General features: G+C 35.2%; 62 protein-coding genes (1 of these 62 running past the window's edge). 42 read left to right on the plus strand and 20 right to left on the minus strand.

Annotation, left to right across the window (positions count from 1 at the left end):
- On the minus strand, positions 1-147 hold a 147-nt coding region (locus tag WAX74_RS21010; RefSeq protein ID WP_413788965.1), incomplete at its 3' end, for a transposase.
- Between the two features lie 331 nt (positions 148-478).
- Between WAX74_RS21010 and WAX74_RS11925 the strand changes: the two genes are divergently transcribed.
- From WAX74_RS11925 to WAX74_RS11940, 4 genes are all read left to right on the plus strand, one after another.
- Positions 479-961 carry a DUF2975 domain-containing protein gene (locus WAX74_RS11925; RefSeq protein WP_336497894.1) on the plus strand — a complete coding sequence of 161 codons (483 nt, stop codon included), beginning with the start codon at positions 479-481 and terminating at the stop codon, positions 959-961.
- Positions 962-972: 11 nt separating this feature from the next.
- A complete protein-coding gene (locus WAX74_RS11930) occupies positions 973-1,188 on the plus strand; it encodes a helix-turn-helix domain-containing protein (RefSeq protein WP_017153334.1) in 216 nt (71 codons plus the stop codon).
- 45 nt (positions 1,189-1,233) lie between these two features.
- On the plus strand, positions 1,234-2,481 hold the full coding sequence (locus tag WAX74_RS11935; RefSeq protein ID WP_336497895.1) for a DUF4153 domain-containing protein: 1,248 nt from the start codon (positions 1,234-1,236) through the stop codon (positions 2,479-2,481).
- Positions 2,482-3,067: 586 nt separating this feature from the next.
- Positions 3,068-3,409, plus strand: coding sequence for a n-acetylglutamate synthase (locus tag WAX74_RS11940; protein ID WP_336497896.1), 342 nt, complete (start codon positions 3,068-3,070; stop codon positions 3,407-3,409).
- 422 nt (positions 3,410-3,831) lie between these two features.
- Here the strand turns inward: WAX74_RS11940 and WAX74_RS11945 are convergent, their stop codons facing one another.
- From WAX74_RS11945 to WAX74_RS11960, 4 genes are all read right to left on the minus strand, one after another.
- Positions 3,832-4,359, minus strand: coding sequence for a hypothetical protein (locus tag WAX74_RS11945; protein WP_336497897.1), 528 nt, complete (start codon positions 4,357-4,359; stop codon positions 3,832-3,834).
- Positions 4,360-4,704: 345 nt separating this feature from the next.
- Positions 4,705-5,553, minus strand: coding sequence for an RluA family pseudouridine synthase (locus tag WAX74_RS11950; RefSeq protein WP_336497898.1), 849 nt, complete (start codon positions 5,551-5,553; stop codon positions 4,705-4,707).
- A gap of 54 nt (positions 5,554-5,607) precedes the next feature.
- The gene (locus tag WAX74_RS11955) at positions 5,608-6,078 is read right to left on the minus strand and encodes a thioredoxin family protein (protein ID WP_336497899.1); all 471 of its coding nucleotides are present in this window, start codon (positions 6,076-6,078) and stop codon (positions 5,608-5,610) included.
- Positions 6,079-6,080: 2 nt separating this feature from the next.
- On the minus strand, positions 6,081-6,506 hold the full coding sequence (locus WAX74_RS11960) for a disulfide oxidoreductase (RefSeq protein ID WP_336497900.1): 426 nt from the start codon (positions 6,504-6,506) through the stop codon (positions 6,081-6,083).
- Between the two features lie 130 nt (positions 6,507-6,636).
- On the opposite strand from WAX74_RS11960, the gene WAX74_RS11965 reads away from it, so the two are divergent.
- The 4 genes from WAX74_RS11965 to WAX74_RS11980 all read left to right on the plus strand — a co-directional run bounded on the left by WAX74_RS11965 (position 6,637) and on the right by WAX74_RS11980 (position 12,475).
- Positions 6,637-8,178, plus strand: a complete 1,542-nt coding sequence (locus WAX74_RS11965) for a GNAT family N-acetyltransferase (protein ID WP_336497901.1) — start codon at positions 6,637-6,639, stop codon at positions 8,176-8,178.
- 19 nt (positions 8,179-8,197) lie between these two features.
- The gene (locus WAX74_RS11970) at positions 8,198-9,916 is read left to right on the plus strand and encodes a phospho-sugar mutase (protein ID WP_336497902.1); all 1,719 of its coding nucleotides are present in this window, start codon (positions 8,198-8,200) and stop codon (positions 9,914-9,916) included.
- A gap of 783 nt (positions 9,917-10,699) precedes the next feature.
- Positions 10,700-11,815 carry a GAF domain-containing sensor histidine kinase gene (locus tag WAX74_RS11975; RefSeq protein ID WP_336497903.1) on the plus strand — a complete coding sequence of 372 codons (1,116 nt, stop codon included), beginning with the start codon at positions 10,700-10,702 and terminating at the stop codon, positions 11,813-11,815.
- Between the two features lie 12 nt (positions 11,816-11,827).
- Complete coding sequence (locus WAX74_RS11980) at positions 11,828-12,475, plus strand: response regulator transcription factor (RefSeq protein WP_336497904.1); 648 nt, start codon at positions 11,828-11,830, stop codon at positions 12,473-12,475.
- A 68-nt stretch (positions 12,476-12,543) separates the two neighbouring features.
- On the opposite strand, the gene WAX74_RS11985 is transcribed toward WAX74_RS11980, so the two are convergent.
- Positions 12,544-13,416, minus strand: a complete 873-nt coding sequence (locus WAX74_RS11985; RefSeq protein ID WP_336497905.1) for a cation diffusion facilitator family transporter — start codon at positions 13,414-13,416, stop codon at positions 12,544-12,546.
- A 96-nt stretch (positions 13,417-13,512) separates the two neighbouring features.
- Positions 13,513-14,835, minus strand: a complete 1,323-nt coding sequence (locus tag WAX74_RS11990) for a hemolysin family protein (protein ID WP_336497906.1) — start codon at positions 14,833-14,835, stop codon at positions 13,513-13,515.
- A 231-nt stretch (positions 14,836-15,066) separates the two neighbouring features.
- Between WAX74_RS11990 and chrA the strand changes: the two genes are divergently transcribed.
- The 4 genes from chrA (at position 15,067) to WAX74_RS12010 (ending at position 21,439) form a co-directional block, all read left to right on the plus strand.
- Positions 15,067-16,224: a chromate efflux transporter gene (gene chrA / locus WAX74_RS11995; protein WP_336497907.1), complete on the plus strand. Its 1,158-nt coding sequence runs from the start codon at positions 15,067-15,069 to the stop codon at positions 16,222-16,224.
- A 392-nt stretch (positions 16,225-16,616) separates the two neighbouring features.
- Positions 16,617-18,359, plus strand: a complete 1,743-nt coding sequence (locus WAX74_RS12000) for an ABC transporter ATP-binding protein (protein WP_336497908.1) — start codon at positions 16,617-16,619, stop codon at positions 18,357-18,359.
- Positions 18,356-20,095, plus strand: coding sequence for an ABC transporter ATP-binding protein (locus WAX74_RS12005; protein ID WP_336497909.1), 1,740 nt, complete (start codon positions 18,356-18,358; stop codon positions 20,093-20,095). The genes WAX74_RS12000 and WAX74_RS12005 overlap by 4 nt, the downstream gene beginning before the upstream one ends.
- A gap of 93 nt (positions 20,096-20,188) precedes the next feature.
- Positions 20,189-21,439 carry an MFS transporter gene (locus WAX74_RS12010; protein ID WP_336497910.1) on the plus strand — a complete coding sequence of 417 codons (1,251 nt, stop codon included), beginning with the start codon at positions 20,189-20,191 and terminating at the stop codon, positions 21,437-21,439.
- 529 nt (positions 21,440-21,968) lie between these two features.
- Here WAX74_RS12010 and WAX74_RS12015 read toward each other — a convergent pair.
- A complete protein-coding gene (locus WAX74_RS12015; RefSeq protein WP_336497911.1) occupies positions 21,969-22,172 on the minus strand; it encodes a YheE family protein in 204 nt (67 codons plus the stop codon).
- 72 nt (positions 22,173-22,244) lie between these two features.
- Here WAX74_RS12015 and WAX74_RS12020 point away from each other — a divergent pair, with 72 nt between their 5' ends.
- From WAX74_RS12020 to WAX74_RS12050, 7 genes are all read left to right on the plus strand, one after another.
- Positions 22,245-22,634, plus strand: a complete 390-nt coding sequence (locus WAX74_RS12020; RefSeq protein ID WP_336497912.1) for a ferritin-like domain-containing protein — start codon at positions 22,245-22,247, stop codon at positions 22,632-22,634.
- A gap of 65 nt (positions 22,635-22,699) precedes the next feature.
- The gene (locus WAX74_RS12025; protein ID WP_336497913.1) at positions 22,700-23,842 is read left to right on the plus strand and encodes a DUF445 domain-containing protein; all 1,143 of its coding nucleotides are present in this window, start codon (positions 22,700-22,702) and stop codon (positions 23,840-23,842) included.
- A 20-nt stretch (positions 23,843-23,862) separates the two neighbouring features.
- Positions 23,863-24,207, plus strand: coding sequence for a YlbF/YmcA family competence regulator (locus tag WAX74_RS12030; protein WP_336497914.1), 345 nt, complete (start codon positions 23,863-23,865; stop codon positions 24,205-24,207).
- 287 nt (positions 24,208-24,494) lie between these two features.
- Positions 24,495-24,629 (plus strand): hypothetical protein, encoded by a 135-nt coding sequence (locus WAX74_RS12035; RefSeq protein WP_336497915.1) that lies wholly within the window; start codon positions 24,495-24,497, stop codon positions 24,627-24,629.
- Positions 24,629-24,895: a hypothetical protein gene (locus WAX74_RS12040; RefSeq protein WP_336497916.1), complete on the plus strand. Its 267-nt coding sequence runs from the start codon at positions 24,629-24,631 to the stop codon at positions 24,893-24,895. Before WAX74_RS12035 ends, WAX74_RS12040 begins: the two co-directional genes overlap by 1 nt.
- Positions 24,895-25,107 carry a hypothetical protein gene (locus WAX74_RS12045; protein ID WP_336497917.1) on the plus strand — a complete coding sequence of 71 codons (213 nt, stop codon included), beginning with the start codon at positions 24,895-24,897 and terminating at the stop codon, positions 25,105-25,107. Before WAX74_RS12040 ends, WAX74_RS12045 begins: the two co-directional genes overlap by 1 nt.
- Positions 25,108-25,226: 119 nt before the next feature.
- Entirely contained in the window at positions 25,227-26,006 is a 780-nt protein-coding gene (locus WAX74_RS12050; RefSeq protein WP_336497918.1) for an enoyl-CoA hydratase, read from the plus strand.
- A 57-nt stretch (positions 26,007-26,063) separates the two neighbouring features.
- Here the strand turns inward: WAX74_RS12050 and WAX74_RS12055 are convergent, their stop codons facing one another.
- The gene (locus tag WAX74_RS12055; RefSeq protein WP_336497919.1) at positions 26,064-26,249 is read right to left on the minus strand and encodes a YhzD family protein; all 186 of its coding nucleotides are present in this window, start codon (positions 26,247-26,249) and stop codon (positions 26,064-26,066) included.
- 144 nt (positions 26,250-26,393) lie between these two features.
- Between WAX74_RS12055 and WAX74_RS12060 the strand changes: the two genes are divergently transcribed.
- The 6 genes from WAX74_RS12060 (at position 26,394) to yhaM (ending at position 32,055) form a co-directional block, all read left to right on the plus strand.
- Positions 26,394-26,594, plus strand: coding sequence for a helix-turn-helix transcriptional regulator (locus WAX74_RS12060; protein WP_336498025.1), 201 nt, complete (start codon positions 26,394-26,396; stop codon positions 26,592-26,594).
- A 1-nt stretch (position 26,595) separates the two neighbouring features.
- Positions 26,596-26,907, plus strand: coding sequence for a hypothetical protein (locus WAX74_RS12065; protein ID WP_336497920.1), 312 nt, complete (start codon positions 26,596-26,598; stop codon positions 26,905-26,907).
- 17 nt (positions 26,908-26,924) lie between these two features.
- The gene (locus WAX74_RS12070; protein ID WP_336497921.1) at positions 26,925-27,104 is read left to right on the plus strand and encodes a hypothetical protein; all 180 of its coding nucleotides are present in this window, start codon (positions 26,925-26,927) and stop codon (positions 27,102-27,104) included.
- 96 nt (positions 27,105-27,200) lie between these two features.
- A complete protein-coding gene (locus WAX74_RS12075) occupies positions 27,201-28,409 on the plus strand; it encodes a metallophosphoesterase family protein (RefSeq protein ID WP_336497922.1) in 1,209 nt (402 codons plus the stop codon).
- 2 nt (positions 28,410-28,411) lie between these two features.
- Positions 28,412-31,120 (plus strand): ATP-binding protein, encoded by a 2,709-nt coding sequence (locus WAX74_RS12080; RefSeq protein ID WP_336497923.1) that lies wholly within the window; start codon positions 28,412-28,414, stop codon positions 31,118-31,120.
- Positions 31,117-32,055, plus strand: coding sequence for a 3'-5' exoribonuclease YhaM (gene yhaM, locus WAX74_RS12085; RefSeq protein ID WP_336497924.1), 939 nt, complete (start codon positions 31,117-31,119; stop codon positions 32,053-32,055). Before WAX74_RS12080 ends, yhaM begins: the two co-directional genes overlap by 4 nt.
- A 293-nt stretch (positions 32,056-32,348) precedes the next feature.
- Here the strand turns inward: yhaM and WAX74_RS12090 are convergent, their stop codons facing one another.
- Complete coding sequence (locus WAX74_RS12090) at positions 32,349-33,278, minus strand: peptidylprolyl isomerase (RefSeq protein WP_336497925.1); 930 nt, start codon at positions 33,276-33,278, stop codon at positions 32,349-32,351.
- Positions 33,279-33,414: 136 nt separating this feature from the next.
- Here WAX74_RS12090 and WAX74_RS12095 point away from each other — a divergent pair, with 136 nt between their 5' ends.
- Complete coding sequence (locus WAX74_RS12095) at positions 33,415-33,525, plus strand: YjcZ family sporulation protein (RefSeq protein WP_336497926.1); 111 nt, start codon at positions 33,415-33,417, stop codon at positions 33,523-33,525.
- A gap of 113 nt (positions 33,526-33,638) precedes the next feature.
- On the opposite strand, the gene WAX74_RS12100 is transcribed toward WAX74_RS12095, so the two are convergent.
- From WAX74_RS12100 to WAX74_RS12125, 6 genes are all read right to left on the minus strand, one after another.
- Positions 33,639-33,824: a hypothetical protein gene (locus tag WAX74_RS12100; protein ID WP_053588336.1), complete on the minus strand. Its 186-nt coding sequence runs from the start codon at positions 33,822-33,824 to the stop codon at positions 33,639-33,641.
- 69 nt (positions 33,825-33,893) lie between these two features.
- Complete coding sequence (locus WAX74_RS12105; protein WP_336497927.1) at positions 33,894-34,439, minus strand: DUF3267 domain-containing protein; 546 nt, start codon at positions 34,437-34,439, stop codon at positions 33,894-33,896.
- Between the two features lie 91 nt (positions 34,440-34,530).
- Positions 34,531-35,091, minus strand: coding sequence for an HTH-type transcriptional regulator Hpr (locus tag WAX74_RS12110; RefSeq protein WP_413788963.1), 561 nt, complete (start codon positions 35,089-35,091; stop codon positions 34,531-34,533).
- Positions 35,092-35,505: 414 nt separating this feature from the next.
- Positions 35,506-35,880 carry a YtxH domain-containing protein gene (locus WAX74_RS12115; protein ID WP_336497929.1) on the minus strand — a complete coding sequence of 125 codons (375 nt, stop codon included), beginning with the start codon at positions 35,878-35,880 and terminating at the stop codon, positions 35,506-35,508.
- 99 nt (positions 35,881-35,979) lie between these two features.
- Positions 35,980-36,504, minus strand: coding sequence for a tryptophan transporter (locus WAX74_RS12120; protein WP_336497930.1), 525 nt, complete (start codon positions 36,502-36,504; stop codon positions 35,980-35,982).
- A 115-nt stretch (positions 36,505-36,619) separates the two neighbouring features.
- Positions 36,620-37,045 carry an HIT family protein gene (locus WAX74_RS12125; protein WP_336497931.1) on the minus strand — a complete coding sequence of 142 codons (426 nt, stop codon included), beginning with the start codon at positions 37,043-37,045 and terminating at the stop codon, positions 36,620-36,622.
- A 120-nt stretch (positions 37,046-37,165) separates the two neighbouring features.
- On the opposite strand from WAX74_RS12125, the gene WAX74_RS12130 reads away from it, so the two are divergent.
- Both WAX74_RS12130 and WAX74_RS12135 read left to right on the plus strand, forming a co-directional pair.
- The gene (locus WAX74_RS12130) at positions 37,166-37,915 is read left to right on the plus strand and encodes an ABC transporter ATP-binding protein (RefSeq protein ID WP_336497932.1); all 750 of its coding nucleotides are present in this window, start codon (positions 37,166-37,168) and stop codon (positions 37,913-37,915) included.
- Entirely contained in the window at positions 37,899-39,095 is a 1,197-nt protein-coding gene (locus WAX74_RS12135; RefSeq protein ID WP_336497933.1) for an ABC transporter permease, read from the plus strand. The genes WAX74_RS12130 and WAX74_RS12135 overlap by 17 nt, the downstream gene beginning before the upstream one ends.
- Before the next feature lie 32 nt (positions 39,096-39,127).
- Here the strand turns inward: WAX74_RS12135 and WAX74_RS12140 are convergent, their stop codons facing one another.
- Both WAX74_RS12140 and WAX74_RS12145 read right to left on the minus strand, forming a co-directional pair.
- Positions 39,128-40,294, minus strand: coding sequence for a M20 metallopeptidase family protein (locus WAX74_RS12140; protein WP_336497934.1), 1,167 nt, complete (start codon positions 40,292-40,294; stop codon positions 39,128-39,130).
- 59 nt (positions 40,295-40,353) lie between these two features.
- On the minus strand, positions 40,354-40,842 hold the full coding sequence (locus tag WAX74_RS12145) for an antibiotic biosynthesis monooxygenase family protein (RefSeq protein WP_336497935.1): 489 nt from the start codon (positions 40,840-40,842) through the stop codon (positions 40,354-40,356).
- A gap of 202 nt (positions 40,843-41,044) precedes the next feature.
- Between WAX74_RS12145 and hemE the strand changes: the two genes are divergently transcribed.
- Both hemE and hemH read left to right on the plus strand, forming a co-directional pair.
- Positions 41,045-42,097, plus strand: a complete 1,053-nt coding sequence (hemE, locus tag WAX74_RS12150; RefSeq protein WP_336497936.1) for a uroporphyrinogen decarboxylase — start codon at positions 41,045-41,047, stop codon at positions 42,095-42,097.
- A 20-nt stretch (positions 42,098-42,117) separates the two neighbouring features.
- Positions 42,118-43,047: a ferrochelatase gene (hemH, locus tag WAX74_RS12155; RefSeq protein WP_336497937.1), complete on the plus strand. Its 930-nt coding sequence runs from the start codon at positions 42,118-42,120 to the stop codon at positions 43,045-43,047.
- Positions 43,048-43,272: 225 nt separating this feature from the next.
- Here the strand turns inward: hemH and WAX74_RS12160 are convergent, their stop codons facing one another.
- Positions 43,273-44,217, minus strand: a complete 945-nt coding sequence (locus WAX74_RS12160) for a nuclease-related domain-containing protein (protein ID WP_336497938.1) — start codon at positions 44,215-44,217, stop codon at positions 43,273-43,275.
- Between the two features lie 131 nt (positions 44,218-44,348).
- On the opposite strand from WAX74_RS12160, the gene WAX74_RS12165 reads away from it, so the two are divergent.
- The 6 genes from WAX74_RS12165 (at position 44,349) to WAX74_RS12190 (ending at position 50,724) form a co-directional block, all read left to right on the plus strand.
- Entirely contained in the window at positions 44,349-45,293 is a 945-nt protein-coding gene (locus WAX74_RS12165) for a YncE family protein (protein ID WP_336497939.1), read from the plus strand.
- Positions 45,290-45,964, plus strand: coding sequence for a response regulator transcription factor (locus WAX74_RS12170; RefSeq protein WP_336497940.1), 675 nt, complete (start codon positions 45,290-45,292; stop codon positions 45,962-45,964). The genes WAX74_RS12165 and WAX74_RS12170 overlap by 4 nt, the downstream gene beginning before the upstream one ends.
- Positions 45,961-47,355: a sensor histidine kinase gene (locus tag WAX74_RS12175; RefSeq protein ID WP_336497941.1), complete on the plus strand. Its 1,395-nt coding sequence runs from the start codon at positions 45,961-45,963 to the stop codon at positions 47,353-47,355. The genes WAX74_RS12170 and WAX74_RS12175 overlap by 4 nt, the downstream gene beginning before the upstream one ends.
- Positions 47,352-47,810 carry a FixH family protein gene (locus WAX74_RS12180; protein ID WP_336497942.1) on the plus strand — a complete coding sequence of 153 codons (459 nt, stop codon included), beginning with the start codon at positions 47,352-47,354 and terminating at the stop codon, positions 47,808-47,810. The genes WAX74_RS12175 and WAX74_RS12180 overlap by 4 nt, the downstream gene beginning before the upstream one ends.
- An 88-nt stretch (positions 47,811-47,898) precedes the next feature.
- Complete coding sequence (locus WAX74_RS12185) at positions 47,899-48,468, plus strand: TetR/AcrR family transcriptional regulator (RefSeq protein ID WP_336497943.1); 570 nt, start codon at positions 47,899-47,901, stop codon at positions 48,466-48,468.
- A gap of 66 nt (positions 48,469-48,534) precedes the next feature.
- Positions 48,535-50,724 (plus strand): YhgE/Pip domain-containing protein, encoded by a 2,190-nt coding sequence (locus WAX74_RS12190; protein WP_336497944.1) that lies wholly within the window; start codon positions 48,535-48,537, stop codon positions 50,722-50,724.
- Between the two features lie 94 nt (positions 50,725-50,818).
- Here the strand turns inward: WAX74_RS12190 and yhfH are convergent, their stop codons facing one another.
- Positions 50,819-50,944, minus strand: a complete 126-nt coding sequence (gene yhfH, locus WAX74_RS12195; RefSeq protein ID WP_082355136.1) for a protein YhfH — start codon at positions 50,942-50,944, stop codon at positions 50,819-50,821.
- Between the two features lie 122 nt (positions 50,945-51,066).
- Between yhfH and WAX74_RS12200 the strand changes: the two genes are divergently transcribed.
- The 6 genes from WAX74_RS12200 to WAX74_RS12225 all read left to right on the plus strand — a co-directional run.
- On the plus strand, positions 51,067-52,059 hold the full coding sequence (locus WAX74_RS12200) for a lipoate--protein ligase (RefSeq protein ID WP_336497945.1): 993 nt from the start codon (positions 51,067-51,069) through the stop codon (positions 52,057-52,059).
- Positions 52,060-52,751: 692 nt separating this feature from the next.
- Positions 52,752-53,456 (plus strand): response regulator transcription factor, encoded by a 705-nt coding sequence (locus WAX74_RS12205; RefSeq protein WP_336497946.1) that lies wholly within the window; start codon positions 52,752-52,754, stop codon positions 53,454-53,456.
- A 1-nt stretch (position 53,457) separates the two neighbouring features.
- Positions 53,458-54,483: a sensor histidine kinase gene (locus tag WAX74_RS12210; RefSeq protein ID WP_336497947.1), complete on the plus strand. Its 1,026-nt coding sequence runs from the start codon at positions 53,458-53,460 to the stop codon at positions 54,481-54,483.
- Positions 54,464-55,237, plus strand: a complete 774-nt coding sequence (locus tag WAX74_RS12215) for an ABC transporter ATP-binding protein (RefSeq protein ID WP_336497948.1) — start codon at positions 54,464-54,466, stop codon at positions 55,235-55,237. Before WAX74_RS12210 ends, WAX74_RS12215 begins: the two co-directional genes overlap by 20 nt.
- Positions 55,209-57,146 (plus strand): ABC transporter permease, encoded by a 1,938-nt coding sequence (locus WAX74_RS12220; RefSeq protein WP_336497949.1) that lies wholly within the window; start codon positions 55,209-55,211, stop codon positions 57,144-57,146. The genes WAX74_RS12215 and WAX74_RS12220 overlap by 29 nt, the downstream gene beginning before the upstream one ends.
- Positions 57,147-57,262: 116 nt before the next feature.
- Positions 57,263-57,671, plus strand: partial view of a fatty acid--CoA ligase family protein gene (locus tag WAX74_RS12225; RefSeq protein ID WP_336498026.1) — the 5' portion only. Its footprint extends 1,154 nt past the window's final position; 409 of the gene's 1,563 nt are visible here — the first part of the coding sequence; its start codon is at positions 57,263-57,265; its stop codon lies off the right edge, out of view.

A 57,671-nucleotide genomic window follows, 5' to 3' on the forward strand; every position in this document is an offset into this window, starting at 1 on the left:
TCCAAAAGCTTTATAAGCCCTAACCCAATGTTTGATTGGCGTTGAAGATGGAATACCATGTTTTTGTGCTAATAATAAGTATCCCAGGTGTCCTTTTAAATACTCTTGAACAATCTTTAATTTAAAAACTTGGCTATATTTCGCCATATAAAAACACCCCAAAGGTTAGATTTATTACTCTAACTTTTGGGGCGCAGCACCCATTTCGATGGTCTATTTTTTTATCTAAAACATCTAGTAGATCTCAGAAATGCATTGTGAAATGTGACACTTAAATTAACGGTGCACGTTAGCTGTACAAGTTATAAATTTAATGGTTTAAAGTTATAGAGCATTTCTTTGAATGAGGAATGCTTTTTGTTTTTGCTTAAAAGAAAAAACTACAATAAAAATATTTCTTAAATTAATAAAAATTTATTGTAAATCGATAAAATTTGCATTAAAATAAAAATCAGAATAAATAAGTGAGGTGCTTTTTATGGAAAAAGTAACAACGTTATTTTTAAAAATAGCTGTTATTCTTTTAGGAGTCCCAGTTCTTGCTCTGTGCATCTTTTTGGTGCCTGAGATGGCGGATCTTGCAGCAAAATTGCTTCCAGAGTTTGTTTATATTAAATATCTCGTTTACATCGCTTTTGATACATCGGTGATACCTTTTTACTTTGCTTTGTATCAGGCTTTCAAACTCTTACGCTATATTGACAAAAATAAAGCTTTCTCCGACTTATCTGTAAAAGCTTTAAAGAAAATCAAATACTGTGCAATCACAATCAGTATTTTGCATGTGCTAGTTTGGCCGCTCTTCTATATCTTTGCTGAAGTAGACGATGCACCAGGAGTTATCTTTGTGGGATTGGTTGTTCCTTTTGCTTCGATGGTTATCGCAGTCTTTGCGGCTGTTCTCCAAAAACTTTTACAAGAAGCAATTAATATCAAATCAGAAAATGATTTAACAGTCTGAGGTGAATAACAATGGCAATTATAATCAATATTGATGTGATGTTAGCAAAAAGGAAGATGAGCGTAACAGAACTTTCGGAGAAGGTTGGAATAACAATGGCGAACCTTTCTATATTGAAAAATGGAAAGGCAAAAGCGATTCGATTATCCACTTTAGAGGCAATTTGTAAGGCTTTAGAATGTCAGCCTGGAGATATTTTAGAATACAAAAGTGACGAAGACAGTTAAACATTGTGGAGGAAACTTAAAATAATAATTAGGGGAGGTATAACTATGGACATTAACAATTTGATTATTGAAAATATCGCTAACCCTCATGAGCTGGAGAGAATGTATAGAAAAGACCCGAAAGCTTTTAAAAAGTCATTCTTACACGCATGGGAACAAAATCCTGATTCTCAGGTTCTTAGTGTTTGGTATGAAAGATTGCATTTCAAGGAGACGGCAAATACAGAAAAATCTTCCTTGCTTCAAAAAGGTTTCTTATTCATGGGCATTTTAGCCATTCTGGCCGGGATAAGCACCAGGATCATTTTCCATTTTGTCGAACAGGAAGCAATTGCTCCAATTAATCTGGCTTTTGGTATAATTCCATTTATTGCTGCTTATTTTGTTTACAATAATACTCCGAAAAAAAGTGTTATTTATTCCATTACAGCGTTGTTCCTAATTTCCGGGTTTTATCTTAATATGCTGCCATTAAATTATAAAGACAGTATTATCCTTGCTTATTTACACCTTCCCATCTTCTTATGGGTATTGTTAGGGCTTGCATTTACAGGAAATGAATATTCAAAAGGCAGTACAAGATTAGCCTATATTAAATTTAATTTGGAATATTGTATCCTTTACGCCAGTATGGCAGTTAGCGGAATGGTACTAGCAGCATTAACCATGCAGTTATTTAGCTTTGTTGGCTTGGATATAGAAGACTTCTATTTTAGTAATGTCGTTTTATTTGGTGCTGCTGCTCTCGCTATTGTGGCTGCATACTTGGTATCAACGAATCTTAAGCTTGCTAAGAATATTACACCATATATAGCTAAAATTTTTAGTCCTCTTGTCCTGGTCACATTGTTGGTCTATCTTATAACTGTTATATGGGTCGGAAAAAATCCATTCTTGGACCGCAATTTCCTGATAGCCTTCAACGGAATACTCCTTGGTGTATTGGCCGTTACCATATTTTCCATTATCGAGAGCGACTCAGACGAGAAAAAGAACATTTCAGATTATATAAATTTTGCCTTAATTGTTCTTGCGCTTATCATTGACAGTGTGGCTTTGTCAGCCATCGTGTTCAGACTTTCTTCTTATGGGATTACCCCTAATAGACTTGCTGTTCTAGGAGTAAACATACTTATCTGGGCAAATCTAATTTGGATTATGCTCTCCTATATGCGTTTTCTACAAAACAAATCCGGACCTTCAACTATCCAAGATGCCGTTACTAAGTATTTGCCGGTCTACGGACTTTGGGCAGCTTTCGTTACATTTACTTTTCCTATAATTTTTAATTAGAAAGGCTCGTTAATGTAACGAAAAGCTAATCTTCTATAATGTATAAAATCTTTACAGCCGATATTATGCAGCTTTTTATACAGAGTTGCATAATATCGGCTTATTTTCATTACTAAAGATAAAAAACAAACTAGAAGACATATTATATTGTTGCAACTGGATTCTTTAAATATGTCCAGTTTCATGCGCCAAGCGAAAAAGAACTTCATAAAAACTTATTTGATAAGCTAAACTTGCATGTTTTGAGTTTGATTTGGATTAAATGTGAAAAGATGTACTTACAATAAAGAGGGCGCTAGTTGAAGAAGACTTTCATTCTCTGTGGTGAAGCGCTGATTTTGCGCTTCATGGATGGCTAAGGGGGGTGCTTTAGTTAATATGACCATCATTTCGATGGTCTATTTTTTTCCATAGCATCAAGTAAATCTCAGAAATCTATTGTGAAGTGTTACACTTAAATTAACGAAGCAGGTTACTGAAATAATAGACTGTTAAACTTATTTCTCTAATGGTAAAAAATGATTGAAGTTAATTCAAGTGTAGGATAATATATTATCAATATTCTGAATTCATAGGAGGAATAATTATGATAAATTACAATGGCAAAAGATTTGTTTCAATTGCTAACACTGAGAACGGAGAGGTTTCTTCAAAGACTTTTTTTGATTACAAACAAGAAGGTAATATTCTTTCTGCTACGTATGATGGTGGCGAAATTGTAAAAGGTACTCTAATTGGTATAGTGAAGGATAATGGTTGTTTGAATTTTAGATATAACCATGTCAATATAAGAAATGAGATTAGGGGAGGACAATGTGATTCAACTCCCGAAACTCTTCCAGACGGTAGAATCAGACTACATGAGAATTGGAAATGGCTTGATAGTGAACATACCGAAGGGAAGTCTACAATTGAGGAAGTAATCTAACAAAAAGTTATTCCTTGATATTGATTGTTTTTTTAATCGAATAATTTGGATCAGTTAAAATCAATTGTAATGAACAGAAGTATTCTTAAAGGGTGCTTTAGTGAAAGATGATGAAGTTGCTTAGGTAGCTCTATTTTTTTATTTCACTAACGAAGTAGGTTAGTTTAAGTGCATTTCTTCACAAAGTAGCCAATTTTCAAATTTAGAAACTTGGCTTTCCAGGCTTAGTGACAAGATTGCGCAGGAGCAATGGAAGCGGATAAAGCCATGCCGGCGGGAAGCGTCCGCCTGGAATGGAAATCAACGGGGCACATACTCACTAAGAGTCGAGCGGACGCTGCCTAGTTAAAAATGCTACCTGCCAATTATCCAACTACCTTCAATCTGAGTACCTCTCTTTATTTGGAGAGGTATTGTTTTTACTAATTTCGTTTCTCTTTTTCTATTTGCTCTTCTATCTTTCTCATAGACTTTTGATATTGTTCTTCTACATCTGTAGTTGAAGGAATAAATGGCTCCTCATTGTGATCGGTTCGTTTTCCATATCGTATCATTTGATAAATAATCATTCCATTATTAGGCATACCATTTATTGTTTTCATAGGTATGACATCGAATAGTACATAATAAAAAACATAAAAAATAAATCGATTCCAAAATGTTTTGTGTTCCTGTAAGAAATCATTTGCTAATAAGGCATTAATAATTAGTGCCAAGATAAGATTAATTAGAATCGGTCCAGCATAAATGCAAATATAGGCAAACTTGTTATTTCTTCTAATTGCATCATATGAAAACCAACTATAAAGATGATAATATTTTCGTAAATCAAAAATTCCTATTTTAAATACCCGAGGGCCGGAACCAATGGTTAGCCTAGGATTTTGAGCTCCAAAAATTTCACTAAAAATTAAGTAACCAGTTTCTCTCAAAAATGCTACAACGGGCAAAATGATAAATGCTGAAATTATTAATGAAAGTAAATCTGATAAACCAAAGATTTTAACACTTCCTTTGAATAATAAGCTCTACTATTTATTATTTTGAACATTAGTGTTTCGGTACCGTAGAGAGTAAAAATGCCGCACGCTACGTATGAACCTCTGCAGGATGAACTCATATCTTTCAATATCACAATGAAATCTATCTAAGCCAAATAATAAATAAAGTACACTATTATCTTCTATACCCAAATAAATGAAGAAGAATCTGATTATAAATTCCTACAAATACAAAAAGTATCGGATGCATTATCCGATACTTGGTTTATCAACCATTAAGTTGGCAATCTTTCATTATCTTTTATCCTCTACAACAATCATTTCTCCCGTAATTGGATGAACGAATTGTACTTTGAATGCATGAAGTTCATAAGTTTTAGTAGGAGTTTTTTTTGCTCCGTATAAATCATCTCCAACGATTGGATGGCCTATATGAGCAAAATGCACACGAATTTGGTGAGTGCGTCCTGTTTCTAATATTGCTTGTACTTTCGTGAAATTAGGATGTCTACCAACAACTTCATAGTGGGTAATTGCAAGTTGGCCGGAGGGTGAAACACGTCTTCTTGTTGGATGATGACGATCGCTTCCGATTGCTGCTCGAATCGTACCATGGTTATTTTTCACTTGGCCCTCCACTAATGCTTCATATGTGCGAACAATTTCTTTGTTTTCAAGCATTCGATCTAGCATGCCTTTTACAATTGGATTTTTCGCTATAACGACTAAACCTTTTGTCCCTTCATCTATTCGATGGACATGTTCACCATAACTTTGCCCCTTGTTAGATAAATAGTTTTGCACCGTATTCATGAATGTATGGTTTTGTCCTGCTTCATTTGGATGAGTTGCCATTCCACGAGGTTTAGATGCAATTAGTAAATAGTCATCTTCATATGCAACATAAAGAGGGATTTGTTCTGAAAGAAGATAGTTCGAAGCTTCACCCTCCCATTTGAAAACTAGGATGTCTCCTTTTTGAAGAGTTGCCTTCCATTGCAGAAGCTCTCCATTTATATCACTAACTGCCTTTTGCATGCGTAGATCATGAATAAGCTTTTTCCCAAGTTTCCATTTTTGCTGTAAAATTGTTTCAATTGTTAATCCATCTTCCATAACTACATAACTAAATGTATGATTCATTATTATTTCTCCTTTTAAAAAAAGGTCATGCCTGGTGGGACATGACCTTTCATGTTATTTTAATACTACTTGATCGAAGAATGCTTGAATGTCTTCATTTGGTACAGCACCTTCTACACGCTGAACTTCTTTTCCACCGTCAAAATAAACTAGTGTTGGAGTGGCTCTGATCTGATAGTTATCCCAACCTTGTTCATATTCAAGGATATTATACTTTACGATTTCCACACCATTTTCATCCGCAAGTGGGGTTAATCTTGGTGTCATTTCTTGACAGTGTACACATTCTGGACTGAAGAAATAAGCTGTTACAGGTTCACCACTTTTAATTTTTGCTTCTAACTCATCTGGATTAATAATATTTTGGTAATTTTCATCATCGATTAAATCGATTGTGGACTGATTTAAATCCTTTTTATCATAAGGACTATCTGCTAATTTAGATTTGTTTGCTTGGTTTGTTAATACGATTATCAAAGCGAATACTACGACGATGATTCCACCGAAAATGGCTAATTTCTTCATACTTATTTTTCCTCCTTTAAACTTCTCAAAATTAAAATACTACTAATTGCGATTAATATAAATGCAATAAGTGCTAAAAATGGAATTGTAATAAATCCAAAATAATTAATATACTGACCAGTACAAGGTACTCTACCACAAGCAGGAGCGGACTCTTGCATAAAACTTAATTTTTGGATGCTATAGTGATATGCTGATATACAGCCACCGATTATTGAGAAAATGAGAGAAGTAAGTGCTATTTTTGCATTTTTTTGCGCGTAAGCAACACCTAAGATAAGGACTAGTGGATACATGAGAATACGTTGATACCAACATAGTTCACAGGGCTCGTACCCCCTGACTTCAGAAAAATATAAGGAACCAATTGTAGCAGTCAATGCCACTGACCACATAAATAACAAGATATTTTCAATTTTTTTTGTCATAGGATGCTCCTTTAAATTACTTTGAACTCAAATCAAAGTATAAGGGTTCTTTTAAGCTATGTAAATTATTTTATCTGATTAAGAAAGAGAGCTATAATATAAAATAGTTATTAAAAGAGGAGCGAATAGAATGTCAGAAGAATTCGATTTATCCCAGTTTGAAAAAAGTATGATTATAAGACAAATGTCTTTTTCAGATATAGATTCCATATTAGAAATCTCACGCCTTTGTTTCCCTGGAATGGAACCATGGGATGTTGCACATTTACGTAGTCATCTAACTATCTTTCCGGAAGGCCAATTGGTAGCAGAACTCGACGGAAAAGTAATTGGATCTTGCTCCAGTTTAATTATAAACTTCGATGAGTATGATGATCGCCATTCCTGGTCAGACGTTACAGATTCAGGATATATAACGAATCATAATCCAGACGGATATAACTTATATGGAATTGAAGTGATGGTGCATCCGGATTATCGTAGAATGAAGGTAGGCCAGAGGTTATATGAAGGCCGAAAAGACGTTGCGAGACAGTTCAATTTAAAGTCCATTATTATTGGTGGACGGATTCCAAATTATCATAAACACGCTAATGAAATGTCACCAAGAGAATACGTTACAGCAGTATCACGACATAAAATATATGACCCAGTCCTAACATTTCAGTTAATGAACGGATTTACGCTTATGCGTATTAATCCTAATTATCTTCCTGATGATCGGGCTTCTGCAAAATACGCTACGTTGATGGAATGGAATAATGTAGATTATATTCCTTTGTCCAAGAGACATTTTAAAACGAGCTACCCAGTACGTATTTGTGCGGTACAATATATGATGCGTAAAATTAATTCCTTTGAAGAGTTTGCACATCAATGCGAGTACTTTGTGGATGTAGCCTCCGATGCACAGTCGGATTTTGTTGTATTTCCAGAAATATTCACAACACAATTAATGTCAATTTTAGACGAGCCTTCACCTAGCCAGGCCGTTCGCAAGTTAACTGAATATACACCGCAGTATATGGAATTATTTGCGGATTTATCTGTTCGCTACAATATTAATATTATTGCTGGATCTCATTTTGTAGAGGAAGAAAATGAGGAAATCTATAATATTGCGTATTTATTCCACAGAGACGGCGCAATCGATAAACAATATAAAATCCACATTACGCCGAATGAACGGAAATGGTGGGGTATTAGTTCAGGGGATACTGTACAAGTATTTGATACTGATTGTGGTAAAATTGCCATTCAAATTTGTTACGATATTGAATTCCCAGAGCTTGCTAGGATCGCGACTGATATGGGTGCAAATATTATTTTTGCTCCGTTTTGTACAGAAGATCGACAAGGATATTTACGTGTTAGATATTGTGCGCAAGCTCGTGCAGTGGAAAATCAAATTTATACTGTAATCTCAGGTACTGTAGGAAACTTACCTCAAACAGAAAATATGGATATCCAGTATGCCCAGTCGGCTATTTTTGCACCTTCTGATTTTGAATTTGCAAGAGACGGAATTGTAGGAGAAACAGAACCAAATGTAGAAATGGTCTTAATAGGAGATGTTGATTTAGAAATATTGAGACGTCAAAGACAAGATGGTACGGTAAAACATTTGAAAGACCGTCGTCATGACGTCTATGGAGTTGACTATAAAAAATGAGGAATGGGAGTTTCGAAATATGTCCTATAAACAATTATTTGATCAATGGAATAACTATTCTGAAATAGAATCTATTTGGAAAGAAGATCTTCAGCTACTAATTAAAGATGATAAACGAATGGAAGATGCTTTTTACCGTGACTTAGAATTTGGTACTGGTGGAATGCGAGGAGAAATTGGAGCCGGGACGAATCGTATGAATACATATACGATTCGCAAGGCTACTACAGGTCTTGCTGAATATATAAAAGCTGCTGGATCAGATGCGATGAATCGTGGAGTTGTTATTGCTTATGATAGCCGTAGATATTCTCCAGAATTTGCAAAGGAAACAGCTAATACATTAGCTTCCAATGGCATAAAAGCTTATTTATATAGTGAGCCTAGAACGACTCCTCAGCTTTCGTATTCTGTTCGCAAGCTACAAGCATTTATGGGAATTGTTATTACGGCTAGTCATAATCCACCTGAATATAATGGATACAAAGTATACGGGGAAGATGGGGCACAGCTAAACTTAAGTGATGCAGATGCTGTAATTACTTATGTTAATCAAGCTGGAGATGCACTTCAAATAAAACAAAAATCTTTTAATGAAAACCTGATTGTACAATTAGGTGAAGAAATAGACTTAGCATATATAAATGAATTAAAAACAGTTCAAGAAAATCCAACAATTGCACCCAATTCGAATTTACAGGTAGTATTTACACCTCTTCATGGTGCATCCGGTAAAACAGTGGAGAGGATATTAAACGAAGTAGGCTACCGGAATATCCATTATGTAGAAGAACAAATGGAGCCAAACGGTGAGTTCCCTACATTAAATTCCCCAAATCCAGAAGAACAGAGTGCTTTTGAATATGCCATTCAGTATGGCAACAAATTCAATGCAGATATTTTAATAGCTGTAGATCCGGATGGAGATAGGGTTGGACTTGCAGTAAGAACTGGCGGAGGGTATAAGCTATTAACGGGCAATCAAACCGGAGCTATATTAATAGAATATTTGTTAACGCAAAGAAAAGAAAAAGGCGAAATGCCTGCGAATGGACGTGTCTTTAAAACAATTGTAACTTCAGACTTTGGACGTGTTATTGCAGAATATCATGGGGCAAGTTCGGAAGATGTGTTAACAGGCTTTAAATTTATTGGTGAGAAAATTAAACAATATGAAGAAACTAAACAATTCGAGTTTCTATTTGGTTACGAAGAAAGCTATGGATATTTAGTAAAGAGTTTTGCGAGAGATAAGGACGCCGTCCAAAGTGTTTTAGCTATAGTTGAAGCAGCTGCTTACTATAAGGCACAAGGGATGACCTTAGTTGATCTTTTACACACATTATATGATAGACATGGTTATTATTTGGAAGGTCTAGTATCTGTCACAAAAAAAGGTGTTAGTGGGGCAAATGCTATTAAAAATTTACTAGAACAAATTCGATTAAAGACTTTAAATGAAGTGGCTGGAATAGCAGTCCTATCCCAAGAGGATTATTTTACTTCTTTACGAACATTTGCGGACGGTAGAGAAGCCGAGCAATTGTTATTACCAAAATCAAATGTGATCAAATATTTTCTTGCGGATGGTTCTTGGGTATGTGTTAGACCGAGTGGAACTGAGCCGAAGATAAAGTATTATTTTGGTGTGACAAGCGCGTCTGAATCTGAAAGCCTTGAAAAATTAGAAGCGGTAAAACAAGCATTTACTACAAAAATGAATACGTACTTGAACTAATTGAGAAAATCCGAGTAAATTATATATCGGATTTAGACTGTAGACAAACTCGAATTTATTTTTATATAGATAGTTCAGGTTTTCCGAAGCTTACCGCTCGCTTTCCACGGGCGAGCGCCGAGCCGCTTCGTCGCTACGATGAGGGCACTGAAAAACTCTTCAAGGAATCCCTTAGCGATTAAGTGAACGACATTTCATTCACTTAATCGCTTTTTGTCTGGGCCCAGTTGATTTCCGTTCCAGGTGGACGCTTTCCGCCGCCATGGCTTCAGCCGCTTCCTTCACTACGTTCAGTCCAGGGTCTTCAGCTCATGCTATTCCGGCTGGAGTCGCCACCTTCCACTCCAATCAACTATTATTCGCTTTTCCATTAGAAAACCATCATGCCATTAATTGAGCAAATTTTTATCACTTAAATTTTTTCAATTAGTATTTTTTGAAAATCGTTAAATAAGGCGACACTCCTGCGGCAACGATTGCATGACCAACATCGTGTTGGCCTAGGAGGCTAAGGCAACGCCCGCGGAAAGGGAGCCGTTTCAACGATTTTCTTATTTATTGGACGGCATTATTTAGTAAAGTCTATAGACTAAATAATGAATGAGACCTTTTAGACAACTGCCTTTAGTCTTCACTCTTAATCCGATAAAATTATATACTCAAATTTTTTTCTTATTATAATACCATTTGTTTCAGTCAAAAGTATGATAACTAGATTTTACAATCATGGAACATAAAATGATAAGATGGGAATAGGAAATTATGGAATACGGAGGAGTTTACATGCAATCCAATGAACTCTCAAACATAGAATTATTAAAGGAAATAGCAGAGTTTTTAAATGAAGAAACAGAAATGGAACAGATGCTGCAAGGAGCACTCCAAAAACTTTTAGAAGGAACCATTTTTGAAACAGGATGGATATTTTTTATTAATAAAAAAGGTCAGCAACAGCTTATTGCACATGAAAAATTGCCAAGAGCTCTTCAGGAAAATGATTGCAGACATTTGCAAAAAGGCGGATGCTGGTGTGTTACTAGATTTCAAAATGGTGATTTAAACAAAGCTTCTAATATTATCGAATGTAAACGAATCGTTAACGCAAGAAAAATGAACAGTAAAGACCACGGTGGTATAACACATCATGCAACGGTTCCACTACAATCAGGCCAAGAGCGATTTGGACTTCTAAATGTAGCGACACCCAATACCATTTTTTTTGAAGATGAGGAACTCGCACTTCTTGAATCAGTTGCCTTTCAAATTGGCTCGGCGATTAAGCGAATTTATTTAACTAAACAGGAGCAACAAGTTGCATTAGTACAGGAAAGAAATCGACTAGCACGTGATTTACATGATTCGGTAAACCAATTACTTTTTTCGGTGACGTTGACAGCACGTGGCGGAGTTGAAATGACCGAACAACAAGAAATTAAAGAAACGTTTAAAGAAATTCAATATTTAACACAGGATGCTTTAACCGAAATGCGAGCACTTATATGGCAGCTGCGTCCCAAGGGCTTAGAGTCTGGCATTATTGAGGGCTTAAAAGGGTATGGGGATATTTTAGGATTAACACTTACTGTCAAAGTAAAAGGGGTTGTTAATTTGCCAGCGACTATTGAAGAGACTTTGTTTCGAATTGCTCAGGAAGCGCTCAACAATATTCGGAAGCATTCGGGTGTATTAAAGGCGGAGCTCTATTTAACGGTTACCACTACGGATATTTTATTAGTTGTTAAAGATGAAGGTCGAGGTTTTCATATGAATGAATTGAAGAATTTACCTTCGATTGGCTTACAAAGCATGAGGGATCGAGCACGATCTGTTGGAGGAACAGTAGATTGGGTGACAGAATGGAATAAAGGTACAGAAATTTTAGTACGTTTACCTTATTAGGAGGGAATTTACATGATACGAATATTGATTGCAGATGACCATCATGTTGTGAGAAGAGGCTTAATGTTCTTTTTAAAGACGCAAAAGGATATGGATATCATCGGAGAAGCAACGAATGGAAGAGAAGCAGTGGAGTTAACAACTTCTTTAAAGCCCGATGTTATACTAATGGACCTCGTGATGCCAGAAATGGATGGTATTCAAGCAACTAAGCGAATTAAGGAAAAATATCCGAATATCCAAATTTTAATGCTTACAAGTTTTTCTGATAGAGATCATGTGATTCCAGCATTAAAAGCAGGAGCAGCAGGATATCAATTAAAAGATATTGAACCAGATGATTTGGCAGAAGCTATCCGAAAATTAATGCGTGGGGAACATACAATACATCCGGAAGCAACGACTCAGTTAGAAAGAGAAAACGAGCCATCCGAAATAAGTCCACATGAAGAACATCCTTTAACGCCAAGGGAACAAGACGTGTTGTCGGAGCTAACAAAGGGAAAGAGCAATCGAGAAATTGCTTCTTCGTTGTTTGTTACGGAAAAAACAGTAAAAACTCATATTTCCAATATTTTTGCGAAGCTTCATGTTCAGGATCGAACACAGGCTGCATTGTATGCAGTGAAACACGGACTGACAGAGCCGAGTGGACACTAAAGAGACGATGTATCCTAGGATACATCGTCTCTTTTAAATGAAAATTTGGGATTCGCTCAATCCATTAATTACTCTTCAAAATGAGGTTCTATATGTACAAGAACGACGGAGAATGGTTTTACTTTCATAATGCGTTGCTCAATCTCTTCTGTAATTCGATGGCTGTCCACAACGTTGAGATTGGGATCGACTGTAACTGTTAAATCAACAAACATTAAATTGCCATGCATTCTTCCTTTACAACTTTTTAATGTTTTAACTCCGTTCACAAGTTTTACAACTGCTGAAAGAGCTTCTGCTTCATCCACATTAAAACCATCCGAGAGTGTATAAGCTGCTTCATGAAAAATAGTATACGCGGTATAGATGATAATAATCCCTACTATGAAAGCTGTTATGCCATCTAGTATAGGAAAACCCAAAATGGATCCAACTATACCTATTGTAGCTCCTATACTTACTAATGCATCCGAGCGATTATCATACGCTGCTGCTTTAAGGGCAGCACTATTTATACGTGTTCCTAATTTTAAATTGTATCTATAGACAATATACATGACCACTGCACTGATAAAACCTACAATCGCAGTTAATGTTGAAGGAATTTCTTCCACTGGGTTTGCCAGATGTTGAATTGCTTGAAGTATAACTTGAATACCTATTGCAGCCATAATGAAGGCGGCAACTAAGGATGCTATTGTTTCTGCACGCAAATGACCATATTGGTGATGATCATCCGGTGGTTTTTGAGAGATTCTAAGCCCGATTAGTATTGCGATAGAGGCAATGATATCCGTAAAGTTATTTAGTCCATCCGCTTTTAAAGCCTCGGAAGAACCTAGGAAACCGACAATTAGTTTAAATGCACTTAATACAAAATAAATACAAATACTAACCCAAGCGCCTTTTTCCCCTTCGCGTAAGTTTGTGTATAATTCCAAAGTGTTTCCTCTTTTCAACATTTTTAGGCATATGAAAACGACTCTCTTTTGGGAGAGTCGTGTGTATTTTTTTTTTGTTTTTAAGAGTTTTTTTATTTAATATTTTTTTTTTTTTGAAGTTGCGGTGTTTTTTTTTTCTAAATATTGAATATGGTGTCCGTCAATATCTTTTATCATAAATTCAAAACCTTGTTCAAATATTTTTTCGCCTTTAACGGCATCAAAGCTTTTCGACATAAACCAACCACCAATTGTGTCGATATCCTCCTCATCAATATCAATTGAAAGTAAGTCATTGACATTTTCAATCAACATTTTAGCATCAACAATATAATGGTTTTCTCCGATTTTTTGAACTTCTGGAAGTTCATCCGTATCGAATTCGTCGCGAATATCTCCGACAATTTCTTCAATTATATCTTCTATTGTAACAAGCCCAGAAGTACCACCGTATTCGTCCATTAAAATCGCCATATGAATTCGTTCTCGCTGAATTTTAAGTAGCAGATCCGCAATTGGCATTGTTTCAATGACACGAATAATGGGCTGCATATAATCACTTACTGGAGTTGTGGCATTTTCAGGATTTTTAATATATGCGGTTAATAAGTTTTTCATATTCACAAGTCCGATAATATGGTCCTTGTCACCATCTGTTACTGGATATCGTGTATATTGCTCTACTCCAATTAACTCAAATACTTCATTTAACGTTAAATCTTTATCAATCGAAATAATCTCAGTCCGTGGGACCATAATTTCTTTAGCGATACGATCATCAAATTCAAAAATTTTATTCACATATTTATATTCTGCTTGGTTAATTTCTCCGCCCTTAAAACTTTCGGAAAGAATCATACGAAGTTCTTCCTCTGAATGGGCAACTTCTGATTCAGAAACAGCATCTAAACCGAATACTTTTGTAGCTAAGAATCGTGCTGATCCATTCATACCATGAATAACCGGATACATTAGCTTATCAAATATAATTAGCGGTTTTGCAACTGCAAGGGTTATTGCTTCTGCTCTTTGAATAGCAAAAGTTTTTGGAGTTAATTCCCCTACTACTACGTGTATATATGTTACAAGGGAGAATGCAATAACAAATGAAAGTAAAGAAGAAACACTTTCTGGAAGTTCAAAATAATTAAATGCAGGATGTAATATAGCTTCTATTGTCGGTTCTCCAAGCCATCCTAATCCTAAAGCTGTTATCGTGATTCCGAGTTGACAAGCAGATAAATATTCATCCAAATTAGACACTAATTTTTTCGCATTTAACGCATTCTTGTTTCCCTCAGCAACGAGCTGATCAATTCTTGTCGATCTTACTTTTACTATTGCAAATTCACTTGCAACGAAAAATGCAGTGAATGCGATTAAGACAGCAAATGCTGTCAATCGTATGGCTATGTCCAAATAATTACTTTGCCCCTAACCCAAATGAGGGGTAGAACAAAGTGTACACCTCCTGTTTTCTAAAAAATAGTTTATAGTTTTAATAATAAAATAATGTCATGTAAATTACAAATCTTTCTGCTTAGATTGATTAAACTTATACGTTTTTACTTATAAAAATTAACATAAACTTATCATTCAATGAGCAGAGTTTATAAGATAATGAAAGAAAGATAGAATGGGGGATACTCATTGAAAAATACATATATCGATATTTTAATAGCATCTACAAAACTTGGATTGACATCATTTGGGGGGCCATCTGCACATATAGGATATTTTCGTGAAGAGTATGTGCAAAAACGAAAATGGTTGGATGACAAATTATACGCCGACATTGTGGCGTTATGTCAGTTTTTACCTGGACCAGCTTCCTCTCAAGTAGGGATTTCTATTGGATTACTTCGTGGAGGCATAGCAGGCGGTATCATTTCTTGGTTAGGATTTACTATGCCTTCAGTCATTCTTCTAATGATATTTGCCTTGTTTGTATCCTCAACAGGTTCTTTTGATAGTGGATGGATACAGGGATTGAAAATTGTAGCGGTAGCAGTAGTTGCTCATGCTCTTTTAGGGATGCAAAAGTCACTTGCACCAGATCGTTTAAGAATTTCTATTGCAATAGCTTGTGCCATATCGACTTTACTTATTCCTACGGCTATCGGTCAAATTTGTATAATCATTGCAGCAGGGGTTTTTGGATATTTTTTATATAAAAATGAGGAAGTGGAGAATGCTCCTGAAATTTCACTTACTTTTGGTAAAAAGACAGGAATTATAAGTTGGACTATATTTTTTATCTTATTGGTTTTATTACCTGTATTAAAACCATTTTTTAACTCTGTTTATTATTCTATGTTTGATACGTATTATCGAGTTGGTTCCATCGTTTTCGGTGGAGGGCACGTGGTTCTACCAATGCTTCAACGAGAAGTGGAGATTTCACCAGATGTTTTCCTTGCAGGGTATGGGGCGGCTCAAGCTGTTCCTGGACCACTTTTTACATTAGCAGGGTATTTAGGGCAGATTACTGCAGGAATGCCTGGTGCATTCATAGCGATCTTTGCAATGTTTTTACCTTCTTTTTTATTAGTGATAGGTACCTTGCCTTTTTGGACAGTTATTCGTTCTAAAAGAGGAATCCAGGCTGCTTTAAAAGGAGTAAACGCGGCAGTAATTGGTATTCTTCTCGCTGCATTATATGATCCTGTATTTACAAGTGCAGTGAATAACACGATGGATTTTGTTATCGTTCTTAATACTTTTACGTTGCTGACTGTGTATAAATGGCCACCAATTTACGTAGTAATAGTAAGTGCAATTCTTGGAGCACTTATGCATATAATTTAATTAGTCGCTTTTTTTAGAAAAGTGTTGACATTGGAAATTTTCATATGCTAATGTTAAGGGACACTAAATAAATTGGAAATGGAGGTATGAAAGATGATTCGTTTGATTGATATAAATAACAATTTAATAATTTCTTCATACCTACCATCTAACGATAAATGATTTTATAATAGACATTTTTTAGGTTAACTCTGTCTATTAAAAAGCACATTGCCGTAATATGGGTAATGTGCTTTTTTGTGTTCATTTATTTCCATTTTTTGGTTAAAATAAGAGGAAGGGAAGTGTTGAATATGATTATTCAACGTACAAAACAAATTTTATTAAAGGAATCTCTAGAAGGTGGTTAGCCGGTTTTATTCAAGAGAGAGAAGAAATGAGGGGATTAAATAATGTTTTCAGTTTTATTTAAGTTAAAGTGGTTTTTTATTGGTCATTGGAAGCGGTATACAGTTGCTGTTAGTTTACTTATAGTAGCAAGTGCTTTTGAAGTCTTACCTCCATGGTTGGTAGGAGAGGCAATCGACACGATTACAACGGGCAATATGACACCCGATTCATTAACAATGTACGTTCTTTACTTTATTGGAATGATTGTCATTGGTTATGTGCTGAATTTTGTTTGGCAATATCAGTTATTTGGTGGCTCTATTACTATAGAACGTATTTTGCGTTCCAAATTAAATAGAAAATTTTTGAGTATGACACCAACTTTTTATGAAAAAAATCGTACGGGGGATTTAATGGCTCGTGCAACAAACGATTTAAATGCGGTTGCAACAACAGCTGGTTTTGGAATTATGACATTGATCGATTCAACTATGTATATGGCAGCACTCATTCTGGCAATGGGATTCATTATTTCATGGAAGCTTACTTTTTTTGCAATTTTACCAATACCGATTTTAGCATTTATCATGCAATATTTAGGGAAAATCATTCATGAAAAATATATGACTGCTCAAGATGCATTTGGTGATTTAAATGACCGAGTTCTTGAATCAGTTGCTGGTGTTCGTGTTATTCGTGCATACGTCCAAGAGAGGGCGGACGAAAAGAAGTTTGCAGATATGAGTGAAGAAGTATATCAGAAAAATATGGTCGTGGAACGAATTGATGCACTTTTTGGTCCAATCACAAAAGTAGGGACAGGGATTAGTTATGTAGTTGCTTTAGGCTATGGTGCATATCTCGTTTCACAAAATGAAATGACGTTGGGTAACTTAATCACATTTAACGTTTACTTAGGGATGGCAATATGGCCAATGTTTGCAATTGGAGAATTAATCAATGTTATGCAACGTGGAAATGCTTCCTTAGACCGCGTTCAAGAAACGTTGGATTATGAGGCAGATGTAAAAGATCCCGCGAGTCCGGTTAAATTATTTGACGTGAATTCCATTGGATTTGAAGATGTTGGTTTCCAATATCCAATGTCACAAGTAAAAAATCTTGAAAAGATCCATGTAAACCTTCAAAAAGGTCAAACGCTAGGTATTGTCGGAAAAACAGGATCAGGGAAAACAACCTTTATGAAACAACTTTTAAAGGAATATCCTATTGGAGCTGGACAGCTAACAATTGGAGATATAGCAATTTCTGAGCAAACAAAAGAGCAAGTTTTAGAATGGATAGGATACGTTCCGCAGGATCATGTTTTGTTTTCACGGACAATTCGTCAAAACATTCTATTTGGTAAAGAAGATGCTACGGAAGAAGAGCTAGAAGAAGCGATTCGATTAGCACATTTCCAACGAGATTTGATGAACTTGCCGATGGGTCTTGAAACATTAGTTGGAGAAAAAGGTGTCTCCTTATCTGGCGGTCAGAAACAAAGGGTGTCGATCGCACGGGCACTTATCAAAAATCCAGAGATTTTATTATTAGATGATTCGCTTTCTGCGGTAGATGCGAAAACGGAAGCGAAGATTATTGAAAATATACAAAATGAACGTAGTGGGAAGACAACAATTATTACGACGCATCGATTGTCCGGTATTCAACATGCTGACCATATTATTGTTTTAGATGAAGGAATGGTTGTGGAAGAAGGAACTCATGAAGAACTTCTTCATCAAAATGGTTGGTATAAAGAGCAATACGATCGTCAACAGCTTGAGGGGGTGTCGTCATGAGTACAGGAAAACGACTCTACCATTATGCGTTATTTTATAAAAAACCAATTATCCTTGGTTTAATCTTTTTAACCATTGCGGTGTTTGCAGACTTAACTGGTCCATTCATTGCAAAGAAAATTATCGACGACCATATTACAGAAGGAGCTATTGATCTTCAGCCGATTTTAATGTTATTGGCCATATTCTTCGGTTTATCGATTATAACAGCAGTTTTTAGATATTTTATGTTTATAAATTTACAAATTGGGGCTAACCGAGTTGTACAAAAGCTGAGAAACGATGTATTTCAGCATATACAAACGTTGCCGATACAGTACTTTGATAATTTGCCTGCTGGTAAGGTAGTAGCACGTGTTACAAATGATACGGAAGCAATCCGAAATCTTTATGTGCAGGTACTATCTCAGTTCGCGACAAGTATTATTTCAATTGCCGGTGTTTATGTAGCTTTATTTATCCTAAATGTAAAAATGGCTGCAATGGCGCTGTTTGTAGTACCAATCGTTTATGTATGGATGATCGGATATCGAAAATATGCTTCTAAGTATAATCATATTGTTCGAACGAAAATAGCTGATTTAAATGCAATGCTGAATGAGTCGATTCAAGGTATGTCCATCATTCAGGCATTTAAACGCGAGAAGCAAATGGAACATGAATTTGAGGAAATGAATGAAGAGCATTACCGCTATCAGAAGAAATTACTTACACTCGATTCGGCAACTGCATTTAACTTAGTAAGTGTTTTGCGGTCCATTATGTTTATTATGTTTATCTGGTATTTTGGTAGCCAATCCATGGAGCCGAATACAGTCATTTCAGCTGGTATGCTTTATGCATTTGTTGATTATACAACAAGATTATTTAATCCAATAACAGGAATAGTTAATCAATTTTCTCAGTTGGAGAGATCCCTTGTTGCAGGAAATCGTGTTTTCCGTTTACTTGATGAACCGGGAGAAAAAGTGGAAGATCAACGTATGGAACGATATGAAGGTAATGTAGAGTTCCAAAATGTTTCTTTTGCATACAAAGAGAAAGATTATGTCTTGAAGAACTTAAACTTTGTAGCGAATAAGGGAGAAACAGTAGCCCTTGTAGGGCATACTGGTTCTGGAAAAAGCTCCATTATGAACTTATTGTTCCGCTTCTATGATCCATCTAAAGGAAAGATTCTGATTGATGGTAAAGATATAACGTCGTTTCCGAGACAAACAATTCGTGATCATATGGGTATCGTTTTACAGGATCCTTATTTATTCTCAGGTACAATTGAGTCAAACGTGAGCTTAAATGACCCTCGAATTTCTCGTGAGACAGTAGAAGCTGCTTTGGAAGCAGTTGGAGGAGAACGAGTATTAAAAAATCTTGTAAAAGGTTTAGATGAGCCGGTAATTGAGAAGGGGAGTACTTTATCCTCTGGACAAAGACAGCTAGTTTCATTCGCTCGAGCACTTGCTTTCGACCCGGCAATTCTAATATTAGATGAGGCGACTTCAAACATTGATACCGAAACGGAAGAGATAATTCAACATGCGATGGATGTGTTGAAAAAAGGAAGAACAACTTTTATTATTGCGCATCGACTTTCTACTATTAAGAATGCAGATCGTATTTTAGTATTAGATCGTGGTGAAATTGTTGAGAGTGGCAGTCACGATGAGTTGTTACAGCTACAAGGACGCTATGAACAAATGTATAAATTACAAGCAGGAGTATCTCAGCACGTTTAATACGTGTAGGGATATTCCCTTTTTTTATATTGAATTTTTCTAGCGTAAATCGTATATTTAGTGTGGCGAAATAAAATAAAAAAGAGGTATCTTATGATCCTATGGATAAAAGATTGGAAAACAAAAATATCTTCTTTCAATAGAAATATACGGTTATTCATGTTGGCAAATATTCTAATACAAATAGGTATGGGTGTTTTTTCAGTAATGTATAATTTATATCTAAAGGAGCTGGGATTTCCTGAAACCATCAATGGTAAAGTAATTTCAATGACTTCTCTTGCATCTGCAATTATGTTAATTCCTGCTGGTTTTTTAAGTGACCGTTTTGGACGGAAATGGATGATTATTCTTGGATCAATCATAACGGTATTAACCTTATTTTATAGAAGTGTAACAGTGGAAGAACAATCGTTGATTTATGCAGCCTTTTTAACTGGGCTTTTCATGGCGCTAGTCCAAGTTTCAGGTGTCCCTTTTTTAGCAGAAAACTCGACAGCTAGTGAACGTATGCATTTGTTTAGTATTCATTTCTCGTTGGTGACAATTGCAAGTGTCGTTGGAAGTTTAGGTGGAGGCGTATTAGCTGATGCATTACATTTGTATGCAGCTATGCCTATTCAGGAATCGATTAAATGGGTTTTAATTCTAGGTACCTTTATTTTTGCGCTAGGCTTAATACCTTTATTTCAATTAAAACCAACAGTAAGACAAGAAATCAAAACGGCTCAAACAAGTGAGAAAGAGTTACCAAGTACTTTCAAAAGAAATATTATTATCATTTTACTATTCGGCTTTTCCAATTTACTAATTGGCACGGGATCAGGGTTAGTTATCCCTTATTTGAATTTATATTTTGCTAATCGCTTTGATGCATCTAATTCATATATTGGTTTGATATTATCATTAGGTTCTGGGATGACAGCTGTTGCAATGCTTATGGGTCCAGCACTTGTAAAAAGAGTGGGGCAAGTCCGTGCACTTGTGATTTTCCAATTACTTTCTATTCCCTTTTTATTCATAACTGGTTATACCAATTCCTTAATAGTGGCATCGATCGGATTTTTGCTACGTCAAGCACTAATGAATGCTGGAAATCCAATACAAAGTGCTATTGCTATGGATTTGGTTCATGATAAATATAAGGGTCTAGCCAATTCAGTGAACCAAATGGTATTTAATATTGGATGGGCGAGCACAGGAGCTATATCTACCGGACTGGTAATGGCGTATGGCTATTATTGGGGTTATGCATATACCTTCACAATTACTGGTATTCTTTATATTGTAGCCTCGACATATTTTTATATATTATTTGGAAGAAAAAAAGTAGGTACTAAGTAAGATAGAAGCAATGATTAAAGTGATTGAACAATATATATAGCTATTACTTATGCAGATTTCATTGCACTACCAATTTAAGATGAGAAAGAAGTTAGTAGAGGGAGAACCAATGGGAAGAGTGTTTGATTAAAGTCATATGAAAGTGTTTATAGGAACAGCATTTGATTATTTAGAAGACAAATAAAATACTAAACTGCATGTGTTTTTTTATTACATGCAATTAGGTAGTAGTAGACAAAAGGAAGTTGGCTAATTGGTCTCTTTCATTATTTTGATTTATTATCATTCCTTCAGAGTATAAAGAAAATAATAGGTATCATATTATTGGTTTGGAGAAGCGTCCGCTCGACTCCTGCGGGAAAAGCGAGACAGACGAGACCCCGCACGAAGCAAAGCGAAGGAGGAGGCTCGGCGCTCGCCCGCGGAAAGCGAGCGGTAAGCTTCGGAAAACCTGATTTATCCTATTTAAACATTCGATTTTTTCCACAGTCTAACTGCATGTTTTTTTATTCACATGCAGTTTTTTTGGTTAATCGTAAACGTGAAAAAGCATTAACTCATGAATCATTTTTTTTACTGTTTCTTCATCAGCTGGTACGTTTCCAATCCAATTGATTGTTCCATCAGGTTCATATTCCCCAGTATATCGTACTTGTTTATAAAAAAATGAAATAGACCAACCCGGTAATTGTTTATTTTCATATAGTGATTTAAAGCTAAAATGCTGTAACAAAATAATCAACCTTTCATGTGACATAAATTCCTGGCATACACTAGTAGAAATTACTAGTGAAGGAGCGTCTATTTGTTTATTGATAAATTACAACTTGCGATTCAAAACGAATACGCAGATTACCATTTCTATAAAGATATGTATAAATTGACGAACGATCCATATTGGCAAGGGTTTATTCAACATGCTTATGAAGATGAAAAAAGCCACTATGAAATGTTTCAACAACTCTATTATATGCTGACAGGGACTTATGTTCAAAGTCTGAAAAAAAAGCCCCCTTGCTTAGACTTAAAAACCTGTGCTAAAAATGCGATTAAGGATGAGTTAGAAGGAGCAGAAATGTATAAAGAAATGCTGCTCCAAATACCTGTTCAGCAAGCATATGCACCACTATTTGTAGCAATGCATGATGAAACGGAGCATGCTATACGTTTTTCGACAATGTTCAACGCATTGTAATTCTTTTAGTGTTTGTCCTTCCTCTGCTATAATAAATTATATGCTAGAGGAAAAAGGTGAAATAGATGAATTTATTTTGGACGATTTTATTCATGGCAGCAGTCGGCGCAGCAATTGGAGCAGTAACAAATCACTTAGCAATTCAAATGCTTTTTCGACCACATGAAGCAAAATATATTGGATCTTGGCGAATCCCGTTCACACCTGGTTTAATTCCAAAGAGACGAGATGAACTTGCCAAACAGCTAGGAAATACAGTTATAAATCATTTATTGACCCCAGATATTTTCAAAAGAAAATATTTTAATGAAGAAATGCAAGACAAGACTACGAAGTTAATTGTTCGACAATTAAATGAGAAAATTCTACTTTCTGATAAAACGATTGCAGATTGGTTAAAACTAAGTGGTATCGAAAATATTGTAACGATAGCAAATACGAAAATAGATGAGCAAGTAGATATTCAATTTAATCGTTTAAAAAGCCGATTTGAAAATGAGACGATTAGACAGTTGGCTCCGGAAGATTGGCAGGTAAAAGCGGATAGTAAAGTAGGAGAAATAGTATCTTATATCCTTTTTAAAGGAGAAGAATTTTTTCAGTCAGAAGAAGGTAAACGTTCTGTAAAAAATTTAATTGATGATTTCCTTTCTACCAAAGGAACTCTTGGAAGTATGATTCAAATGTTTGTTGGAGAATCTTCTACTCTTGCAGGAAAAGTACAACCGGAAATTTTAAAGTTTCTAAAAGCACCAGGTACCAAAAATATGTTGGAAAATATCGTTCGTAATGAATGGGAAAAGCTTAAAGACCGACCAATTATAGAAATAATGGACGGCTTTGATTTTGAACCTGTCGTTAAAAATGTAAAGAGTTATTTGAAGAAGGAATTAGCAATCGAAGAGCGTTTGAGTCATAGTTTAGTTCATTATTTCCCTGAGGCAACAGAATGGACGCAAACAAAGCTTGTCCCAAAACTAACTTCCTTTGCATTTATGGAAGCAGAAGCCAAGCTAGAAGAAGTATTGCGAAAAATGAAATTAGAAGATATGGTTAAAGAGCAAGTCGATTCTTTCCCAGTAGCACGTTTGGAAGATATCGTTCTCGGCATTTCAAAACGTGAGTTTAAAATGATTACCGTACTAGGCGGATTCTTAGGTGGTCTTATCGGGATCATACAAGGGTTAATCGTCTTTATTACAGGTTAAATAAAAAGGAGCTAATAAAAATGGTCAATATTTACGATGATATTAATAAATTAGAAGCAACACTACGTAAAACCGATGAATTTGCTAATGTAAAAGCAGCGGTGGAATCTGTCAAAGCAGACCCTGAGGCGCTAGCATTATTCCAAAGCTTTCGTAAGATTCAACTTTCCCTTCAAGAAAAGCAAATGAAAGGGGAAGAAATTTCAGGCGAAGAACTAGAATACGCACAGAAAACAGCACAGCTTGCTCAAGGAAATGAAAAAATCTTTCATATGCTCCAAGCAGAAATGAGTTTAAGTCAGTTAATTGAAGAAGTAAACAGAGTATTAATCAAACCAGTACAAGAATTATACGAAGGTATTTAATTATCAGGATCTCCTTAAATGGTAAGTAGTTCAGTTATCGTGGAGAAACAATCAAATAGCATATCTATTTAAAGACCAAATCACATAGCGATTTGGTCTTTAAAATTTACTTATATATCACTGGTTTTAGTGTAAGTAGGTCAAAAAATCAATTTAATTCAAATACTATATAACAGAGTGACAATAGCTATTGAAAGAAAATGGAAAATTTATGATAAAATAAATGAAAAATTGTGAAAGTTTGTATTTCAACTTACGGTGTCTATTGCATGTAAGGGAGGACTTATATGAGATTAAATGTTTTTTATGTAGCGGTAATGATTTCTTCATTATTTTTTGTTGCTACGGGATGTGGTATTTTTGCTGAGCCTATAAAGTCGTTAAAGGTCCTTTCATATCTGTTGAGGAAACAAACAAATTAATGATTGATTGTTCTTCGGCGGCTAAAAGGAATGATAATTCTAATACAGAAGAAGGATACAGTTGTGTTGTAGAAATTTCTGAAAATACCACATTAAGAACAGAGGATGGACAAGAACTAAGTGTTGATGAGCTAGAGGAATGGGAATTATCTAAATTAAATTCTCCCAAAATGGTTAGGGTCGTTCTATCTGAAGAGAAAAACATAAACAAAAATATGAGTAGCAGGGAAGGACTAAAGGCTTCTGAAATCATTATATTAAACTAATGGTGGCATTGATCCAAGAAGGCTTCACGCAGGAGCATATTACTTTTACGACGAGCTTCGCGCAGGAGCACATTACTTTTGCGACGAGCTTCGCGCAGGAGCATATTACTTTTGCGACGAGCTTCGCGCAGGAGCATATTACTTTTGCGACGAGCTTTGCGCAGGAGCAGGATGCGCTAGCAGGTACAGCCGCTCAGGCTGACAAGTGCTGAATTAATTTCACATATATACATATTAAAAATAAAGTTTCCCAGAGTAATATGAAGGAATAATATATTCGGTGTCGAATTATAATAAATGAATGACCATTCACTTGCAAAGGGGAATTGATATGTATAAGACTTTATTATTAGAAAAAGAAGGAAGAATTGCTACATTAACATTAAATAGACCACAAGCTATGAATTCGATGGATGATGTGATGATGAAAGAGCTAGCGGAATGCTTAGAGTCTGTTAAACAAGATCACTCCATTCAAGTATTGATAATTAAAGGGGAGGGGCGTGCTTTTTCTGCTGGAGGAGACATAAAGGCCATGCTCGATACAGAGAATCCTTTTAATATTGAAGAAGTCATGGTGTACCTTGGGCGACTCGCAACAACATTATATACGTTACCTCAAATTACAATTGCTTCTGTTCACGGTGCAGCAGCAGGATTAGGCTTTAGTATGGTACTGGGATGCGATATCATTATCGCGGAAGAAAACAGTAAGCTCGCTATGAACTTTATTGGCATAGGATTGATACCAGATGGAGGGGGACATTTCTTCTTAAAAGAAAGAGTGGGTATCCCAAAAGCGAAACAACTAATGTGGAGTGGACAGCTTTTTTCAGGAAAGGAAGCTCAAAAAATCGGTTTAGTGGATGAAGTTGCTTCTGATGGATTGGGATATGCAACAGCAAATTCCTATGCACAAAAACTTCTTCAATCGCCAATTGCTGCTATGATTGCGTCCAAAGAAATACTACACGCTACAAAAGTAGATGAATTAGTAGAAGTAGTAGAAAAAGAAGCAACTGCTCAATCTGCGATGCGTAAAACGGCGGATCATTTAGAAGGGATTCAAGCATTCGTTGAAAAACGTAAGCCTGCTTTCAAGGGAGAATAAAAGAATTTATATTGATATAAAAGGACATAACCACTCAGTGGTTATGCCCTTTTTCAATTACACGTGGAATAATACAAGCTTCCCAGAACTATTTACTAAACGATGTGTCGTTTTGGTAAAGCCTTTTTCTTCAATAAATTCCTCGCCTTTTTTCTTCGCGTCCTCATCGTTTTCGAAATTCCATGACTCTTCAACAATAAGCTTTCCTGTTGGTTCAAATGCTGTAAATTTATACGTTTTCAAGAATCAACACCCCTTTGTTCTTCTTATTTCTAATATTATACAACAAAAACTTTAAAAGAAAAATGTAAAGCGAGCTTGACAATGAAAATGGAAGTAAAGTACACTTTACATAAAGCTAGCTTTACAATAAAGGTAGGTATATTCATGGAAAATTTAGTTAGAGATAAGCGAATGGCATTAGGAATGACACAGGATGAGTTGTCAGAAATGCTTAATGTATCTAGACAAACAATTATTTCGTTAGAAAAGGGAAGATATAATCCATCCATTACATTAGCATTCAAGCTTTCAAAATTGTTCAATTGCACGATAGAAGATTTATTTATTTATGAGGAGGAAGATTAGTATGAATGAGAATTTTGATATAGTATCTTTTTTGTTAGGTTTACCTCTTGCAATAGTAGTAATGACTATTGTGCTCTTAGTTCAAAGAAAAATAGGTAAGAAAAAACGATGGTTTGATGAGCGATATAATAGAATACATGAAAAAGCGAGATCTATTTCTTGGATGACGACTACTATTGTTATTTTAATCGTATGGATGATTATCCTAACTGTTGAAGGTCCTGGTCTTATCTTTTTCTTAATGACAGGAATGTGGGTAATTCATATGACTTCTTATTTAATTGGTGCTGTGATAGCTAGTAAGGATAACTAATAACTGGAGGGGTTTTTATGATGAAAAAAGATACTAAATTTGCTATTATAGTTTCTTTATTTGTACTAATCGGAGTACCTCTATTCTTTCTATTTATTTCACTTCTAACAAATCAGTGGAAATATTTTTTATTTAGTATAGCTCCTTCCTTTGCGGCAGGATTTACAGGACTAATAATAAGTCGAAAAAGTTCATAAACTTTTTTATGTTAGATTGTACACATTTCACTGTATGCAATCTTTTTTTTATGATAAAATAGAACAAATATTCGTTTTTAGTGAGGTGCTTTAATAATGACTGATGTTCGTTTTCTTCATATAGCAGATTTGCATTTGGATAGCCCTTTTAAAGGGCTTACCTCTATACCACAAAATAAATGGCAGGATATCCGTGAGAGTACATTTAATGCTTTTACAAACATTATTAAATATGCAATTGCAAGCAAGCCTGATTTTGTTTTAATTGTTGGCGATGTTTACGATGGAGAAAATAGAAGTCTACGTGCACAGCATTTATTTCAAAAAGGGATGGAGGAGCTCTCTTCCGAAGGGATACCTGTTTTTATTTGCTATGGAAACCACGATCACTTGAGTGGCAATTGGGTGAGATTTCAGCTACCTGACAATGTAGAAGTGTTTGGGGAAGAGGTAGACACAAAAATACTTGAAGTGAAAGGTAAGAAAGTTCAAATAACAGGATTTAGCTATAAGGAGCGGCATATTCGTGATGCTATGCATACGCGTTATCCAGTTGCAAATGGACAAGATTATCACATTGGTATGCTACACGGAAGTATCGAAGGAAATGAAGAGCATGATGTATATGCACCATTTCGTAAAACGGATTTAGTCAGTAAAGGGTATGATTATTGGGCACTTGGTCATATTCATAAACGTCAAATTTTACATGATGATCCTTTTATCGTCTATTCGGGTAATACTCAAAGTAGGCATCGAAACGAAAAGGGATTAAAAGGATTTTATGAGGTTTCCTTAACAAAAGGACAAGTTGATCTTCAGTTTATCCCTTCTTCTGCTTTTATTTATGACGAGGTAGTCGTATCTTGTGATGGAATAATTCATGCGAATGAATTGATAGCACGAATAGAAGAAACCCTTCATGATTATAGAGAATCAAATGGAAGTGCAATAGTTGAAGTAATGTTAACAGATATAACGGATGATACAGCGGAACTTTTAAAAGCTTCTACGAAAGAAGAATGGCTTCAAATAATACAAGAAAGTATACGAGAAGAAGAACATTTTATCCTTGTTCAAAAACTTCAAATTGAAATGCCAAAAGAGGTATGGAATGAATCCTCTGCACTTTTGCAGTCAATAGAAGCATGGGACACAGCTGATTGGAAATATGCACTAAAAGAATTATATCAGCATCCAAAAGGTAGTAGATATCTAGAGACAATTAGTTCAGAGTTTGTAAAGGAAACGAAACTCGAAGTGGAACAGTTGCTTTCTAACGTTTTAATAAAGAGGAGTGAATAACGATGAAAATTGAAAAACTCCATATCTATGGCTTTGGCAAGCATGAGAATGTACAAATAGATTTCCAGTCAGGATTAAATGTATTATATGGAGAAAATGAAGCTGGTAAATCGTCTATTCAGCAATTCATTTTACATATACTTTTTGGTTTCCCACAAAAAAATGCACAATTATTAAGATATGAACCGAAAAGTGGAGCCGCATATGGAGGAAAGGTTCAACTATTTGATGAACAAATGGGTCGTGTAATAATTGAGAGGATCAAAGGAAAAGCAAGTGGTGACGTTATACTTTATTTTGAGAATGGAAATCGTGGAGGAGAAAAAGAATTAGCTACCTTGTTAAATTCTTATAATCGTTCGGATTTTGAGGCGATCTTTTCATTTTCACTCCTTCAATTACAGGGCTTTGAAAAAATGACGGAAGAAGAGCTAACTCGTACTTTGCTTTCTTCTGGAACTACTGGTATGGATACATTATCAAAGGTCGAAGCCCAATTCGTAAAGGAAATGGGAGAGTTATTTAAACCAAGTGGGAAAAAACCTCTCATTAATCAAAAAATAGATGAACTACGGGTATTAGATGAAGAATGGAAACAATATCTAGAGGAAGTAAATAAGTACGATCCTGCTATTAAACGGTTGAAGGAGATTGACTCCTTACTAATTGAAACGTCTGAACTAGAAAAACAAGCACAATCCGAATTACAGCGATTTATGAGGTGGAAGCAATTAAAACCAATAAAAGAGAAACAAATTGACCTTGCAATGGCTTTAGAAAAAGTTCAAAATCAAACTTTTCCGACTGATGGTATTAGGCGTTATGAAACGATAAAAGACAAAGAAATGAACGTGAAGATTACGAATGAACAATTAAGAGAAAATCTCAAAGAGTTCAAGAATAATAATAAAATAATGTCATTAGAAGAATTGGATAAATTAAAATCCTTCTTATCAAACGAAACAGAATGGCATCAGTTGAGAGCAAAGCGAATACAAATAGAGGAAGAACAGTCGAAAACCCTTCAAAATCAGATGCAGCAATTATCACTTGTAGGGATAAACTGGGAGAAAAATTTAGATAACATTATAGAAGCAGATGTATCCATTCAACAAGAAGAAAAGCTTGTAACCCTTTTAAAAGAACGTGAAAAGTTAGAAAGCGAATTGCTTCAAGAAAAACGTATTTTACAAATGAAAAAGGAAGATCTTCACGAACAGAAAACACGGATTTCAGAAGTGAAGCGCAATAAAACAGAGAAAAATAAAGCTGATGGAATAAGCGTATTATTTAGCGGTGCCATTCTTCTTTTAGGATTTATTTTAAGTTTTCTCCTATCTAATTGGATGTTTGCACTAGCTGCTTTTATAGTTAGTATCGTTGTATTTTCAGGATTTAATTACTTGAAAAAAACAATGAAAGAATCAAACGATATAAAAACATATGAAAGCTTGCTTTTAAAAGAAGAAAAGGCTCTATTTCAGCAAATTAGTCAGCTAGAAAATAAAATAAGTGAACTGGAGCAACGAGAGCAATCTATTAATCAACATGTACAATTATTTCTAAATAATTATCATTTAAGTGGCCAACATTCCCCGAGCTTATTAAAAGAGCTATTTAATAGATTACGTTTAATTCAAGAGCAGCAAATTCAACTTGAACAAATGGAATTAAAATTAAATGAAATTAGCAAAAGAATGGAAGGACTTTTAGCACAAGCTAAAACGGTAACAAATAATTCCTTGATTGAAGATATGTTATTTCATCAACTACGCGAGTATTATCTTCAAGAGAAGAAAAAATTTGAAGACAATGAATTTATTCATGAAAAAATAAATGACATTACCATGAAGCAAAAAGAGAATCTTTCATTGCTTGATGTATATGCCGATAGCATTCATAATCTTTTTCAAGAAGCAAATGCAGAAACCGAAAATGATTTTTATGAGGCACATAGATTATTTGAACAAAAGGTATTTTTAGAAAAAGAATTCAATCATTTACAAATGCAATTAGGCAACCAAGAAATAGGCATAGAAGACTTTAAAGAATCGTTTGAACAAGAAACCAATGAACAATTAAAAACAATTCAAAAAAGTCGTAATGAGCTAGTTCAAGAAAGAGCAACCTTAGTTTTTCAAACAAATAGACTACTTAAGGATGAAAAGCAAAGTGAGATGCTACAAAAAATAGAACAAAAGAAAGCAGAGTTACAAGAGTATGTGAAGCAGTGGGCGGCGTTGAAAGCGGTTGTAGTAGCTATAAACAAAATGATGGTGCAATTAAAAGAGGAACGTCTACCAGAAGTACTAGAAATGGCTCAAAGTTATTTTAAAAGACTTACTAGCCAATCCTACGAACAATTGATACTTTCCCCAGAAGGAATATTTGAGGCAGTGAAATACAATGGACAGCGTTTTAAAATTGTCGAACTAAGCCAAGCAACAAAAGAGCAAGCCTATCTCTCTTTACGTATTGCGCTAGCACTGTGCTTAAAAAATAAAGCTCCTTTTCCAATTATTATGGATGATCCTTTTGTACATTTCGATCGTTTCCGATTACAACAAGTGGTACAATTAATGGAGGAGCTACAGAAAGAACATCAACTACTGTATTTTACATGTCATGAAAATATGCAATATGTCTGGCAGGATGTAAATGTCATACAAGTAGCGACATTATTAGCTGGAAGTGGAGGGATTGTGAAATGAAAGGTATTACACAATTACGAGTAGGGGATCCAGTAGATCATTTCTTACTAATTAAACAATCAACAAAGGGAGTAACAACTGTTGGGAAACCGTTTATGTCCCTTTTGTTACAAGATAAAAGTGGCGATATAGAAGCAAAATTATGGGATACAAACGAAGAACATGAAAAGCTTTTTGCAGCGAGTCAAATCGTTCGTGTCGGTGGTGAAATTCAAGACTATCGAGGAAAGTTTCAGCTTCGTGTAAAAAGCATTAGACCTGCAAAAGCAGATGAACCAATTACAATAAATGATTTAGTTCCATCAGCAGCAAAATCTAAAGAAGTATTGATGGAAGAGTTAATGCAATTTTTCTTTGAAATGAAAAATCCTTTAATACAAAGAATTACACGTCATTTATTAAAAAAACATCAAACTGAATTTATGACGTTCCCAGCAGCTACAAAAAATCATCATGATTATGCATCTGGATTGATTGATCACGTCGTGTCCATGTTGAAGCTAGGAAAAGCTTTATGTGATCTATATCCAACACTTAACAAAGACTTGCTATACTCAGGAATTATTTTACACGATATCGGAAAGGTTTTAGAGCTTTCTGGACCTGTAGCAACTACTTATACAATTGAGGGTAATCTGCTTGGTCATATAACAATTATGGTAAATGAGATTTCGAAGGCAGCAGAAGAGCTTCAAATTGAAGGGGAAGAGGTAATGCTTCTTCAACATATGGTGCTTAGTCATCATGGTAAAGAAGAATGGGGAAGCCCAAAACGTCCAATGGTTCGGGAAGCCGAAATTTTGCATTATATTGATAATATTGATGCGAAGATGAATATGTTAAATCGCGCTTTAGATAAAACGAATCCGGGTGAATTTACAGAGCGTTTATTCCCACTTGAAAACCGTTCATTTTATAAACCTACCTTCGAATAAAAAGAAATAAAGCGTAAAGGCTAAATGCTATTACGCTTTAAATTGTCGACAAAAGGTATCGAGAGGTTGTCTCTCGATACCTTTTGTCATTATTTATGTATTTTTCAGGGGTCTATCACATAGCCACTAAGAGAATTTATCGCTTTGGCATTCTTTTTCCGTGGGGAACTGAAATCCCAATTCTATTTAATCAAATGTTTTATTAAAGAAAAAAGACTATAGATAAACTCAAAGTCTTAAGAGTTTGTCTATAGTCTGAAGCGTAAGAACTAACGCTTTTACGCTTTATTATATTATTTTTCACTATCAGTAGTTGTATCTTCTTCTGCTGGTGCTTCTTTTTCTGCAGGAGCGTCAGCAGCAGTTAAAAATTGATCTAACGCAGTTTTTAAGTCTTCATCTTTAATTTTGATATCTGCGTCTTTCATCATTTTCGCAACTTTAGTCAACAATGTAGAAGTATCTGCTTTTTCAAGCTTTAATTGTTTCTCAAGTTCCGCTTTTTTATCTTCGTATGATTCTTTGATTGTGCGCTTGTCCGTTACTTCAATAATGTGAAAACCATGTTGTGATTGAACTGGTTCACTAATTACATTCTTTTCTAATGCAAATGCTGCTTCTTCAAATTCAGGTACCATCGCACCTTTACCAAACCAACCTAATTCTCCACCAGATTGCTGAGCTGCAGGTTCAGTAGAATATTCTTTTGCTACTTCAGCAAAGTCTTTGCCTGATTCTAGTTCACTTTTTACCTTTTTAGCAGTTTCTTCATCTGCAACTAAAACGTGACGAGCATTAATTTCGTTTTTAATATTTTCATATTTCGCTTTAACTTCTTCTTCTGTAACGTCTACATCTTCAATTAAAGCTTTTTCTTGCAATAAGTTAAGTTCTAAGTACTTTTTATATGATTCTTCTGTATAACCTTGTTGGGCAATCATCGCTTCAAAGTTTTCGCCTAATTGCTCTTTATCAGCTTTTAGTTGAGCGTCTACTTCTTTTTTCGACACATCATACTTAGAATCAAGTACTTTTTCAATCATAAGAAGTTGAAATGCTTGGTCACCGATAGATGATTTCATTTCTTCATATAAGTCGTTTTGTGTGATATCTCCAACTTTTGAAGTAGCAATTACTTCACTGTTATCTGCTGAATCATTGCTACATGCACCTAGTGCAAGGACTGATGCTGCAAGTGTAAATGACAATACTGTTTTTTTCATTATTTTCTCTCCTAACTTCTTCGTGCACAGTAGTTACTATAACATAAACGAAATAAAAACAAAAATGGTTCCCATTCATTTGCCTACCGTTTTTTTTCAAAATCGCATAGGATACATTGAAAAGGAGGTGTTCAAAATGGGAGGACAATATAATAGCGGTGGTTACAACAACTCTGGCTCTGGCTTTGCTTTGATTGTTGTTTTATTTATTCTTTTGATCATTGTAGGGGCAGCGTTCATCTACTAATGAAAGGGCGGACTAAGATCGTTAAAAACGATCTTGGTTCTTCTTTTCATCCTTTTTTTTAATTAAAAGAAATGACCCAGCATCATTTACATGATTTGGGTCAATTTTTTCTTTTATACTGTATAAACTAATTCCACGTAGAAGCTAACAAGAAGTATCGTAATCAATATATTAATGGTACGAAAAATCTTTGGATGTTTTTCTTCTGGAATTTCTTTTGACATTACTAAAGCAAATGTCATTCGATTGATTTGTATCAAGTAAAATGCTGAGAATAGAATCAACGTAAAAATAATCATGTCTAATCTCCCTTCATATACTAGTAAGCATATCAAAGAAGGAACATAGTTTACAAGTAGTAGATATTGTTAAGGTTGGGCTGGAACTACTAATATCTCATAACCAGCATCTGTTTCTTCAATAAGTGCTTGTTTAGGTGACTTACTTAAATTTTTTACATAAATTAAATCTATTAAACAAATTCCACAGTGATAGGCTAATAACATAGTAAAATAATGAGCAAACATAGGAACTAATAGAGCAGCTATAAGTAGCGATAGATTAAGAAAAATAAACGGCGCTAATAGTGAAAAAATAAATCTTTTCTTATTAATTGGTTCGATTACACGCAAAGTAACAATTGGCAAAAAGCCATATTGCTTATTTATCAATAATTTTACTTTATCTCTATAACGAAATAAAGGAATAAAATGTAAAAGCTTATGGATTGGATAAATACTTAAAAAAGTAAGTATGAATACCCAAAAGTAATTATCGGATTTGGTGGAATCATTAATAATCCCTAACAAAACATATGCGAAAGAAAAAACAGTTATAACGAGCAAAGAAGATAAAAGAAAAAGACGATCTAAGCCATATTGTTTTTTCACATTAATTGTTTTCCAGCAATGCAAGTGTATGCATCTCCTATACGTAAGTAAATATCTTTCAGATACATACAATACGATGTTTCCATGTAAAAAGCAATAGGGAAAATATTAAAAATTATAGAGCGCTTTCATCTCTTGCAGTTACTACATTTTTTGTGAAAGTTTCATCAATATTTTTAATAGAACGTTCGAATATTTCCATAAAGTCATCACCATAAATATTGCGAATGACAGCCATCACATCCATGAATTCTGGAAATTTGCCATAGAGCTCTTTCATCGGAAGAGATCCTTCAATAACAGAGTGAGGAGTATCATGGTAATTTCGATACATGTCTTCTAATAAAATTTTTCCTTTTGATGTCACATCCACGTAAGTGTTTCTTTTGTCTGTATCTCTTTTAGAAAAGGAAAGAAGTCCACGTTCCTCTAGTTTTTTTGAAAAGTTAAACGCTGTAGAAACATGCATAACTCCAAATTTAGCGACTTCTGATATAGTTGCTCCTTGTAAATGATACGATATCCATAAGATATGATGTTCATTAATATTTAAGTCATAAGGTTTTATCCAAACTTGCCAATCTTTTTCTACAGCTTTCCAAAGTGCTTTGGAAAGCTGAGCGATTCGTTGACTGTAAAGCATTGCTTCTTTCATCGTATAAAACTGTTCGGTCATGTCCAACCCTTCTTTCTCGATTCTTTTCTTTCGAATATTATAGCAATAAAGGAAGTAAGTTGAAATATAATATTATTCAAAATATAATATTTTTTTAAAATGTTATGTTAAAAAATCATAGTTTATAAAGAAAGATGTCTAAGGGTACATCACTATCTATAGGATTAGAGCTAGTAAACGCCGGCATAAATATCAAGAAAAGGAGATTCTATTAAATTATCGATATTTAACAGTTTTGTGTAGCAAATACTAGGTTTGTTTTTTTTTACTATATCAAGGTAATTTATAAGAAGTGCTACACACATGCCGTAGGAGTGCCTCATCGTGCGGAGGCAAAAATTTTATCCGTGATTTTACTTTAAAAAAAGAGACATGCGTTTAATCAGCTAATGGACTAAATGCATGCCTCTTTTATTAATTAAGTACTTTTTCTTTTGGCTTTGGCAAAGTTTTTTCTAATTCTTCAATTGCTAGTTGAATAGATTGAATCTCAGCTTGAAGTTGATGCTGAAGTGGAGTGGTTTCGTTCTTCCATTCCGTGATATCCTTTTTAAAGCCCTCGATTGTTTCAGGTACTACTTCCTTTGACGCTTTACTCAACTGGCTTATAGAACTTTTTAAATCTTGTAGTTTTATTTGAACTTCCTTAAGCTTGTCCTTGTAATCCAGTGAAGTCGTTTTTAGCGAAGATCGAAGTTCACTGCCGGATTGTGGAGTCGAAAGAAGAACGGAAACCGAGCCTGCAATTGCACCAGTGGCAATGCCAATTAAAAATTGTGAAACTTTCATTTCATCACCCCTTTGTATGTATTATTCCTTTCCTTTCACTAATTAAAACATAATTTAAGGTACAAAAAAAGCTTTCCTATTAAAAGGAAAGCAAGTAATTTAAATTGTTAAGGCAGTTTCAAATTTGGATCTTTTCAATAGCTTACCAATAATCGGATAAATGACGAAGAAAGCGACGGCATTTATAACGATTGCCGGAAGTACTACTAATACAAATAACTCTCCAAATAATGCACTAGCTCCAAAAACGAAAATCGCACTTGATAAAAATACAGTTCCAGAAACTAACGTTCCTACACATGTTAGTGCAATTGCAACAGGTAATTTTTTAGCGTATTTATTAAGTAATAGTACTAAACCAAAGAAAACAAATGCTGTTACGCTTTTATCAATAACGTTCGGAATAAAACCTCCTGGGAATGTAGAAAACAATCCCGAAATGATACCCGTAGAAATTCCAAGTAAAAATACACTTTTAATCTCTGGAAATAATAATATACCGATAAACATCATAGTTAGCATGAAATCTGGTTTCATCCCACCATTAAATCCAGGGATAATAATATAAAGAACTGCACCTACACCTACTAGTAGGGACATTAATACTAAATTTTTCGTATTCAATTCTCATCTCTCCTCAGCTTATCTAAGCTCTATTTGTAAGATTCCTCTAGCGTATCTTCTTGACCGCAAGCAAGAAACTTAAATAGATTGTAAGTCTTTTTGAACCTAAATGCAACTAATTTTTTAGTGTTTCATACAACTCTTTCGCCAAATCCTGGATAACTTCTGGGGTAAAAGTTTTTTCTTTTGTATTCCATGTGGCACGGAATCCGTCTGTTTGATCGTACCTAGGGATGAAGTGTAAATGGAAATGAAATACACTTTGTCCAGCAGGCGCCCCGTTATTGTTTAATAGGTTCATACCTACTGGGCCATATGCATCTTTTAAAGCAGAAGCGATTTTAGGAACTACTTTAAATAAATTACTTGCTTCTTCTTCCGATAAATCATACACATTTTCTTTATGATTTTTTGGAATTACAAGTGCGTGGCCTTTTGTCAGTGGCATTATATCCATAAAGGCGTAAACATGCTCATCCTCATAAATCTTAGCACTAGGAATAGAACCTTCAATTATTTTGCAAAAAATACATTCACTCATGAAAAAACCTCCTATTCATTCTTACGATGAGTTTACCATATAATATATAGATTGGGGTGGATGAAAGAAGATTTTTCCTACTAGCTTTGGTAAACTATTAATTAGAGATGAGGTGCAGAAATGACAGTATTAGAAGTAAATAATGTAACAGGTGGCTATACAAGGAAGCCAGTTTTACATGACCTGACTTTTTCGATTGGTAAAGGAGAATTAGTTGGTTTAATTGGACTGAATGGCGCAGGGAAGAGTACAACGATTAAGCATATTATTGGCACGATGAACGCTGCACAAGGTGACATTCGATTAAACGGAAAAACAATGAAAGAAGACCCGGAATTATATCGTTCTTCTTTTTCTTATATTCCAGAAACACCTGTGTTATATGATGAATTAACTTTAACGGAGCATTTGCAATTGACAGCTATGGCTTACAACTTAGACCCATCTGTTTTTGAGGCACGAAAGGAATCTTTGTTAAAAGAGTTTCGTATGGAAAAAAGACTCAACTGGTTTCCTTCACATTTTTCTAAAGGGATGCGTCAAAAAGTAATGATTATGTGTGCTTTTTTAGTGAGTCCTTCACTATATATTATCGATGAACCATTTGTGGGATTAGATCCATTAGGAATACAATCACTCTTAGATCAAATGAAAGCAAGAAAAGACGAGGGAGCATCCGTACTAATGTCCACTCATATCTTGTCTACTGCAGAAAGATATTGTGATCGAATCTTACTTTTACACAACGGGAAAATTAGAGCACAAGGGACAATGGATGATTTGCGGGCAGTTTTTAATATGCCTTATGCGACACTAGATGATTTATATATCGAGATGACGAAGGAACAAAACGATGAAAAATTTGCGTGAAGTATGGAATAAACGGTTTGTTTTTTATATAAATGAGTTGCAGAAATACTTAAAATATATTGCAACTGGTCATATTGCGGTTGTCTTTGTTTTTGCTATTGGAGCAGCAGGATATGCTTATAGTGAATGGTTAAAAACTGCACCATCTGATTTCCCGGCTTTTTTACTTGTAGCTTTTGTTTTAAGTTTGTTTTTAACGATAAGTCCTCCCGTAACATTAATGAAACATGCTGATGGAGTATATTTTCTTCCTTTGGAGACAAAACTACCTGATTATTTCAAGCTTGCTTTAAGATGGACATATTTTTCAAGTGTCTTTGTCTCTGTAGCGGTTTTTGTTGTTACAATTCCATTGCTTACTAAAATAGGCGGTCTTTCTAAAAATGAGATTTTAATTTTATTTATAATTTTACTTGTGCTAAAAAAATGGAGCATTCAAGTGGAATTTAATTATCGATGGGCTGCAACTGGTAAGTACGTTTGGGTAGATCGTTTTGTAAGATTTCTTTTAATATTCTCTGTATTTTACTTTCTTATGAGTGGTTACTATATAGTATCCATTGGAGCAGCTGTAATTGGCTTAATATATCTTATAGTTTGGCAAAAGAAAAAGAAAGAAGTCGCATATCCATTTGACCATTTTATAGAAGTTGAACAATCACGGATGATGCGTTTTTACCGATTTGCCAATATGTTTACTGATGTCCCACATATTAGAGGTAAGAAGAAAAGAAGAAAATGGTTGGATGTATTTTATAAACTCGCGCCATATACACAAAAAAATGCTCAGTTTTATTTAGTGTTGCGTACATTTATTCGAACTGATGATTATTTTTATTTATGGGTTAGATTAACCTTTTTATCTGTAATAGGGGCTATTTTTATACCGTTCCCTATTGTGGCAATTATTTTCACTGGTGCCTTAGCATTTGCATCTGCTATTCAAATACAGCATGCCCTTCTTTCAGGACATGAATTTCGAATGGATTTGCTATTTCCAATAGATTCGAATGCTAGAAAAATAGCTGTAAATAGATTACTTCGCATCATACAGTTTGTACAGGCGTTATTGGTTTTGCTAGCTATCTTAATTTTTTCAGAATTTACTAACCTCATGCTTATAGTACCACTGGCGATATATGTAATATCTGAAGTAACACTTCGAATGAGTAAGAAATAAAAAGAAGGCTGTCGTAGCTGACAGCCTTCTTTTTATTTTTGATAATTAATTGCAGCGGTTCCTAAAGTTTTAGCAGCGATTAGCATCGCGCGTTCATCAAAGTCAAACTTCGGACTGTGATGTGGGAAGACTTCACCTTGAGGCATAGCCCCTGTGAAGAAAAATGTTCCAGGAATGTTTTCTAAATAATAGCCAAAATCTTCGCCAATCATGAGGAGCTCAGATTCTTGAACCTGTTCGACGCCGGGAATTTCATCTGCTATAGACGCTAGAAATTCTGTTTCTGCTTTATGGTTAATAACTGGCGGATACCCTCTGTCAAAATTAAATGAATATGTACAGTCTGCTGTCAAACATGTTCCTTTAATAACACGTTCTAGCTCATTTTCCATCAAATCTCGAACTTCCGCATTGAATGTCCGAACAGTGCCCGAAAGCTTTGCAGAGTCTGCAATAATATTGAATGCATTTTCAGCAACAAACGAACCAACTGATAAAACAGCAGCTTCTGTTGGATTTACTCTTCTAGAGACAAGTTGTTGCAAGTTTACAACTAGCTGAGAAGCGACAACGATTGCATCCTTCGCTTGATGAGGATTGGCACCATGTCCACCTCTACCTTGAATAGTTATATGAAAACGGTCGGCAGCTGCCATAATAGGTCCGGATTTATATTCAATTGTGCCAAGTGGTGTTAATGACCACAAATGCGTACCGAAAATAACGTCGACATCTTCTAAACACCCTGCATCAATCATCGGTTTAGCTCCACCAGGCGCATATTCTTCCGCATGTTGATGGATAAAAACATATTCACCAGACAATTGGTCCTTCAATTCATTCAATGATCGAGCAAGAATAAGTAATGAGGCTGTGTGGCCATCATGTCCGCAAGCATGCATTACTCCAGCAACTGTTGATTTGTATGGAACATCTTTTTCATCTTGGATTGGTAGTGCATCAAAGTCAGCGCGTAGTGCTACCGTTTTACCAGGAAGTGCACCTTTAACTCTTGCCACGACACCATTTCCACCAACGTTAGCTTGGAAAGGGATTCCTAATTCTGTATAAAAGTCTTGAATATATTTTGCTGTTTTTGTTTCTTGAAAGGATACCTCAGGATGCATATGTAAATAACGTCGAATAGAAACCATATCGTCAAAAGAGTTTTCTAATTTGTTTATTAACTCTGTTGTCAAAATCCTCGCCCCCATATTTCTTTTTGTTTCATTATAACAGAAAAGAAGAAGCTTTTATCTCAAGCTTCTTCGGGGATTGATTTATAGGTAGATACATAAGGGGCACTTGTGAAAATCTTTTGCTTATCTGCTACATGATCAAAATTTAAAGGATTTGACTTTTTCCATACTTCAAAGCTGTTTGGTCCAGACCATTCTGTTAAAATGATATACGTATCAGACTTCAGAGGTTTTAGCACGCGAAGGGCGATAAAACCAGGTTCTTTTTCAAGTGTAGCGGTTAATTTAGTATACTGAAATTCAAATATAGGACGTCCTTCATCTGAAAGAGGTATGTGTTGTAAAACGAAATATCCTTTTTCTAAAAAATTTCCATAAGACTCGAGTATTTCATATTTACGAGGTACTTGAAAGACAGACTTACCAGATGTTTCATGAATCAAAACAGAGTTACCTACACCATGCAAAAGAAACAACTCTTCTCTTGGATGCTTCTTTTTGATTGATTCCATAAATTCGGGTGTTCCAGATGTTATATAAAAGTTCATATTAAAAACCTCCACTTCTTAATTGATTATACTTTTCCCCTTAAAGTCAAATTAAAAACACTATTTCAAATTAAAGACTGGAAATGCAGGACAAATTTATGACAATTACACTATATTTATATACAATAAGCAAGAGAACGTCTATAGTTGAGACGTATATTGAACAGGGTACAGTTATATAGAAGAAAGGTAGGAAAAGGGAATGTCAACTTTTAACGATACAATACTACGTGCGGCTCGTGGAGAAGCAGTAGATCACACACCAGTATGGTACATGAGGCAGGCTGGTCGTTCACAACCAGAGTATAGAAAAATTAAAGAAAAATACTCGTTAGAACAGATTACGCATGAGCCAGAATTATGTGCCTATGTAACACGTCTTCCAGTGGAAAATTACAATGTAGACGCTGCGATATTATATAAAGATATCGTAACACCTTTAACTGGAATCGGAATAGATGTAAAAATTAAAGCGGGTGTAGGCCCAGTCATTTCGAATCCAATTCGAACTGTGCAGGATGTACATAATCTTGGAGACTTATCTCCAGAGGATGACGTACCTTTTGTATTAGAAACGATTAAACTGCTAACAACTGAACAATTAAATGTTCCACTAATCGGATTTGCAGGAGCTCCTTTTACTTTGGCAAGTTACATGATTGAAGGTGGCCCATCTAAAAGTTATAACAAAACGAAAGCATTTATGGTTTCTGAATCTCAAGCGTGGTTTGCTCTAATGGACAAACTAGCTGATATGATCATTGTTTATATCAAAGCACAAGTCAAAGCTGGAGCTAAAATGATTCAAATTTTTGACTCCTGGGTTGGAGCTTTAAACGTAGCAGATTATCGTATTTTCATTAAACCAGTAATGACTCGTATTTTCAATGAGCTTCGTGAGACAGGTGTTCCACTAATCACATTTGGTGTTGGAGCTAGTCACCTAGCGATGGAATGGCATGATTTGTCGGTGGACGTAGTCGGAATAGATTGGCGTTTATCAATTGAAGAAGCTCGTGCAAAAGGATTAACGAAAACGCTTATGGGGAACCTAGATCCTTCTTATCTAATCGGAGATTGGGCAGAAATCGAAAAACGTGCAAAAGTGATTGTTGAAGAAGGAGTTGCAAATCCAGGACATATCTTTAATCTTGGACATGGTGTATTCCCTGAAGTGGATCCTGATACGCTGAAACGTTTGACGACATTTGTACATGAATACAGTAAAGAATTAATTGCAGCGAAATCTAACTAAACTTTCTAGAGGTGATACGAATGAAAAAAACTATGGGATTATTAGTAATGGCATACGGAACTCCATATGAAGAAGCAGATATTGAACGCTACTATACACATATTCGTCATGGACGTAAACCAAGTGAAGAGCAATTGGCTGACTTAACAGGACGCTATAAAGCAATCGGAGGTATTTCTCCACTTGCTAAAATTACAGAAAACCAAGCAAAAGGGCTTTGCAATCGTTTAAATGAAGTACAAGATGAAATTGAATTTAAACTTTACATTGGACTAAAGCATATTGAGCCTTTCTTGGAAGATGCAGTTGCTCAAATGCACAAAGATGGTATTACAGAAGCAGTTTCGATGGTATTGGCTCCTCACTTTTCAACATTCTCGATTAAATCGTATAACGGTCGAATTAAAGAAGAAGCTGAAAAACTAGGTAACTTGAAAATAACTTCTGTAGAAAGCTGGTATGACGAGCCTAAATTCATTCAATACTGGACAGAAAAAGTAAGTGAAGCATTCTCAGCGATGTCTGAAGAACAACGTGAAAAAGCATGTCTAATTGTTTCAGCGCATTCCCTACCAGAAAAAATTAAAGAGCTGGGCGATCCATACCCAGATCAATTGAAAGAAACTGCTGACTTAATTGCAAAAGCAGCTGGTGTGAAAAATTATGCGGTAGGCTGGCAAAGTGCAGGACAAACTCCAGACCCATGGATTGGTCCAGATGTACAAGACTTAACACGTGAATTACATGAAGAAAAAGGATTCACTTCATTCGTTTATACTCCAGTTGGATTCGTAGCAGAGCACTTAGAAGTGCTATACGATAATGACTACGAATGTAAAGTGGTCTGTGACGAAATCGGCGCAACCTATGTACGACCAGCTATGCCAAATGATCAACCTCTTTTCATCGATGCAATGGCAGACGTCGTATTGAAACATATTAAAGCCTAATTTTTGTTAAGCCTCTAGCGAATTTCTCGCTAGAGGTTTTTTATTATTCGGATCTCAGAAAATCTCGAGGAATCTCAGAAAATCCCGGGCGTATCTCAGAAAATCACGGGGGATCTCAGAAAATCTCGAGGGATCTCAGAAAATCTCGAGGAATCTCAGAAAATCCCGGGTGTATCTCAGAAAATCTCGAGGAATCTCAGAAAATCCCGGGCGAATCTCAGAAAATCACACTTTTTTCCGATATACTGTTCTTTTACCGTGATTGACACTAATTAAATTGCATTTTTTCAACATATAGTAGGCTTCATGGGAAGAAGATAAACCAAAGAAATCTTTGCATTCGGCAGTACTAATAGAGTCTTTAATTAATAAAAAATAGTCATCGATATTATGCTTGATAGGATTCAGATCGACTGCTTCACATTGTGTGCATTTCCAAGTTTTATTTGTCAATTTGGATAAGACGGTCGAACAGTTTTTACAAAACAAGCCTTTGATTAGAGTAGAAGGATTTATTTTCCATTGGTCACATAGAGCTTTCCGTTGAAAGACTACTTGCCTCGATTGAATATTATTTATTATTTTTTTAAATTGGATTGTGTTTACGAGGTCTTCTTTTTTGTTAAGGCTCTGTATGAACATTGGGAGATTTTTTCGAAAGAATATAGGTTCGTCTGGGGGAACATTTTCTAAAATGACACGGTTTGAAGAATATACTATTCCTTTGAAAATTGGAAGGGGAATTCCCAATCGTTCAAGAGAATAAATATGCCTATTTGTTTGTATGATTGGACATTCAAAAGCAGTTGAAACACCATCTAAAGAGCGAATAACTTGTTCTTGATGCTTTTGAAAAGTAATCGTTCCAACCATATTTTTTACTTCTATAATGAGAAAGTACTTTCTTGTAATAATTAAAGTATCTAACTGTATGAAAAGATGCTCGTGAATCTTTAACTGAAGATCAGGAAAAATACATAGGTCTTTGGGAAATTCTATTTCTAAAATACTTCTATCCACTAGTTGCTCTCCTGCAAATCCTGCTTCGATTTTATTTGATTGCTCGCTTATTTCTTTTCTTTTAGGATGGGAAGCATGAAGTCTAATGAGGAGTCGAGTCAGTGTTATTTGAGATAACGAAGGAGTACGAGAAATAATTGATATCACCACCTTTCCATTATTCTATCAGAGGGAGAAATTATCTCCTAATTGTGACAATTTCATTTTGAAACGATTTTACACTGTATTTCAATCTTTTTTCACAGGTTTCGGCTAAAATGGATAAAAAGGAGGCGAATTTGATGAGAAAAATAGTAGGATTATTATTTTTATGTGGAGTGATGGGAGCATGCTCGGATAAAACATTTCCACCCATTGATTCGTCTACTGATTTTGTAGCAAGCTTAAACACATTGGAGCCATCCATTAACTTTATTTCTGAAAATCTTGAATCTCTAGAAACTTGGGAGTTGGACAAGGCCTATACTGGATTTGAACTTGTCTCTGATGATTACATATTTTTATATGGTTACACATTAGAAGAAGCAGAACTTTTTCAAATTTCTACGGGAAAACTAATCGCAACTTATCCCGTCCATGAAGGAGTTACTTTTGCATATGCGGTTGATGAGACTATTTTTGTAGCGAATGGGAAGGAAAATACTGTTACTTCATTCGATCAACAAGGTAATCGAATAGCGAAAGCAGATGCTGGTCGATATCCAATGTCGATGATTGCGGATAATAAGAATTTGTATGTTATCAATTTCAAAGATACACTATTATCCGTATACAATTTAAATGATTTAAAATTAGTTTCTAATTGGGATATTCCAAAATCTTCACATGGTATTCATTTGAATGATAACGAGCTTTGGATAGGTGGTCATGGTGAAGGAAGCCAGGCAAATAAAGTTATTAGCAAGTACAATATTCAGAGCGGAGAACTGCAGGGAGAAATGGAAGCACCAATGATGCCTATAGATTTTGTGGAGGCATCAAATGGATTTATTTATACCGTTAGTCATGGAAACAATTATGTCTATAAATTTACTAAAGAGGGAGAACTGGTTTCATCTATAAAAGTAGGAGCAAATCCTTTCTCCATTACAACTTTTGACGAAAGCCTTGTAGTAGCAGGATATGACGACCATCAAATCCACTTTTTGCAAAACGGAGAAGTAATAAAGAAGGTTCCTGTAGGTAAGGGACCTTTTCAGTTGATCACGAGGGAGGCGAGTAAATGACGACGATATTAGTTGTAGATGATGAACAGGAAATGCGTATACTAGTGGAAATGCATTTACAGATGGCTGGCCTCCAAGTAATCCAAGCTGAAAATGGGAATGAAGCAATTGAGCTTCTTCGAAGTAAAGATATCGATCTTATTCTATTGGATGTTATGATGCCTGAAAAGGATGGGTTTACTGTTTGCAAAGAGATTCGTCAGTTTTCTGAAGTTCCTATAATTTACTTGACAGCGCTCGATGCAAAGAGTGATTTAGTAAAAGGGCTACAGCTTGGTGGAGATGATTATGTTGTTAAGCCTTTCACGGCAATCGAATTAACTGCTAGAATCAATGCAATCCTTAGAAGAACCGGATATTCCTCCACTAGTGATACGATAACAAAGGGAATATTAGTAAATGACATTGCTGCCAGACAATTAAAGAGAGATGACTCAAAAATTGCCCTTACCTTGAAAGAATATGAACTCATCTATCTATTCATGGAGAATGAAGGAAAGGTATTCTCGAGGGAACAACTGCTAGAATTACTCTGGGGTATTAACTATGAAGGTGGTACACGCACTGTTGATACGCATATAAAAACCCTTCGGCTGAAACTAGGAGAAGTTGCTGGAAAATACATTGAAACAGTTTGGGGAATTGGATATCGTTTTGAGGTAATAGAATGAAAAAGTTATCCTTTAAAATTTGGATGCTGCTTCTTGTCTTTATTGCAACTACCATTGTTTTCTTAGTTATATTTACAAATTTTCTTTATGAAGAGCTGTATGTACAATATACGGAGAACTCTATGAAAGAAGTTGCTGAAAATTTACAGCAAACATATGATGGTGGAGTAGTCACAGATGAATATATTAAACAAACAGAAGAGTATAATCGCTTTTCGAATATAGAAGCTTTTACTGTTCGTAATCCACGAGAATTAAGTGCATGCCTTCCTTTCGATATCGATTATGACAGTTTAATAGGAGCAGAAGAGCGAGCCGAGTTAATTGCCGGTAATTCTGTTACAAAAAGAGGATTTGAAAGTAGGTTTGATCGAGAAGTCGTTTCGGTTATTTATCCTCTTGTCGATGAAAATCGGTTAGAAGGAATTATTTATTTATATGTACCATTAACGAAAATAACCGAAATGGCTTCAAAAGATGTTGTCTTTTTAATTGGGATCGTATCTTTACTGTTAATAGGAATGGCCTATATCAGCTTAAAAAGTCTACAGAAAGTGTTAACACCATTGGCAAAGCTAAAGGAAGCAGCTATTTCGATGGCAGGTGGTAATTATACTACTCGAGTGAAAGTAGAATCTCAAGATGAGATCGGTGAGCTCGCACAAACCTTTAACCAAATGGCAGCTTCTATACAGGAGGAAGATGAAAAAAAGCGAGATTTCCTTTCCATTGTTTCGCATGAATTAAGAACACCCATTAGTTATATTAAAGGGTATGGAGAAGCTTTTGAACAAAAGCTTATATCAGAAGAGAAAAAAGAAGAGATATATAAACTGATCGTTCGTGAAGCAGATCGAATGCAAAAATTAACAAATGATTTACTAACCGTTGCTAGAGCAGAAAATGAAGAAGATGTCGAAACTGGACCGATCGTTTTGGCAGAGGCAATACGTGAAGTAATTCAACTTGTACAATCTACCGCCTATCAAAAAGAAATATCATTTATTGTAACGGTCGATGAAGATACCATTCTAAATGTGGATGAACAGAAAACAAAACAAATTTTTATAAATGTTTTGGAAAATGCAATTCATTATTCGCCAAAGCAGTCAACTATAAGCATTAGCAATAGAATGACAAAAAAGGATACAACAATTGAAGTTAAGGATGAAGGATGCGGTATGGAACAAGAACACTTAGCTCATATTACAGAGCGTTTTTACCGTGTGAATAAAGCAAGAAGTCGTTCAGACGGGGGGACAGGATTAGGACTTTCTATTGCGTCACGATTAGTTACAGTTCAAAATGGAAAGCTAGAATTTACAAGTGAAGTTGGAAAAGGAACGACTGCATACATTACATTACCTATTTGGGAGGATTCATTCGAATGAAAAATATTTTAGCGATACTTGCATTAGTTACTTTAGTATTAGTAGGTTGTTCTTCTAAAGAGACAACACATGACGAAGGTTCACATAATGAAGGTACTTTAGAAGAGGTTGTTGTAGAAATACAAACAGAAGAGACATTGCCTGTTGGAGAGGAAATTACACTTTCTGCAAAAGTTTCTCAAGGTGGAGAAGCTGTAAATGATGCGGATAAGGTGGAATTTGAAGTATGGGAGTCTGGGATGCGTGAACAAAGTGAAATGTTAGAAGGTACTTTCACTAAAGACGGCGTATATGAAGCTGATTATACTTTTGATCATGACGGTGTCTACTATATATTTGCCCACACAACAGCTCGTGGCCTTCATATTATGCCGAAACAAGAATTAAAGGTCGGGAATCCTGACATGAGTAAAGTAAAACCAGATGACAGTGATGATTCTATGCATCACGAATAAATACTTGCTAAAAAAATTAAATGAGTGTATTATACTGACTAGATGACCAAAAAGGTTTTCTAGTCATTTTTCTTTAGGAGTGTAATCGATGGATCGGAAGCAGGAAATATTAACGGCAGCAACGAAATCATTTTCGCTTTTCGGTTATAAAGCTACAACAATGGATCAAATCGCAAAAATTGCAAACGTTGGAAAAGGAACCATTTATACATTTTTTGAAAACAAAGAAGTCCTTTTTCAAGAAATTGTTCTTCAAATGATAGCTGAAATGAAACATGAGGCTACAAATGCGATTAAAGAGGATGGTTCATTTCAGGAAAATGCTCACGCAGCATTGATGAAAATGTTGGAGTTTCGAGAAACGCATCAGCTATTCGTAAAAATAATTGATGAAGAAAAAGAATTACGAACACCTACCGTCCAACAAGTAGTCCAGCAAGTGGAACAAGCAATTGTTTTGTTTGTAAAAGAAAAAATTGATAAATATATAGAAAAAGGAGAAATTCGACAAGTTAATAGTGAGCTTGTAGCATATTTGTTATTAAAAACGTATCTTGCTCTTGTGAATGATTGGAACTTAACTCATGACGAATCTTTATCGGAAGATGAAATTTCAACTATTATTCAGGATACTATATTTCGAAGTCTCATAATTTGAGACTCCTTTTTTTGAAGAAAAATGACTAAATGAACAATTAAGTCAATTAGTTTTGGGGGAGAAAAAATGATAAAAGCAGAATGGAAAGCGATCATTAAAAACCGTAAAGTATTGGTTTCAATTATTGCGGTGTTATTTATACCAGTTTTGTATGCGGGCATGTTTTTATGGGCATTTTGGGATCCTTATGCAAAATTGAGTGATTTACCAGTGGCAATTGTTAATAGTGATGAAGGTGCAGATTACAATGGGGCGAAACTGGCTCTCGGTGAAACATTAACAGATAAGCTTATTGATAGTGAACAATTTAATTTTGAATCTCTCTCCAAGGAAGAAGCAGAACAAGGCTTATTAGATCAAGATTATTATTTATTAATTGAAATACCAAGTAATTTTTCGCAGCATGCAACGACTTTATTAGAGGAACAACCAGAAAAAATGGTTATTACGTACAAAGCAAATGAAGGATATAACTTTTTAGCTTCTCAAATTGGTGCCACTGCAATGGAACGCATTCGTGCACAGGTGAATGAAGAAGTGACGACTACTTATGCAGAACAACTTTTTTCTTCTATTAACAAACTTGGAGACGGGTTTGCTGAAGCTTCAGACGGAGCAGGTCAATTAAAAGATGGTGCTTCTGAACTTAATAATGGAGCAAGTGATTTAAAAGGATATCTAGAGCAACTTGCAAGCAGTACGATAGAGCTTAGAGAGGGAACGACAACAGTTAATTCAGGAATACAAACTGCTGCAGAAGGTTCTACTCAATTAAATACTGGTCTCTCTCTATTGTCTGATGGTTCAACACAACTTACAGATGGCGCAAGTCAAGCTGCAACAGGAGCTGAATCATTACAAGCAGGTGTTCAGCAGTATACAGAAGGAATAGCGAAGCTAAATGAAAGCTATCAATTATTAAGTGAAAAAGACAAGACTTTGTTAGCGTCATTAGCCCAATTAGAAAGTAGTTCTGCAACTTTAAATGAAAGTGCTGCACAATTAGCACAAGGTTCAACACATGTGACAGCTGGGATACAAGCATTATCCAAACAATTGGAACAACTAAGTGCCGCACTGCCAGAAGAACAGGCTATTGAATTAAAAGAATCACTGAAACAACTGGAGACTGGCAGTTCGACTGTTTCTACTGGGTTAGAAAAACTAGCAAGTGGTACAACTGCGTTGGAGAGTAGTACAGCTAAGGTGTATGATGGAGCTGAACAACTAAATGCTGGTTATTCACAGGCTCAACAAGGTATATCAAAATTAAATGAATCCTCTACTGCGTTAGTAGAAGGCTCGTCAAGTTTAGCAACTGGAACAAGTACAATAGCAGCCAAAATGAAAGGACTTCAATTTGGAATTCAACAAGCTTATACTGGTTCAAATAGCTTGGTTAGTGGATTAAATCAATTAGCAGCTGGTTCCACACAACTACAAACTGGAACCGGTACACTTGCAGATAAATCTGGAGAACTAGCAGCTGGTTCTACAAAACTAGCAGATGGAACAAAAGCTTTGGTAGAAGGTACAAATACGCTGCAATCTAGTCTTAATGATGCTAGTAAAGAAGTGGGAGAAGTAAGTGCTACAGATGATACATTTAATATGATTGCCGCACCAGTTGAAGTAAATACAGAAGAAGTGAATGCAGTTCCAAACTATGGAACAGGATTCACTCCATATTTCTTATCACTTGGTTTATTTGTTGGCGCGTTACTCATTTCTATTGTATTCCCATTCGTACAACCAGCTATTACTCCTTCAAGTGGAGCAAAATGGTTTACAAGTAAGGTTACGGTTCTTGCTGTTGTTGGGATTATCCAATCACTTATTGTAGTTATAATTGCATTATTTGCATTAAAACTAGAAACGCAAAGCGTAGGTATGTTTATTTTAACTGCAATCATCACTAGCTTTACTTTCTTAGCGATAATTCAGTTGTTCGTTTCTGTTTTCAGTGATCCGGGAAGATTTTTAGCGATCATTGTGTTAATTCTTCAGTTAACAACTAGCGCTGGAACTTTCCCATTAGAATTACTTCCAGAGCCATTACAATTTTTTAACAAATTATTACCGATGACTTATTCAGTTCAAGCTTTTAAAGCGGCTATTTCTTCAGGTGATATAAGTCATTTCTGGTTTAATAATAGTGTGTTAATTGGTTTCATGGTTGTTTGCTTGGCATTAACATTTGGTTATTTTATGTTATTGTTTTCAAAACGACATTCCAAACAAACAGCTGAAGTATAAAAAAAAACCGCCTATTCTTTAAAAGAATAGGCGGTTTTCTCATGAAAAAAAGCCAGCTAGAACGGGGAATAATCTAGCTGGCTTATTAAAAAAATTAAATGGAATTACAATTATCACATTGATTACCATAGCACTCATGTTGTTCTTCTATTGTTTCGCCGCATGTAGCGCATTTTTTCTCAGGCAGGTTACGGAAAAATTCAATTACGTTTTCTAACATAGTTGTTCCACCTCCATCTGTTATATAACTGTTTAAGTTGTATTGATTGTAATATAACACAGAATCATTTGTCAACACATTCCTCTGTTTTTTGTTAAAATAGTTCTAAAGGAGAGATGATCATGTATTTTATTGATAATAAAGGAATAACGGACCCACGAATTAACCTTGCAATTGAAGAGTATGCTTTAAAAACAATGGATGTTGAGAAGGATTCTTTTCTTTTGTTTTACATAAATCAGCCTTCCATTATCATTGGAAGAAATCAAAATACAGTGGAAGAAATTAATACAGAATTTGTAGAGAATAATGGGATTATCCCTGTTCGCAGACTATCGGGTGGTGGTGCAGTGTACCATGACCTTGGAAATCTAAACTATAGTTTTATAACAAAAGATGACGGGGAAAGCTTCCGCAATTTTAAAAAATTTACACAACCAGTGATAGATGCACTTGGTAAAATGGGAGTGACAGCGGAGCTTTCTGGGCGTAATGATATATTGGCAGGAGGAAAAAAAATCTCTGGAAATGCACAATATTCTACACGTGGAAGAATGTTCAGTCATGGTACCTTAATGTTCGATACGGAAATCGATGCTGTGGTATCAGCCTTAAAGGTGAGTAAAGAAAAAATTGAGTCTAAAGGAATTAAATCAATTCGTAGCCGAGTGACAAATATATCCGAGTTAATGGAAGACCCGATGACAATTGAACAATTTCGCTTAGAAATTCTTGCCTCTATATTTGGAGGAGCTGATAATGTTCAATATTGGGAACTTACAGAAGAAGATTGGACAAACATCCATAAGCTTTCGGAAGAACGTTATCAACAATGGGATTGGAATTACGGTAAATCGCCGAAATTTAATATAAAACATTCCCACCGTTTTCCAACTGGTGGTGTCGATGTTCGATTAGAAGTAAATAAAGGCATTATGGAAGAAGTGACAATCTATGGGGATTTCTTTGGTGTCGGTGATATGGCAGAAGTAGAAAAACTATTAGTCGGCAAGCCATATAGTAAACAAGCTATAGAAGAGGCACTTGAACCAATCGATGTACCAAAATACTTTGGTGGTATTTCAAAAGAGGAATTAGTACAGCTCATCTATTAATATTTGTTGAAGAGTCTAACATATTGACTATGTTAGGCTTTTTTATATTATAAAATTGTCTTACTTCATCATATGAAAGATAACAACACTAATCTATTGCATTCGCGCTGGTCGCACGTCCGCATGAGCTGCTGCATGCGCAAGCGCATTTCTCTGTCTCATACGGCACGTCTATGAATGTTTGACAATAAATAGTTCAAATGCCAATCTTGATTACTTCTTACTGTATAAACAGAAGTTTCAGGATGTGCGCCTTAAAGCCGCAAGAGCGCGAAGAATGAAACCCCGTAAAGGATGTTGGGAGTGACGAGGAACGACTCATCCTGCGGAGGCTCATGCGTAGCGTGCGGCAAGCGCACATCCGTGTCTCCGAAATTTCTAAGTAGATACACCACCGACTATAAGCATTCTCGCTGGCCGCACGTCCGCATGAGCCGCTGTTTGCGCATACGCATCCATCTGTCTCATAGGGCACGTTTACTTCTTTCATTCAACTTTTTCCTTTTCATCGGATGTTACTAGGATGATCGGCATTCGCTCATCCCTGTATCAAAGCTAACTTCTTTAAAAACAAAGTAGAGCCTAATTTTAAAATGGAAATTATGCATTTTAATTACAGTTTAGTCTTCAAATGTGCTGTCGCTTTTCTTTATGATATGATAGAGGGAGATTGCTTGTTGAGGAGGATTCAAGTGACGGTACATCGAGTTTTAGTAGTAGAAGATGATCGCAAAATTGCTGCATTACTTGCAGATACTTTACGGAAATATCATTATGAAGTACATACAATTCAGGAATTTGACAACATTATCGAGGAGTTTCAAAATTTTGATCCTCATATTATATTATTAGACGTAAATTTACCTTCGTATGATGGTTATTATTGGTGCCGTCAGCTTCGTCAATTTACAACCTGCCCGATTATTTTTGTTTCTGCAAGATCAGGCGAAATGGATCAGGTATTTGCGCTTGAAAATGGAGGAGATGATTTTATAACGAAACCTTTTCATTATGAAATCGTCCTGGCGAAAATACGAAGCCATTTAAGAAGAACATATGGTGAATATGCAGCGAAGCAGGAAGAACGAATAGTAAAAGTAGGGAAGCTTCAGTTATTTTTAGAAAGAATGGAACTCCACACACCTTCTGAGGAAATACCTTTGCAAAAGAAAGAATGTACGATATTAGACTTGCTTATGAGAAATTATCCAAAGCTAGTAACAAGAGAAAAGTTGCTTGAGGATCTATGGGATGACCAATCCTTTGTTGATGAAAATACCTTAAATGTTAATATGACACGAGTTCGTAAAAAACTTGCTGATTACAACGTAACAACGACAATTGAAACTGTTCGAGGAGCGGGCTATCGATTGATATTAAGTGCGGAGGAATCTTAATATGTTTCGTTTATTTATACGGGAACATTCAATCTTTCTAATCTTTCAGTTTTTATTAGTATTATTTATTATGCTTTTATACTGGTTAGATGGCTTTCGTAATGTGGATACAGCAATCTACTCAATTGTTATTAGTAGTATATTGACCATCAGCTTTTTAGGAGCATTATTTGTTAAAAAATATACTTTTTATAAAAAGATTCTTTCCGTGCCAACAAAGATTGAGGTTGTACTACAACGAGAAGCACAATCACCGGAAATTAAACAGGTGGAATTGTATCTTCAACATATTTACCGACTTTATCAGAAAGAAGTGCAGCTATTATATGCAACGCAAAATAGGCATTTGCAATTTATGAATAGTTGGGTTCATCAAATGAAAACCCCTATTTCTGTTTTAGAGCTTATGATACAGAACCAAGAAATGGTTGATTCAGTAAGTGTGTCAGAAGAAACAGATCGGTTGAAAAGAGGGCTAGAAGCAGTTTTGATGAATGCAAGGCTTGATACTTTCGAAGAGGATATGCAAATAGAGCAAGTAGATTTGAAACAAATAGTTACACAAGTTGTTTCAGAGAATAAACGATTATTCATTGGTCATCATGTGTTCCCGGTTATTTCAATTGGGGACAATTGTATGATTACAACAGATAGAAAATGGATACATTTTGTTATCGCACAGTTTTTGACGAACGCAGTGAAATATACATTTGAGAAAAATAAAAAGGTTTATTTTGAATCGACCAAAAAAGACAATGAGATTGTGTTCTCCGTTCGTGATGAAGGTATAGGTATACCAGCTTCGGATATAAAAAGGGTTACAAAAGCGTTTTTTACTGGAGAAAATGGGCGGAAAACAGGAGAATCAACTGGAATGGGTTTATACTTGGCTCAAGAAATTTGCAATCGTTTAGGGCATGAAATGATAATATCTACTAAAGTAGGAGAAGGAACTACTGTCTCTATCATGTTTAAACAGCAAGAACAAGAAGAACGGAGCGAGAATCATGTCGATATTAATGCTTGATGAAGTGACGAAAGTATATGAAGGAAAGGTAGCTCATCTGGCCATCAATCAACTGAGTTTTGAGGTGGAAAAAGGTGAGTTCCTTGCGGTGATGGGTCCTTCTGGTAGTGGGAAAACAACATTACTGAATATTATTTCTACAATCGATCGTCCAACTTCAGGAAACATTTTAATCGATGGGACAAATCCTCTACAACTAGCAAAGAATGATTTATCACTTTTTCGGAGAAGACAGCTTGGTTTTGTATTTCAAGACTTCAATTTGCTCCCAGCATTAACAGTTGAAGAAAATATGGTTTTACCTTTAACACTTGATGGGCAGCCTTTAGAAGTGATGAAACAGAGGGTAGAGGAAATTGCAAAGCATTTAGATTTATCATCGATTTTAGAAAAAAGACCTTCCGAAATTTCCGGGGGGCAAGCCCAAAGAACTGCAATAGGACGTGCTCTCATCCATGAACCTGGGATTATACTGGCAGATGAGCCAACCGGTAATCTAGATTCCAAATCAGCTAAGGACGTTCTTGAAATACTTACACAAGTAAATAAAAAAAGTAAAACAACGATTATAATGGTGACACATGATCCAATAGCAGCAAGTTATTGCGATCGAGTGCTCTTTATAAAAGACGGAGAATATTTTAACGAAATATATAAAGATGACCGAAGACAAACATTTTTCCAACGCATACTAAATATTTTGTCTTTATTAGGTGGAAATGTAAATGACCTTTCAACAATTCGCTTATCATAATGTAATTCGAAATAGTCGTGTTTATGCTGCCTTCTTTATGGCAAGTATTTTCTCGGTAATGGTATTTTTTATTTATACCATGTTAATGTTTCATCCGAATATTGAGGATAAATTCTTAAGAGATATTGCATTTGGTGGGATGCTTATTGCAGAAATTATCCTCATTATTTTTACATTGTTCTTTTTGTTTTATTCTATGAGTGCCTTCCTACAAGCTAGATCTAAAGAGTTTGGGCTGTTATTGAATTTAGGTATGGAGAAATCACAATTAAATCGTTTGATTTTCTTAGAAACAATGATTCTAGGAGCTATATCCATTACTGTAGGGATCTTTTGGGGTTTTGCTTTCTCTAAATTTTTCTTTATGGTAATAAGAGAGTTGTTTTTGTTAGATAGCCTACCTCTTTATCTATCTTGGAAACCATTTACACTAACAATCGTTGTGTTTTTATCTTTATTTATTATTATTTCAATCAGCAGCGTTGTTTTCATTCGTAAAAAAGAAATTATACAATTGCTTAAAGGATACTGGAAAGATGATGAGCAAGTAGCGTATGAAAAATGGAAAGCGATTTTAGGATTAGTTTTGCTTTTTACTGCCTATAGTCTAGTTGTAATTTCTTTATTTAAAATGACCTTTTGGATTACGTTTGTTATCATTACCCTTGCAATCGTAGGTACCTACCTGTTTTTCACGGATAGTATGTTGTTAATAATCAACCAAATTCGGAAGAGAAAATCCTTTTATTGGCGTCCGTTTCATTTAATTGTTTTTGCGGATGGGTCGATTAAAATTCGAGAAAATGCGAGGATGTTTTTTGTCGTAACAATCGTATCAACAATCGCTTTTTTATCAGTTGGAGTTGTGACTTCATTTACTTCCTTTACTACACAATATCGTGAGTTAAATCCAATCAGTATTTTTTACTCTAGTGATTGGGACAACCCTTTTGAAAAAGAACATATTATGAAGCTATCCCAAGAGCTACAAAGAGAAAACTTATCATACGAGCTTGTAAAATTTAATGTGAAAAAGCAAACTTCTTCCAGCTCACACGAAGAAGTAAATGTAATAAAAGAATCAGAAGTAAATAGCTTAGCGCTTTCATTGAAAATACCTTTAGTTGATTTGACACAAGGGGAAGCAATATTAGTACCAAACACACAAGAAGACATAGGAAGTCTTAGCCCGCATGAGGAACAAACGGTATTAGAAGAGAGCAGTGTGCCCATTCAAATAATAGGGGAATTTGAAAATTATATATTCCCATCATTAGCAATAAAGCATAGATCACTAATAATAAGCGACGAAGATTTTGAACTAGTGACAGAGCCACTTTCTGGATTTGGACTAAAAGAATCTATGACGACATTTTATGCATTTCATGTTCCAGAGTGGCTAAGAACAAAGGAAGTAGGAGCAGATATTGATAGAGTAATGGTAGAATCAATTGGAACTTCTGAAGTAAATCCAAATCCATTTTATTTTGTTAATCCTGGTTTAAATTATTCCATCATTCGTGCGACATTTTCATTGTTACTATTTACGGGATTACTTGTTGCAGCAGTGCTATTACTAGCTGCCGGAAGCTTTGTGTATTTTAAATTGTACACCGATCTAGAGAGAGATAAGAAACAATATGACGTCCTTCGAAGAATGGGCGTAACGGATCACGAGCTAGTAAAAATTGTTAATAGGCAATTGATTCCTCAATTCTTTTTACCATGGGGGCTTGCAATGGTGCATAGTACCTTTTCGTTTATTTACTTACAAGCAGTTTGGGTAGACTTGGCCGCTGTTTCCATTGCAAAAGAAATGCTCTTCGTTTTAATTGCATTCACCGTAATCCAAGTATCTTATTTTTACTTAATTCGGTGGAGATATATAGCCCATATTCAAATCTCTTGAGCGAAAAAGCATCATGTTATATGATGCTTTTTTTGTTTAATTATGATTGAATAATCAAAACTTTTTTTATATAATAAATAGTGGGGAAATGAATGAATATTCATTCAAAATTAAAAATGGGGGACGAGTATATGAATTTAGTTTCACGTGTTCAACAAATTGCTATACAGCATCCTGAAAAAATTGCGTATCATTTTATGGGGGCTGATACGACATATGCGGAATTTGAACAATCGGTAGAACGATTTGCTACTGCACTCCGCTCTTTAGGAATTGAAAAAGGAGATCATGTCGGTTTTTTACTTGGAAACTCACCACATTTTCTCATCTCTCTTTATGCTACGATGCGGTTAGGGGCAACTGCAGTACCAATCAATCCTATTTATTCGCCAGATGAAATCAGTTATATTGTTAAAAATAGTGATGCAAAAGCAATTATTGCATTAGATGCATTGCTACCATTAGTTGAAAAAGCAGTAGGTATTTTTACTTCAGTCGAAAATTATATTATTTGTGAAACACAAG

The sequence above is a fragment of the Psychrobacillus mangrovi genome (assembly GCF_037104765.1).
In the GTDB taxonomy this organism is placed as follows: Bacteria; Bacillota; Bacilli; order Bacillales_A; family Planococcaceae; genus Psychrobacillus; species Psychrobacillus mangrovi.

Excerpts from the sequence above, each read along its gene's own strand:
- WAX74_RS12075 (WP_336497922.1), top strand. The coding sequence starts at position 27,201 with ATGACTGATGTTCGTTTTCTTCATATAGCAGATTTGCATTTGGATAGC.
- WAX74_RS12095 (WP_336497926.1), top strand. The coding sequence starts at position 33,415 with ATGGGAGGACAATATAATAGCGGTGGTTACAACAACTCTGGCTCTGGC.
- WAX74_RS11925 (WP_336497894.1), top strand. The coding sequence starts at position 479 with ATGGAAAAAGTAACAACGTTATTTTTAAAAATAGCTGTTATTCTTTTA.
- WAX74_RS12210 (WP_336497947.1), top strand. The coding sequence starts at position 53,458 with ATGTTTCGTTTATTTATACGGGAACATTCAATCTTTCTAATCTTTCAG.
- WAX74_RS12145 (WP_336497935.1), bottom strand. The coding sequence starts at position 40,842 with ATGAACTTTTATATAACATCTGGAACACCCGAATTTATGGAATCAATC.
- WAX74_RS12050 (WP_336497918.1), top strand. The coding sequence starts at position 25,227 with ATGTATAAGACTTTATTATTAGAAAAAGAAGGAAGAATTGCTACATTA.
- hemH (WP_336497937.1), top strand. The coding sequence starts at position 42,118 with ATGAAAAAAACTATGGGATTATTAGTAATGGCATACGGAACTCCATAT.
- WAX74_RS12040 (WP_336497916.1), top strand. The coding sequence starts at position 24,629 with ATGATTGATTGTTCTTCGGCGGCTAAAAGGAATGATAATTCTAATACA.
- WAX74_RS12030 (WP_336497914.1), top strand. The coding sequence starts at position 23,863 with ATGGTCAATATTTACGATGATATTAATAAATTAGAAGCAACACTACGT.
- WAX74_RS12190 (WP_336497944.1), top strand. The coding sequence starts at position 48,535 with ATGATAAAAGCAGAATGGAAAGCGATCATTAAAAACCGTAAAGTATTG.
- yhfH (WP_082355136.1), bottom strand. The coding sequence starts at position 50,944 with ATGTTAGAAAACGTAATTGAATTTTTCCGTAACCTGCCTGAGAAAAAA.
- WAX74_RS11960 (WP_336497900.1), bottom strand. The coding sequence starts at position 6,506 with ATGACAAAAAAAATTGAAAATATCTTGTTATTTATGTGGTCAGTGGCA.
- WAX74_RS12000 (WP_336497908.1), top strand. The coding sequence starts at position 16,617 with ATGTTTTCAGTTTTATTTAAGTTAAAGTGGTTTTTTATTGGTCATTGG.
- WAX74_RS11940 (WP_336497896.1), top strand. The coding sequence starts at position 3,068 with ATGATAAATTACAATGGCAAAAGATTTGTTTCAATTGCTAACACTGAG.
- WAX74_RS12045 (WP_336497917.1), top strand. The coding sequence starts at position 24,895 with ATGGTGGCATTGATCCAAGAAGGCTTCACGCAGGAGCATATTACTTTT.
- WAX74_RS12035 (WP_336497915.1), top strand. The coding sequence starts at position 24,495 with ATGAGATTAAATGTTTTTTATGTAGCGGTAATGATTTCTTCATTATTT.
- WAX74_RS12165 (WP_336497939.1), top strand. The coding sequence starts at position 44,349 with ATGAGAAAAATAGTAGGATTATTATTTTTATGTGGAGTGATGGGAGCA.
- WAX74_RS12005 (WP_336497909.1), top strand. The coding sequence starts at position 18,356 with ATGAGTACAGGAAAACGACTCTACCATTATGCGTTATTTTATAAAAAA.
- WAX74_RS11955 (WP_336497899.1), bottom strand. The coding sequence starts at position 6,078 with ATGAAGAAATTAGCCATTTTCGGTGGAATCATCGTCGTAGTATTCGCT.
- WAX74_RS11970 (WP_336497902.1), top strand. The coding sequence starts at position 8,198 with ATGTCCTATAAACAATTATTTGATCAATGGAATAACTATTCTGAAATA.
- WAX74_RS12175 (WP_336497941.1), top strand. The coding sequence starts at position 45,961 with ATGAAAAAGTTATCCTTTAAAATTTGGATGCTGCTTCTTGTCTTTATT.
- WAX74_RS12180 (WP_336497942.1), top strand. The coding sequence starts at position 47,352 with ATGAAAAATATTTTAGCGATACTTGCATTAGTTACTTTAGTATTAGTA.
- WAX74_RS12125 (WP_336497931.1), bottom strand. The coding sequence starts at position 37,045 with ATGAGTGAATGTATTTTTTGCAAAATAATTGAAGGTTCTATTCCTAGT.
- WAX74_RS12070 (WP_336497921.1), top strand. The coding sequence starts at position 26,925 with ATGATGAAAAAAGATACTAAATTTGCTATTATAGTTTCTTTATTTGTA.
- WAX74_RS12200 (WP_336497945.1), top strand. The coding sequence starts at position 51,067 with ATGTATTTTATTGATAATAAAGGAATAACGGACCCACGAATTAACCTT.
- WAX74_RS11950 (WP_336497898.1), bottom strand. The coding sequence starts at position 5,553 with ATGAATCATACATTTAGTTATGTAGTTATGGAAGATGGATTAACAATT.
- WAX74_RS12135 (WP_336497933.1), top strand. The coding sequence starts at position 37,899 with ATGAAAAATTTGCGTGAAGTATGGAATAAACGGTTTGTTTTTTATATA.
- WAX74_RS11980 (WP_336497904.1), top strand. The coding sequence starts at position 11,828 with ATGATACGAATATTGATTGCAGATGACCATCATGTTGTGAGAAGAGGC.
- WAX74_RS12130 (WP_336497932.1), top strand. The coding sequence starts at position 37,166 with ATGACAGTATTAGAAGTAAATAATGTAACAGGTGGCTATACAAGGAAG.
- WAX74_RS12080 (WP_336497923.1), top strand. The coding sequence starts at position 28,412 with ATGAAAATTGAAAAACTCCATATCTATGGCTTTGGCAAGCATGAGAAT.
- WAX74_RS11965 (WP_336497901.1), top strand. The coding sequence starts at position 6,637 with ATGTCAGAAGAATTCGATTTATCCCAGTTTGAAAAAAGTATGATTATA.
- WAX74_RS12100 (WP_053588336.1), bottom strand. The coding sequence starts at position 33,824 with ATGATTATTTTTACGTTGATTCTATTCTCAGCATTTTACTTGATACAA.
- WAX74_RS12185 (WP_336497943.1), top strand. The coding sequence starts at position 47,899 with ATGGATCGGAAGCAGGAAATATTAACGGCAGCAACGAAATCATTTTCG.
- WAX74_RS11935 (WP_336497895.1), top strand. The coding sequence starts at position 1,234 with ATGGACATTAACAATTTGATTATTGAAAATATCGCTAACCCTCATGAG.
- WAX74_RS12065 (WP_336497920.1), top strand. The coding sequence starts at position 26,596 with ATGAATGAGAATTTTGATATAGTATCTTTTTTGTTAGGTTTACCTCTT.
- WAX74_RS12215 (WP_336497948.1), top strand. The coding sequence starts at position 54,464 with ATGTCGATATTAATGCTTGATGAAGTGACGAAAGTATATGAAGGAAAG.
- WAX74_RS12110 (WP_413788963.1), bottom strand. The coding sequence starts at position 35,091 with ATGACCGAACAGTTTTATACGATGAAAGAAGCAATGCTTTACAGTCAA.
- WAX74_RS12025 (WP_336497913.1), top strand. The coding sequence starts at position 22,700 with ATGAATTTATTTTGGACGATTTTATTCATGGCAGCAGTCGGCGCAGCA.
- WAX74_RS12010 (WP_336497910.1), top strand. The coding sequence starts at position 20,189 with ATGATCCTATGGATAAAAGATTGGAAAACAAAAATATCTTCTTTCAAT.
- WAX74_RS12115 (WP_336497929.1), bottom strand. The coding sequence starts at position 35,880 with ATGAAAGTTTCACAATTTTTAATTGGCATTGCCACTGGTGCAATTGCA.
- WAX74_RS11930 (WP_017153334.1), top strand. The coding sequence starts at position 973 with ATGGCAATTATAATCAATATTGATGTGATGTTAGCAAAAAGGAAGATG.
- WAX74_RS12090 (WP_336497925.1), bottom strand. The coding sequence starts at position 33,278 with ATGAAAAAAACAGTATTGTCATTTACACTTGCAGCATCAGTCCTTGCA.
- WAX74_RS12170 (WP_336497940.1), top strand. The coding sequence starts at position 45,290 with ATGACGACGATATTAGTTGTAGATGATGAACAGGAAATGCGTATACTA.
- WAX74_RS11975 (WP_336497903.1), top strand. The coding sequence starts at position 10,700 with ATGCAATCCAATGAACTCTCAAACATAGAATTATTAAAGGAAATAGCA.
- WAX74_RS12060 (WP_336498025.1), top strand. The coding sequence starts at position 26,394 with ATGGAAAATTTAGTTAGAGATAAGCGAATGGCATTAGGAATGACACAG.
- hemE (WP_336497936.1), top strand. The coding sequence starts at position 41,045 with ATGTCAACTTTTAACGATACAATACTACGTGCGGCTCGTGGAGAAGCA.
- WAX74_RS12220 (WP_336497949.1), top strand. The coding sequence starts at position 55,209 with ATGACCTTTCAACAATTCGCTTATCATAATGTAATTCGAAATAGTCGT.
- yhaM (WP_336497924.1), top strand. The coding sequence starts at position 31,117 with ATGAAAGGTATTACACAATTACGAGTAGGGGATCCAGTAGATCATTTC.